The organism is Bradyrhizobium sp. YR681 (assembly GCF_000282615.1).
Taxonomy (GTDB): Bacteria; Pseudomonadota; Alphaproteobacteria; order Rhizobiales; family Xanthobacteraceae; genus Bradyrhizobium.
Genome location: NZ_AKIY01000039.1, coordinates 1 through 51,205 on the forward strand (window position 1 = coordinate 1; position 51,205 = coordinate 51,205).

The following is a 51,205-nucleotide window of genomic DNA, read 5'->3' on the forward strand; positions in this document are numbered from 1 at the left end:
GCGCCTGCCGCTCCAGGCGGTGCTGCTGGTCGCGATCCCCGTCAGCATCGGCGCCACATTTTTCCTGCGGCGGAAAGTAGCAGGATGAACGCCGAGAACCCAATCTGGGCGCTGATCTCCACCTTTGGTCTGATGTCGCTGTTCGCGGTCGGCGGTGCCGCGGCCGCGGTGCCCGAGATGCACCGCATCGCGGTCGAGGTACATCACTGGATGACCGACAAGCAGTTCGCCGATGCCTATGCGATCGCGCAGCTCTCGCCAGGTCCGAACGTGCTTATCGTGACGTTAATCGGCTATGCCGTCGCGGGAATTCCCGGCGCGCTCGCGGCAACGCTGGCGATGTGCCTGCCGACCGCGCTGGTTGCCTATTATGTCAGCCGTCTGTTGAACCGGCCCAGCCAATCGCGCTGGCCCGGTCTGATCCAGGCTGCACTGGTTCCGCTCTCGATCGGATTGATGGCAGCCAGCGCCCTGATCCTGGCCCAGTCGACCGATCGCACGATTGCTGCACTGCTTCTGACCGCAGTGGTTGCGGTGGTCGCGTCTGTCTCGCGCATCAATCCACTATGGCTCCTGCTCGCCGGGGGCTTGTTGGGTTTTGCTGGCATTGTGTAATGAAAATCGCTAGGCAGTGATCCGGGCGGGGGATCCATTTCCAGCCGATTAGAACAACACTGCGCGTGACTTACGGGTCGCGGAGGAGACATGCATGGCCGATACGATGGGCCACTCAGCGACAGCCACCCGAAACACATCGGTGGCGATCGGCTTTTGCCTGCTGGCGATTGCGCCGCAGATATTCGAATTCATCTGGTCGATCGGGACAATTTTCGGCTGGGGCGCGGGACGCGGCCCGGCCACGGTCCTGATCAGCCACGCGACCGCACTGGTCGCGGGCGCTCCCGCTGCGCTGATCGGAGCGGCCAGTGGTGACACCAAGAAGGCGTCATCCGATGTGCTGCTGGCGCTGATCTATTCCTACCCGATCCTTGTGGTGGCGATCGTCACGCTGTTCATGACCATCAGGTCGGCACAGGATTATGTTGGTGGCGTCATCCTGATGGCGCTGGCCCTGTTCGCGCTGTGGGCTTCGAGCGATTTGCAGGGAATGCGCGGCTTCTCCTTCGGCGCGGGCACCGCGCCGCGCATGTTCGGCGGGCTGCTGGTCGCCTTGTCCGCAGGCATCGCCTTGACCGGCCTGCTGACCGATGGGCCGGCGATGGCGCATTATGCCTGGCGCGGGCCGATGTTCGTGATGGCCGCGATCGTGTTTTTCGCGCTGGCGATCCGGCCGCTCGGCGTTGTGGTCTCCGCCTTCGTCAGCTTCATGATCGCGGCGACAGGATCGCATGAGACGCGCTGGCTGGAGGCTGCCATCGTTGGCGCCTGCCTGACGCTCGGCTGCGCGATCCTATTCCCCTACGTGCTCGGGCTGCCGATGCCGATGTTCCCGCGTTTCCTGGTCCAGTGAGGGCGTGATGGATATTTTTGCCAACCTCGCTCACGGCTTTGCCGTCGCGCTCTCTCCGATCAACCTGCTGATGTGCCTGATCGGGGCGCTCGTCGGCACGCTGGTCGGCGTTCTCCCTGGCATCGGCACCATCGCGACGGTCGCGATGCTGCTGCCGATCACCTTCGGTCTGCCGCCGGTCGGCGCGCTGATCATGCTCGCCGGCATCTATTACGGCGCGCAATATGGCGGCTCGACCACGTCGATCCTGGTCAATATTCCAGGTGAGGCGACATCGGTCGTCACCGCCATCGACGGTCACCAGATGGCCAAGCAGGGCCGCGCCGGTCCGGCGCTGGCGATCGCCGCGATCGGCTCGTTCTTCGCCGGCTGCGTTGCGACTGTCCTGATCGCTGTCCTCGGCGCGCCACTCACAAAACTCGCGCTGGCGTTCGGTCCGGCCGAATATTTCTCGCTGATGGTGCTCGGCCTGATCTTCGCGGTCGTGCTGGCCAAGGGCTCGGTGCTGAAGGCGATCGCGATGATCGTGTTCGGTCTGCTGCTGTCGATGGTCGGTTCGGACATCGAGACCGGCGCCTCGCGCATGGCCTTCAACATTCCGGAGCTGGCCGACGGTCTCGGCTTTGCCACGGTTGCGATGGGTGTGTTCGGCTTTGCCGAGATCATCCGCAATCTCGACGCAGGCGCCGAGATGAACCGCGACCTCGTGCAGCAGAAGATCACCGGCCTGATGCCGACCAAGAAGGATCTGAAAGACTCGGCGCCTGCGATTCTGCGCGGCACCGCGCTCGGCTCGATCCTCGGCATTCTGCCGGGCGGCGGCGCGGTGATCGCGTCCTTTGCGGCCTACACGCTCGAGAAGAAGCTCGCCAAGAACCCGTCGCGGTTCGGCCGCGGTGCGATCGAGGGCGTGGCGGCACCGGAAAGCGCCAACAACGCCGCGGCGCAGACCTCCTTCATTCCGCTGCTCACCCTCGGCATCCCGCCGAACGCGGTGATGGCGCTGATGGTGGGTGCGATGACCATTCACGGCATCGTGCCGGGTCCGCAGGTGATGCAGAAGCAGCCGGATCTCGTCTGGGGCATGATCGCCTCGATGTGGATCGGCAATCTGATGCTGATCATCATCAACCTGCCGCTGGTCGGAATCTGGGTCCGCCTGCTGCGCGTGCCTTACCGGCTGATGTTCCCCTCGATCGTGATCTTCTGCGCGATCGGCATCTACTCGGTGAACAACGCGCCGGTCGACGTCATCCTCGCGGGCGTGTTCGGTCTGGTCGGCTACTGGCTGATCAAGCACGATTTCGAGCCGGCGCCGCTGCTGCTCGGCATGGTGCTGGGCCCGCTGATGGAAGAGAACCTGCGCCGTGCGCTCTTGATCTCGCGCGGCGACTGGAGCGTGTTCCTGACGCGTCCGCTGTCGGCGGTGCTGCTTGCGATCGCGGCCTTCCTTCTGACGCTCACGCTGCTGCCCATGCTGCGTGCCAAGCGTGACGAGGTGTTCACCGAATCCGAGAACTGATCGCGCCTGCGTCCGCGCGGCGCCCTGCGTCCGCGCGCCGCATTCGGAAGTCGAATCGACTTGTGTGATGTCTTCGTGAAATGAAAATGCCGGCCCTTGTGGCCGGCATTTTTGTTTGTGTCCCGGGGGAAACGACATGACTTCCATTCGCGCGCTCGCCACGGGCGCATGTGCTGCCGCGCTTGCATCGCTGTGTGCCTTCGTCGCACCCGCGAAGGCGCAGACCTATCCGACGCGTGGCATCACCATGATCGTGCCGTTCGCGGCGGGCGGGCCGACCGACGTGATCTCGCGCATCGTCACCGCGCACATGGCGCAGACGTTTGGCCAAAGCATCATCATCGAGAACGTCGTCGGCGCCGGCGGCACCACCGCGACCACGCGCGCCGCACGTGCGGCCAATGACGGCTATACGCTCATCACCGGGCATATGGGCACGCATGCCGCCTCGGTGCCGCTCTATCCCAAGCTCGCCTACCATCCCGAGAAGGACTTCGAGCCGGTCGCGCTGCTCGCGGGCACGCCGATCCTGATCCTCGCGCGCAAGGATTTTCCGCCGAAGGACCTGAAGGAGTTCGTGGCTTACGTGAAGGCCAACGCCGAGAAGGTGAACGCGGCGCATGCCGGAATCGGCTCGGTCTCGCATGTCTCGTGCGAGCTGCTGCACTCCATCCTCGACATCAAGCCGGTCGGCGTGCCCTTCAACGGCACGGGCCCCGCGATGAACGCGCTGGTCGCCGGACAGGTCGACTACATGTGCGACCAGATCGTCAATGCCGTGCCGCAGATCAACGCCGGCACCATCAAGGCCTATGCGATCGCAACGGTCGAGCGCAATCCGTCGCTGCCGAACGTGCCGACGACGACGGAAGCCGGCCTGCCGGCATTCCAGGCCCAGGCCTGGAATGCGATGTTCGCGCCGAAAGGGACTTCGCCGGCGATCATCGCCAGCCTGAACGCCGCCGCCATCAAGGCGCTCGACGACGAGACCGTGAAGAAGCGTCTGCTCGAGCTCGGCAGTGTCATCCCAGGTCCTGCGGACCGGACGCCGGAGGCGCTGGCGACCCTCGTCAAGAACGAGATCGCAAAGTGGACCCCGGTCCTCAAACCGGCGACTTAACCAGCACTTTCAAGCTGATAGGGCAGGGGCGGGACCTCGGTTCCGCCCCTTGTCTTTGCGCCGGGAGCGCTCAATTTTCCGGGTATAATCGGTGCAGGCAGCGAATCGCCGCTGTCGCAGCGCCGGGGGCGCCGTTAAGTTCGCCGCCTCCCCAAAGGCTCTATCGCACATGCACCAGTATCAGGACCTGCTCGAGCGGATTCTTTCAGACGGCGCCGAGAAGACCGACCGGACCGGCACCGGGACGCTGTCGGTGTTCGGCCATCAGATGCGCTTCAACCTGTCCGCCGGCTTCCCGATGCTGACCACCAAGCGGCTGCCGCTGAAGGCGATCGTGCATGAGCTGCTGTGGTTCCTGAAGGGCGACACCAACATCAAATATCTGCGCGACAACGGCGTCACCATCTGGGACGAATGGGCCGATGCCAATGGCGATCTCGGCCCGGTCTACGGCCATCAGTGGCGCTCCTGGCCAGCGCCTGACGGACGCAGCATCGATCAGGTCGCCAACGTCGTCGACATGATCAAGCGCAATCCGGACTCGCGCCGGCTGATCGTTTCGGCGTGGAATCCGGCCGAGGTCGACAAGATGGCGCTGCCGCCGTGCCACTGCCTGTTCCAGTTCTACGTCGCCAACGGCAAATTGTCGTGCCAGCTCTACCAGCGCTCGGCTGACGTGTTCCTCGGCGTGCCCTTCAACATTGCCTCCTATGCGCTGCTCACCATGATGGTGGCGCAGGTCACGGGCCTGAAGCCCGGCGACTTCGTGCATTCGTTCGGCGACACCCATCTCTATTCCAACCATCTGGAGCAGGCGAAGCTCCAGCTCACGCGTGCGCCGCGTGCGCTGCCGGTAATGCGGATCAACCCCGACGTGAAGGACATCTTCTCGTTCCGCTTCGAGGATTTCGAGCTCGTCGGTTACGATCCGCATCCGCACATCAAGGCGGAAGTCGCGGTCTGACGCAGATGTCACTGAACGTCCGCCGCGTGCGTCCAGGCGAAGCCGGGCTGGTTCTCTCCTTCATTCGAGAACTCGCCGAGTACGAAAAACTCTCGCACGAGGTCGAGGCGACCGAGGCTGACATCGCGGACGCGCTGTTCGGCGACAGGCCGCAACTCTATTGCGCGATCGCCGAATGGAACGGCGAGGCGGTCGGCTTTGCGGTCTGGTTCGCCAACTTCTCCACGTTCAGCGGCCGCCACGGCATCTATCTCGAAGATTTGTACGTGCGGCCGTCGCATCGGGGCAGGGGCCTCGGCAAGGCGCTGCTGGTTCATCTCGCGAACGAATGCGTCGAGAATGGCTGGTCGCGCCTGCAATGGGCGGTGCTCGACTGGAATGCGCCGTCGATCGCGTTCTACAAATCGCTCGGTGCGGTGATGATGGACGACTGGACGCTGTGTCGCGTCTCCGGGCCCGCGCTGACACGACTTGCAGGGAGCGCGAGTTGATGGAGATCGTCTTCGTCGTCGCGATCGCGGAGAACGGCGTCATCGGCGCCGGTGGCGCGATGCCGTGGAGGATGAAATCCGACATGCAGCGCTTCAAGGCGCTGACGATCGGCAAGCCCGTGATCATGGGCCGCAAGACCTTCGAATCCCTGCGCCGGCCGCTGCCGGGCCGCACCAACATCGTGATCACGCGTGACGCGGACTATCGCGCCGCGGGGGCCGTCGTCACGACATCGTCCGCCGATGCCGGGGCGGTCGCGCTTGGCGACGCCCTGCGGCGTTCGGTCACCGAGATCGCGGTGATCGGCGGCGCCGAGATCTATCGGCGATGGCTCGATCGTGCCGATCGCCTCGAGATCACCGAAGTGCATGCGCGGCCCGAAGGCGACACGCATTTCGACATCGACCGGGCAGAATGGGATGAGGTTGCGCGCGTCCGCCATCCTGCCGGCCCCGACGACGGCGCCGACTTCTCCTATGTGACATATCGTCGGCGGCGCGGCCATTAACCGCTTTCGCCAATGTTTACATTGACTTTTTCGTGCCCGAGCATAGCTCGGAAGACGGCGAGGGCTGCGTTGTAAGGGACCTGCCTGTCCCCTATAAAGCCGGACCGGACAAAGCGGGCGGGGGCAATTCCACCCTGCCGAGGAGAGCGTCGAATGCCGTGGAAGAATCAGGGCGGTGGCCCGTGGGGCTCGGGTCCGAAAGGACCATGGGGCTCAGGCCCGCAACCAGTCGGGCCGAGGCCGCCGGATCTGGAAGACCTTCTGCGGCGTGGCCAGGACCGCCTCCAGCAGATCATGCCGGGGGGCTATTTCTCCGGCATCGGCATCACGCTGATCGTCCTGCTCATCGTCGCGTTCTGGCTGCTGTCCGGCTTCTTCCGGGTGCAGTCCGAGGAACAGGGCGTGGTGCTGCGCTTCGGCAAGCACGTGCGTACCGTGGACCCGGGCCTGAACTATCACCTGCCTTATCCGATCGAGACGGTGCTGCTGCCGAAGGCGCTGCGCGTCAACACGATCTCCATCGGCATGACGCTGATCGACGATCCGGCGCGGCGCGGCCGCTCCATCCGTGACGTGCCGGAAGAGAGCCTGATGCTGACCGGCGACGAGAACATCGTCGACGTCGATTTCACCGTGCTGTGGCGCATCAAGCCCAACGGCGTCGGCAACTTCCTGTTCAACATCCAGAATCCCGAAGGCACCGTGAAAGCGGTCGCCGAGAGCGCAATGCGCGAGGTGATCGGCCGCTCGCAGATCCAGCCGATCCTGACCGGTGCGCGCAACGTGACCGAGCAGAATGTGCAGGAATTGATGCAGAGGACGCTCGACGGCTACGGCTCCGGCGTCCTCATCACCCAGGTGCAGATGCAGAAGGTCGACCCGCCCGGCGACGTGATCGCTGCGTTCCGCGACGTCCAGGCGGCGCGTGCCAATCTCGAGCAGCTGCAGAACGAGGCGCAGACCTACGCCAACCAGGTGGTGCCGCAGGCCCGCGGACGTGCCGCGCAGATCATGCAGGCCGCCGAAGGCTACAGGGAGCAGACGGTCGCCGAGGCCAAGGGCCAGAGCTCGCGCTTCCTGAAGGTTTACGAGGAATACAAGAAGGCGCCCGACGTGACGCGTGAGCGGATCTACCTGGAGACGATGGAGCGCGTGCTCGGCGGCGCCGACAAGCTCGTCTATGACGGCGGCCCCTCGGGCCAGGGCATCGTGCCCTATCTGCCGCTCGGCGAATTGACCACCAAGCGGCCGCCTACCACCGGTCAGCCCTCGAGCGGAGGCACGCGATGAGGTCTCCGGTCACAGGTATCGTCACCCTCCTCGGCCTCCTGCTCGTCGTGATCGTCGGCTACATGTCGCTGTTCACGGTGCAGCAGACCGAGCAGACCATCGTGCTGCAGTTCGGCCGGCCCGTCGACGTCGTCACCGATCCCGGCCTGCACTTCAAGGCGCCGTGGAATTCGGTGATCAACATCGACAAGCGGATCCTCGATCTGGAGAACCCGTCGCAGGAAGCGATCGCGTCCGACCAGAAGCGGCTCGTGGTCGACGCCTTCGCGCGCTACCGCATCAAGGACGCGCTGCGCTTCTATCAGAGCATCGGCTCGATCCAGGCCGCCAACATCCAGCTCACCACGCTCCTGAACGCGGCGCTGCGCCGCGTGCTCGGCGAGGTCACCTTCATCAACGTGGTGCGGGACGACCGCGAGAAGCTGATGCAGCGCATCCGCGAGCAACTCGACCGCGAGGCCGACGGCTACGGCATTCAGGTCGTCGACGTCCGCATCCGCCGCGCCGACCTGCCGGAGCAGAACAGCCAGGCGGTCTATCTGCGCATGAAGACCGAGCGCGAGCGGGAAGCCGCCGAGTTCCGCGCGCAGGGCGGCCAGAAGGCCCAGGAGATCCGCTCCAAGGCCGATCGCGAGGCGACCGTGATCGAGGCGGAAGCGAGGTCCCTGGCCGAGCAGACCCGCGGTGTGGGCGACGCCGAGCGCAACCGCCTGTTCGCGGAAGCCTACGGCAAAGACGCCGACTTCTTCGCCTTCTACCGGTCGATGGCGGCCTATGAGAACGGGCTGAAGTCGAGCGACACCCGCTTCCTGCTGCGTCCGGACTCGGATTTCTTCCGGTTCTTTGGTAACCCGTCCGGCAAGACGGCGGCCGAGACGCCGGCGAAGCCGTGAGCTAGACAGAGGGCGGCAGTCCTGCCGCCCTTCATCCAGACAAGAACAGCACAACGGGAGGTTCCATTCCGATGAGGTCCATTGCGTTCAACGACTTCCTCATCGGCCTGGGCATCCTGTTCGTGCTGGAAGGCTTGATGTTCGCGGCCAGTCCGAACTGGATGCGCAAGGCCATGAAGAGCGCCATCGCCACGCCGGACAATATCCTCCGGGTGGTCGGGATCGGTTCGGCCGTGGCCGGCCTGGTCCTGATCTGGGTGATGCGGCGTCCGATTTAGTCGGCACGCCAACGCCAAAGTGAAGGCAACAGGCCGGTTTTCGCCATATTATCGGGGTCTTGAGGCCCGGTAAGGTCCGCGCTTGCGCGGTGCCCCCGTTCGAGCGCAGTCTGGCGCCGAATCCCTTTTCCTGGAGATCACAATGTCCGCTGCCATCATTGCCCCGTCCCGCTTGCGCCCGATCCGCTTGCGACTTGGGCTGGCCGCGCTTGCCGTCAGTGCTTTCAGTGCGTTCGGCAACCCGGCTCAGGCACGTGGACCGGAGGGCATCGCCGATGTCGCCGAGAAGGTGATCGACGCGGTCGTCAACATCTCGACTTCGCAGACCGTCGAGGCCAAGGGCGGCGGTAGCAACAGCATGCCGCAATTGCCGCCCGGCTCGCCCTTCGAGGAGTTCTTCGACGACTTCTTCAAGAACCGCAAGGGTCCGGGCGGTGGCAGCAAAGGCGGCGACAACGGCCCGCCGCGCAAGACCAACTCGCTCGGCTCGGGCTTCATCATTGATACCGCCGGCGTCGTCGTCACCAACAACCACGTCATCGCGGATGCCGACGAGATCAACGTCATCCTCAACGACGGCACCAAGATCAAGGCCGAGCTGGTCGGCGTCGACAAGAAGACCGACCTCGCGGTGCTCAAGTTCAAGCCGACCAAGCCGCTGGTCGCGGTGAAGTTCGGCGATAGCGACAAGCTGCGTCTCGGCGACTGGGTGGTCGCGATCGGCAACCCGTTCAGCCTCGGCGGCACGGTGACCGCCGGCATCGTCTCGGCCAAGAACCGCGACATCTCCTCCGGGCCCTATGACAGCTACATCCAGACCGACGCCGCCATCAACCGCGGCAATTCGGGTGGTCCGCTGTTCAACCTCGATGGCGATGTCATCGGCGTCAACACGCTGATCATCTCGCCGTCCGGCGGCTCGATCGGCATCGGCTTCGCCGTGCCGTCGAAGACGGTCGCCGGTGTCGTCGACCAGCTCCGCCAGTTCGGCGAGCTGCGCCGCGGCTGGCTGGGCGTGCGCATCCAGAGCGTAACCGACGAGATCGCCGAGAGCCTCAACGTCAAGCCGCCGCGCGGCGCGCTGGTCGCCGGCGTCGACGACAAGGGCCCGGCCAAGCCGGCCGGCATCGAGCCGGGCGACGTCGTCGTCAAGTTCGACGGCAAGGACGTCAAGGACCCCAAGGATCTCTCCCGCGTCGTCGCCGACACCGCGGTCGGCAAGGAGGTCGACGTCGTCATCATCCGCAAGGGCCAGGAGGAGACCAAGAAGGTCACGCTCGGCCGCTTGCAGGATCCCGACAAGGTGCAGGCCGCGGTGAAGACCGACGAGCCCGCGCCGGAGAAGCCGGTGACGCAAAAGGCGCTCGGTCTCGATCTCGCCGCGCTGAACAAGGATCTGCGCACGCGCTACAAGATCAAGGACAGCGTCAAGGGCGTGGTCGTCACCAATGTCGACGCCAATTCGGATGCCGCCGAGAAGCGCCTCTCCGCCGGCGACGTCATTGTCGAGGTGGCGCAGGAGGCTGTCTCGAGCGGTGCCGACATCCAGAAGCGGGTCGACCAGCTCAAGAAGGACGGCAAGAAGTCGGTGCTGCTGCTGGTGTCCAACGCCGACGGCGAGCTGCGCTTCGTGGCGCTGAGCGTGCAGTAGTCGCGGGTCAGTCTTGTAGGGTGGGCAAAGCGAAGCGTGCCCACGCATTTTGGCGAATCGAGAGAGATGGTGGGCACGGCGCAAATGCGCCTTTGCCCACCCTACGACCGCGGAGTGTGTAGCAACGATCGCAGAGGCTACGCCTCCACAAACTCCTCGCGCCGATACCCCTGCGCATAAAGCAACGCGGTGAGATCGCCGTGATCGATCCGCGCCGCGGCCGCAGCCGCCACGGCCGGCTTGGCGTGATACGCCACGCCCAGCCCCGCGGCCTGGATCATCGCGAGATCGTTGGCGCCGTCGCCGACCACGATGGAGTCGATGTCGTCGAGATCGAACGATTCCATCAGATCCACCAGCGTCGCGAGTTTTGCTGCGCGCCCCAGGATCGGCTCCTTGACCTCGCCGGTGAACTTGCCGTCACGCACCACGAGCTCGTTGGCGCGGTTCTCCTGGAAGCCGATTTGTGCCGCGACAGCGCTCGTGAACAGGGTGAAGCCGCCGGAGACGAGGCAGGTATAGGCGCCGTGGGCGCGCATGGTCGCGACCAGTGCGCGGCCGCCCGGCGTCAGCGTGATGCGCTTGGCCAGCACCTCGTCGACGACGCTGGCGGGGAGGTCCTTCAGCAGCGCGACGCGCTCGCGCAGCGCCGGCTCGAACTCGATCTCGCCGCGCATGGCGCGCTCGGTGATGCCGGCGACATGGGCCTTCATCCCGACGAGATCGGCGAGCTCGTCGATGCATTCCTGGCCGATCATGGTGGAATCCATGTCGGCCAGAAAAAGCTTCTTGCGCCGGACGCCGGCAGGCTGCACCACGATGTCGATCGGCAGGTCGCCGCGCAGCTCGCGAAGCCGCTGCTCGATGGCGTGACGGTCGGCTTCGAGGTTACTGTCGGCGCCGAAGGGGATGTCGACCGCAACCCCGTCGAACAGCCAGTGCGCAGGCGCCGCCTGAGGCAGCACGGCGCGGGCGCCGTCGACGATGGTACTATCGAGCGCGGGATTGTCAGGGTTGCAGATCAGCGTGGCGACGAGGGACATTTGAGGTTTTCGTGAGCGAGGGGCATTCCAGCAAGGCCGTGCTTATCGCAGGCCCGACCGCCAGCGGCAAGTCGGCGCTGGCGCTCGAGCTTGCTCTGAGTGCCGGCGGCACCGTCATCAATGCCGATTCCATGCAGGTCTACCGCGACCTCCGCATCATCACGGCTCGTCCCGCGCATGGCGATGAGGCGCGTGTTCCGCATCGCCTTTACGGCCATGTCGATGCGGCCGTGAATTTCTCGGCCGGTGCCTGGGTGAGTGACGCGGCCAAGGCGCTCGAGGAGGCCCATGCCGAAGGTCGGCTACCGATCTTCATCGGCGGGACCGGGCTCTATTTCAAGGCGCTGACGGCCGGCCTCTCCGTGGTGCCACCGATCCCCGCCGAGATACGCGACGAGGTGCGCGCCCGGCTGGAGCGGAACGGCGTCGAGGCGCTGCATGCGGAACTCGCGCGCCGCGATCCGCGCGCCGCCGAGCGATTGAACCTGCGCGACCGCACCCGGATCGCGCGCGCGCTCGAAGTGGTCGAGGCAACCGGCCGCTCGCTGCTCGACTGGCATCATGAGGGCCAGCCGCCGCTGTTGCCGAAAGACAGTTTTCGCGCAGTGTTCCTCGCGCCCGAACGCGACGAACTCTACGCCCGCATCGACGCGCGCTTCGACGCCATGCTCGGCTCCGGCGCCTTGAGGGAGGTCGAGCGCCTCGCCGCGAGACACCTCGATCCGCTGCTGCCGGCCATGAAGGCCCATGGCGTGCCGGCCCTGATCCGGCATTTGCGCGGTGAGCTCAGCCTGGAAGAGGCCGCCACGATCGGCCGCGCCGACACCCGCCACTACGCCAAGCGCCAATTCACCTGGTTCAGGCACCAATTGCCGGAGTTCGAGTGGGTGAAGTTGGAGGAGGCGAGGGGGTGGCTCGCGACGGTCGCGAACGCGGTGCGTACTCCCGACTGACGCGCTTTTGTGCTCGGGTTCCCGATTTTACCTCTCGCCGAACCCCGGGAACACCGCTACACTGCCAAAATCGCGCGGGAACGGCCGCATTGCCTTGACATCCAGGCTTTGGCCGTTATGTTTCGCGCAACCTTTGGGATGCCGAGCGTCTGCCATGCGCAACATTATTACCAAACTCCTTATCGCCGTCGTACCCAGGCACACCGCCGGGGGTGGCTAGCTGCCATCCACATGACAGGCGGTGTGCATGGGGCCCTCTTCGGGGCCTTTTTTATTTGCCGAACCCGACACGAACGAAGCCGCTGACAACAGCGCATCCGGAGCAAGCCAATGAGCGACAAGAGCCACGATCCGAACCAGATGACCGGCGCCGCGATGATCGTTCGCGCGCTCATCGATCACGGCGTGACCGACATTTTCGGCTATCCCGGCGGTGCGGTGCTTCCGATCTATGACGAGATTTTCCAGCAGAGCGAGGTCCAGCACATCCTGGTCCGCCACGAGCAGGGCGCCGGTCATGCCGCCGAGGGCTATGCGCGCTCGACCGGCAAGCCGGGTGTCGCGCTGGTGACCTCCGGCCCCGGCGCCACCAACATGGTGACGCCGCTGACCGACGCGCTGATGGACTCGATCCCGCTGGTCTGCATCTCCGGCCAGGTGCCGACGCATCTGATCGGCAACGACGCGTTCCAGGAATGCGACACGGTCGGCATCACGCGTCCCTGCACCAAGCACAATTGGCTGGTGCGCGACGTCAACGATCTCGCAAAAGTCCTGCACGAGGCGTTCTACGTGGCGACCACGGGGCGCCCGGGCCCGGTGCTCGTCGACGTGCCCAAGGACGTGCAGTTCGCAACCGGCACCTATCATCCGCCGCGCAAGTCCGACGTGCACCGCTCCTACGCGCCGCGCGTGAAGGGCGATGCGACGCAGATCCGCAAGGCGGTGTCGTTGCTCGCCAATGCAAAACGTCCCGTGATCTACAGCGGCGGCGGCGTCATCAATTCCGGCCCCGAAGCGACCAAGCTGCTGCGCGAACTGGTCGAGGTCACCGGCTTCCCGATCACCTCGACGCTGATGGGCCTGGGCGCCTATCCGGCGTCGGGCAAGGCCTGGCTCGGCATGCTCGGCATGCACGGCACCTACGAAGCCAACATGACCATGCATGATTGCGATGTCATGCTGTGCGTCGGCGCGCGCTTCGACGACCGCATCACCGGCCGCGTCGATGCGTTCTCGCCGAATTCGAAGAAGATCCACATCGACATCGACCCGTCCTCGATCAACAAGAACATCCGCGTCGACGTGCCGATCATCGGCGATTGCGGCAATATCCTCGGCGACATCCTCCAGGTGTTCAAGGCCGAGGCGAAGAAGCCCGACATCAAGGCGTGGTGGCAGCAGATCGCACAGTGGCGGGCGCGCAACTCGCTCTATTACAAGAAGAGCAACGACGTGATCCTGCCGCAGCACGCGATCCAGAGCCTGTTCGAGGCGACGCGTGGCAAGGATACCTACATCACGACGGAGGTCGGCCAGCACCAGATGTGGGCGGCGCAGTTCTTCGGCTTCGAGGAGCCGCACCGCTGGATGACCTCGGGCGGTCTCGGCACGATGGGCTACGGCCTGCCAGCCGCGGTCGGCGTGCAGGTCGCGCACCCCGACAGCCTCGTCATCGACATCGCGGGCGACGCCTCGGTGCAGATGACGATGCAGGAGATGTCGACGGCGGTTCAGTACGAACTGCCTATCAAGATCTTCATCCTCAACAACCAGTACATGGGCATGGTGCGGCAGTGGCAGCAGCTGCTGCACGGCAACCGCCTGTCGCATTCCTACTCCGAGGCGCTGCCGGATTTCGTCAAGCTTGCGGAAGCCTATGGCGGCGTCGGTCTCCAGGTGCACAAGCCGTCCGATCTCGACGGCGCCATCCAGGAGATGATCTCGGTCAAGCGCCCGGTGCTGTTCGACTGCCGCGTCGCCGCGCTCGAAAACTGCTTCCCGATGATCCCGTCCGGCAAGGCGCATAACGAGATGCTGTTGCCCGAGCAGGCCAACGACGAGGCCACGGCAAAGGCGTTCGCCGGCGGCAAGGCGCTGGTGTGAGACTTCGAGATGTTTGACCTCAAGGAGCTCGAACGCGCCCACGAGATGGTCGGCACCGCCATGACGCCGACGCCGGCGCACGCCTGGCCGCTGCTCGGCCAGCGCTTGGGGACGCACGTCGTCGTCAAGCACGAGAACCACACGCCGACCGGTGCGTTCAAGGTGCGCGGCGGTCTCGTCTATCTTGACCGGCTGAAGCGGGAGCGGCCGAACGTGCCGGGCATCATCTCGGCCACCCGCGGCAATCATGGCCAGAGCCTTGCATTTGCGGCGCGGCGTCACGGCGTGCCCGCGGTGATCTATGTGCCCAAGGGCAATTCGGTCGAGAAGAACCATGCCATGCGTGCGTTCGGTGCCGATCTGGTCGAGCACGGTGACGATTTCCAGCTGGCGCGGGAGGAGGCCGGCCGCCGTGCGCAGTTCGAAGGCCTGCATATGGTGCCGTCGTTTCACCCCGACCTCGTGCTGGGTGTCGCGACCTACGCGCTGGAGCTGTTTCGCGCGGCGCCCGATCTCGACGTGCTCTACGTTCCGATCGGGCAGGGCTCCGGCATCAGCGCCTGCATCCTGGTGCGCGACCTGCTCGGCCTGAAGACCGAAATCGTCGGCGTGCAATCGACCGAGGCGCCGTCCTATGCGCTGTCATTCGCTGCCGGCAAGGTCGTGACGACCGAGACCAGCAACACGCTGGCCGACGGCGTGGCGACGCGCTTTCCGGATGCCGATGCCGTTGCGCTCATTTGCAAGGGTGCTTCGCGCATCGTGCAAGTGGCCGATGACGAGGTTGCCGCCGCGATCCGCGCCTACTGGACCGATACGCATAACCTCGCCGAGGGTGCCGGCGCTGCCGCGCTCGCCGCGGCGCTTCAGGAAAAGACAAAGCTGTCGGGCAAGCGCGTCGGTCTCGTGCTGTCCGGCGGCAATATCGATTTCGATCTGTTCCGCCGTTGGGTCGGGACGGACGCGCCCGCCGCCCGGCCGGCCATGGCGTGACGAAGAGAATAGAGGGGACGACAATGAACCAGCCCGCATCCGCCTATTTCATCGAAGAGCGTCACGACCCCAACGAGACGCACACGCTTGCGGTGCTCGTGCAGAACGAGCCCGGCGTGCTCGCGCGCGTCATCGGCCTGTTCTCGGGCCGCGGCTACAACATCGAGAGCCTCACGGTCTCGGAGACCGAGGCCCAGAAGCATCTGTCGCGCATCACCATCGTCACCACGGGCACGCCGATGGTGATCGCGCAGATCAAGCACCAGCTCGATCGCATGATCCCCGTCTACCAGGTCGTCGACATGACCCAGACCAAGCGCTCGATCGAGCGCGAACTGGCGATGGTGAAGGTGCGCGGGCAGGGCGAGCACCGCGTCGAGGCGCTCAGGCTGGCGGATGCGTTCCGCGCCCGCGTGATCGACGCCACCACCGAGAGCTTCGTGTTCGAGATCACAGGCAATACCGACAAGATCAACCAGTTTATCGACCTGATGCGCCCGCTCGGCCTTGTTGAGGTGTCGCGCACCGGCGTTGCCGCGATCGGCCGCGGGCCCGAAGGGATGTGAGCCATGCTGGCGCGCGACTGGTACTACAACGAGCGGAATCGGATGGGCATCGGCCCCGCCGTTGCCTCGATCTATGATAACCACGACGACGCCGATTTGCGCGCGCGCGCCGCGTTGAAAATGTTGGGCGTCCAGCGAGGCTGGCGGATTGCCGATATCGGCTGCGGCAACGGCGTGCTGGCGACCGAAGCCGCGCTGCTGGGTGCGCAAGTCGACGCCATCGACATCTCGCCTGCGATGCTGGCGCTCGCCGAGATCTATGCACGGGACCGCAAGGCCAAGGTTGCGACGCAGCCGGCCGGCCTGCTCAGCTTTGCTTACCAGCCGGACTCCTACGATCTGATCGTCAGCGAGTTCACGCTGCACCATCTGCCGGATTTCTGGAAGGTGGTGGCGATGTCGCGGATCTTTCGCGCGCTGAAGCCGGGTGCGACTTTCTACCTGCGCGACATCGTCTATGCCTCGATGCCCGACGCGGTCGAGCGCGACGTCGAGCAATGGGCCGACTTCCACATCAAGAACCATGATTTTTCCCGCGAGAGCGTGGTCACGCATATGCGCGACGAATATTCCACCTTCGGCTGGGTGATGGAGCGGATGCTGACCGATGTCGGCTTCGCGCTGATCTCGGTCGACTACCACGCACCGATGCACGGCACTTATCTCCTGCGCAAACCGAAAGCCGGCGAGCAAGGCTAGACACGAATAACAACAGGGCTGCACGACAGGGCAGAACCGGGAATAACAATGAAGCCGGCCGACATCCTCATCGCCATCGTGGTGGCGATCATCTGGGGACTTGCCTTCGTGGCGAGCCGGATCGCGCTCGACGAGTTTTCGCCGGAGCTGATGACGGCGATGCGTTTCACCATCGCCGCGGTGCCGTGCCTGTTCATTCCCAAGCCGAAGGTCGCCTGGTCGCTGCTGATCGCGATCAGTTTTACGCTGTTTCTCGGCCAGTTTCTGAGTCAGGCCTACGGCATCGCCCATGGCGTGCCGGTGGGCCTGACCTCCGTCGTCGTGCAGAGCCAGGCGCTGTTCACGATCGGCTTTGCCGCGATCGCGTTCGGCGAGCGGCCGACGCCGGTGCAGACGCTCGGCGTCGCCATCGCGGCAGCCGGCCTGCTGATGATCTGCGGCACCGTCGGTTACGATTTCAGCGTCGGTGCCTTTGCGGTGCTGATGATCGCGCCGCTCAGCTTCGCCGTCGGCAATCTCCTGCTGCGCGGCGCGCGCGGCGTGCCGATGTTCGACCTGTTCGCCTGGCTCTGCCTTGCGACCGCAGTGCCGCTTTTCGCGCTGGCGCTGGTCGTGAACGGGCCGGTGCCGACGTTCCAGTCGCTGATCCACATGTCGCTGACAGGTCTGATCTGCCTGCTGGCGATTGGCGCCATCTCCACCAGCATCGCCTATTGGCTGTGGGGGCGGCTGCTGCGTGATTATCCCGCGGCCCAGGTGGTGCCGTTCGCGCTGCTGGTGCCGTTCGTCGGCTCGGTCGCGTCCAGCGTCGTGTTCGGCGAACGGTTCGGCCCGCTGCGGCTCGCCGGCATGCTGATCGTGATCGGCGGCATCGCGGTGATGGTGCTGGCGCGGCGCCCGCAGATCCTGCCGAAGACGGCGTGAGGCGACGATGACCCACTCGCTCTTCTATGCCTTCCTCGCCTTCATGGTGGTGATGTACTTCACCCCCGGGCCGAACAACATCATGCTGCTGGCCTCGGGCCTGACCTATGGATTCAGGCGCACCATCCCGCACATCGCCGGCATCGTCATCGGCTTTGCCTTCATGGTCGCTGCGGTGGGTCTCGGGCTCGGGACCGTGTTCCTGGCCTATCCTATCCTCCAGACCATCCTGAAATATGCAGGAGCGGCCTACCTGATCTACCTCGCCGCGGTAATCGCCATGTCCGGCCCGACCACGCCGGGGGGCGACAGCGGCCGCGGCCCGATGACCTTCTGGGGCGCGGCGATGTTCCAGTGGATCAACGCCAAGGGCTGGGTGATCGTGATCGGCACCATCACCGCCTATGCGGCTATCGCGCAGTTTCCGGTCAACATCGCGATCCAGACCCTGATCAGCCTGCTCGTCGGCACGGTCTCGACCGTGGTCTGGGCCCTGTTCGGCACTGCACTACGTCCGGTGCTGACCTCCGAGCGGCTGGTCCGCGCCTTCAACATCCTGATGGCAATCCTGCTGCTCGCCTCCCTCTACCCCGTTTTCATGGATGCATGATGTCGCGGATTTCCATGCAGAAACGGGTTTCCCTAAGGGGCCGAAATGCTCTAGACAGCCCCCGAAATCCGCAAATTTCACCCTTCGGACACTGACTATCGGCCGATTCTGGCCCTGAACGAGGAAACGACTATGCGTGTTTATTACGATCGCGACGCCGACCTGAACCTGATCAAGGGCAAGAAGGTCGCCATCGTCGGCTATGGCAGCCAGGGCCACGCCCATGCGCTGAACCTCAAGGACTCCGGCGTCAAGGACGTCGCCATTGCCCTGCGCAAGGACTCGGGCTCGGTCAAGAAGGCGGAAGCCGCCGGCTTCAAGGTGATGGAAGTCGCCGACGCCGCCAAATGGGCCGACCTCGTCATGATGCTGACCCCGGACGAGCTCCAGGGCGACATCTACCGCGAGCACCTGCACGACAACATGAAGAAGGGCGCCGCCCTCGTGTTCGCGCACGGCCTCAACGTTCACTTCAACCTGCTCGATCCGCGCGCCGACCTCGACGTGCTGATGATCGCGCCGAAGGGCCCCGGCCACACCGTGCGCTCGGAGTATCAGCGCGGCGGCGGCGTGCCCTGCCTGATCGCGATCGCCAAGGACGTCTCGGGCAACGCCCATGACCTCGGCCTGTCCTACGCCTCCGCCGTCGGCGGCGGCCGCGCCGGCATCATCGAGACCACCTTCAAGGAAGAGTGCGAGACCGATCTGTTCGGCGAGCAGGTCGTGCTCTGCGGCGGTCTGGTCGAGCTGATCAAGGGCGGCTACGAGACCCTGGTCGAAGCCGGCTACGCTCCGGAGATGGCCTATTTCGAGTGCCTGCACGAAGTGAAGCTGATCGTCGACCTGATCTATGAAGGCGGCATCGCCAACATGAACTACTCGATCTCGAACACCGCCGAGTACGGCGAGTACGTCACCGGCCCGCGCATCGTCACCGCCGAGACCAAGGCCGAGATGAAACGCGTTCTCGCCGACATCCAGGGCGGCAAGTTCGCCCGCGACTGGATGCTCGAGAACAAGGTCAACCAGACCTCGTTCAAGGCGACCCGCGCCAAGCTCGCCCAGCACCCGATCGAGGAAGTCGGCGCGAAACTCCGCGACATGATGCCCTGGATCAAGAAGGGCGCGCTGGTCGACAAGAGCAAGAACTGAGGCTTGCGTTCGACCTCTCCCCGCCGGACGGCGGGGAGAGGTTCAACCTCTGAAACGATGGCCACGCAGACGTGCACCAGCCCGGCGCTCGCTCGGCGAGATCGCGGGCCGGAATGGTCACTACTTCTTCGTAGCTTCCGGCGGATCGGCGTCCGCGAATACGTCGGTTCGCTCTTTCCAAATGATCCAGCTGTCGCGCGCACGCGGATTTGCGTCGGGCTTGAGGAAGCGCCGCTCGCCCTTGCGCTTCAGCTCGGCATTTCCATCCCAGGCGGATTGACCGCCAAGGCGTACCGCTTCGTAGATCAGGGTGATGGTCTTGGGGGCGATATTGAAGTCTTGCATCGACGCGCGAAAGATTTCATCCGCAACGGCTCTTGGGCGCGTTTGGGTCCAATACAGGTAATCGTGAATAATCGCCGGATAGGTGTATTCGCCATCGGGGCGCAGCGCTGACCAGAATATCTGGGGTATGCTGGCAAAGTCGGTGACGAAGCCGGCCGGCGCCTCGACGGCTTCGAGCCTGGCGGGGGCATCCGCACCGGGTTGCCAGGATATGGGGCGCAGCAGATAGTAGATCGGCTCCTTGAAGCGGCCGACATGGAGGGGATCGTCGGAAGCTCGCTGCCGCGACGAAATCCATTCGTCCATCCAGCTTTCGACGGCTGTGCTCGCTTGCCCGCTCTGGGCCGTTTGGGCAGATCCGGTTTTGGCCACGCTCAGCCCGAGCGCGCTGCCGGCGGCAAGTGCGAGGGTTTCCCGTCGATTGAAGAGCATGCTGCTTTTCCTTCTGCTGGCGGTGGATGGCGCCGGCTTCAACAGCTGCCGCCGCGGACAGCCGCCGTCATCCGGAGTTTTCCGACGGTTTCGGCGTCGGCGACTCCGGTCGATTTGCTGCCGATCGCGCGCTGGAATTGGGCAATCGCGGCCTCGGTCTTTCCGGTGAAGTACCAGCTCGGCCTGCGCGCGAGGTAGCCGAGGTCGACCAGCATCTGCTCCAGCTCCTTGATGCGTGGCTCGAACTCGCCTTTTCTCAGATCCAGTTCCGGGCGCTGATTGGCTTCGATCGCGTCGCCACATAGCTGGTCGGATACGGGAGGCAGGTTGAAAAGGCCCGTCAGCACTGCCGCATCGACATCCCCCGGGCCCGGCAGAGCTGACTTGACCTCGGCGTATAATGGGAACGCCTCGGCGTCCAATACCAGGACTCCGTCCCGGCGGATCGACAAACTGGCGCCGCCGCCCTCGCACTCCGTGCCGCACGACAAAACGCCGTTCTTTCCAGGGGTGCAGTTTGCGGCCATCACGTAGCGGATTCCCGGTGCGCCCCATTGCTCGACCGTGAAGTCCTTCTTGCCATAGTCGACCTGTATCCGCTTGATCGGGCCATGCGCCTCGTCGACATCGAGCCGGAAGCATTGCGCAGCCGGGGGTTTGGCGGTCGGTTTTTTTGGTTGCGCCGTTGCCGGCGACATGGCGAGCGCGAAGAGCAAGAGGCCCAATGAAGGCGAATGGAAGCGGTTCACGGCGTCAGCCTTTCCTGATTCCCTGCATCATGACGAAAGGTGCCCAATAATACGGGTGCGAGTAGTCCGGCGCGCGAGGCTGCGGTGCGTCTCGTACCGCTTTGGCGGGCGTCGGCTTTCCGGCGTCGCCAAATATGGCGGCGTCGTTGCTGATGAAGGCGCGCTGCGTTTCGGCCAGCGCTGCCTCGCGCGGGAGTTTGCGCTCGATTGCGTTCCTGTAGAACAGATGCATGAACAGTGCAGAGGCACGGTCGGCGATCGGCCAAAGTGTTCCAATGACCGTCCTGACGCCTTCACGCTGGACCGCGGTCGCGAAGCTCTCGAGCTCCCGGCCGTCGGAGTCGTCTCCGGCGTAGGCGGTTTGGCAGGCCGACAGAGTCAGCAGGTCGACGTCGCCGAAATCGAACTCGCGGTTCGCGCCCATGTTGTCCTGGATGTCCTTGACGCTGAGGCGACCGCCGTCTCCGAGTAGAAGAAAGGACTGCGCGTTGGTCTTGCCCAGGTTGAAATGCGATGCGATGTGCACCATTCCCAATTCGGCCTGTCTGGCGCGACTGAACAAGATGCCATCGCTGAGCGACGTACGAGTGAACTTCGAATCCAGGAACTCGCGCCCATTGACGATGCCCCGGTTGCCGCCATTCTTGATCAATCCGTCAACCTCGAATTTGGCTGCGGGCAACGCCGAGAAGCCCGGATATCCGAGGGTGGTCCCGAAGGCCGACATGCTTGCACCTGCCGAGGCCCCGAGCGCTGCGGGGACAGTCTCCGTCATCGCAAATGACTGGAAGGTGCGGACGAGATAGGATTTTCCATCGTGCAGCGCTGCAACGGGAATGTAGCGCAGCTTGCGATCCAGAGATACCAGCAGGGTATGCGCACCGCTAGCCGCAATCTCCCTGGCAAACGGCCCGATCATGAGGTCATAGAATTCCTGTGCCAGAGGCACGGCATCTTGTGAGGGCTGTCGAAGCTTGTCCCGAAAGAGGGCGATCTTCTTGTTCAGGAGATTTTCGTCAAACGGCCGGTCGTCCAGCCGATCCCAGGTATGAGTCAATTGGGCACCCGCCGGGAGCGTCAGGATGATGTGCATGCGGTTCGGCAAGACGACATAATGCAGCGCGACGGCATCGGATCGCAGTTCGATGCGCAAGCGCGACTGGATCGAACCCAGGCTGTTCAGTCGTGCTTCCGTGTCGGGCTCATTGGCCGTTTTTGCTGCAACTCTCAGCTGCTCCACCAACCCGGCGCTCTTGGCCGAATAGGCCTTCAACTGGGTTTCGATCGAATCCAGTTCCTGTTGCTCGGCGTCCGACAGGCCAGATTTGCTGCGGCGCTCCTTCAGGTCGCGCTGCCGCGGCCCGAGCAGTGCGACGGGTATCCTGATCTCGGCGATGACGTTCTGCGCCGTCAGCTCTTCATTGGAGAGCGGCAACTGGTCGAGCGCGATGCCCCGGAATCGCCAATCCCGGTCGAGAAACTGGAACGCCTCGAAATCCTTGAGAAATCCAAGCACGCGCTCGGCGATCGCTGGGCGGCCTTGGCGAATGAACAGATCCGCAAGCCAGCGATAGTGATCCGAAACCACGTCGGTGAAGCACAATTGCAGACGCTCGGGCAGTTCGTGCACGCTGCGTCGCACGTCTTGCAGTTCGTTGACGGCGATCTTGGCCAAAACCAGCGCCACGTCAGTGCTGCCGAGATCGAAGATGCGCCGGCTGGCTTTTGAATAGAGGCAGACCCGGGCGAGCGCCGCAGGCAGCGGTCCGGTGAAAATGCCCGCCGTTTTCTCCAAATCAAGCTCGGTGTTGAGCGCTTCGATCTCGAGACGGATGGCATCCGCGGGGTTCTTGCGTTGTCCTTCAGCTTCGGACAGCCGTCGCGCCGCCGCCGCCAGGCCCCGGCTGATTCCGCCGCGCGCGAGCTGTGCGTGATACTCGGCCGTCGCGCTCTCGTAACTGATTGGCTCGTCGAGCTTGCCCGGATCGGGCGTGGGCACCACGCCAAGCATCTGGCGGTACATGCCGGCATCGGAATCGCCCTTGGCGGCCAAGGTGTCGAGCAGGCCCTTCAGTGCGATGATGCGCGGGTTGGCCGCACTCGGCCGGGTGTTGATCAGTCGCCGGATCACGGCATTGCGCGCCCTGTAGGCGTCGTTGCCGACCAGGCTGCCCGTCGCGCGGCTCAACACCGAGCGTGCCTCTTCGAAGTCACCGTAGAATGCCAGGACATCGGCATAAGCGGCCACTTCGGCGGTCACCCGGTCCTTCGGGGGTGTCAGGGCCAGCGTTCGGTCGCTGGCCATCTTCAAACGGTCGAAGCCGAGCTTGACGAGCCGCAGGTCGAGACCGCCGCTCGCGAGCAGATGGGCGAACCGGACGCATTCCTCGTCCGTTTCCGTATCGTCGACCTTGCAAGCGTCCGGACCCAGCCGCGCTGAGATGAGCGCCACGAGGGCATCCGCAGCGGAATCCTGCTCAGCCTGGATGTAGGCCAGAAAGTTTGCCGCAAGCGCGTCGTTCTTGGCCGCCGACGTCAGCCATGTCACGGCCTCATCGCGTCTCTTCAAGGCCAGCAAAAGGCGCGGCAGACGCAACCTGTTCTCGGCCAGGCTCCCATCGTCGGAAGCCGCACCGCCACCCACGCGATACCATTCGGCGGCAGCGTCGAGGTTGATGGCTGCACCACAGTCGACGCAGGAAAATGCGTCACCAAGCGATGTGGCAAGTTCCGGATGCTTTTGCGCGGCCTCCAGCACGATTTGCCGTCCTTCCGGCGAGGACAGGAATTCGGCGCCAGCGAGCATGCGATCCTGAATCGCGTCCGCGATCCCGTTGACCCAGTCGATCTGCTGATCCGGGGCATCGCCGCCAGCGCTGGATGGTGGTTCGGGTCGCGTCGCCGCGAGCAATGCGCGATACCATTTTCCGGCTTCGGCGAGGTCGCGCGGCACGAGCTGCCCGTCTTCGTAGATGCGTGCCAGGGCGAGCGCGCCCGCAGGCTGGCCGAGATTTGCGAGCCGGGTATAAGCGGCGATGGCGCGAACGGGATCGGCGGACACGCCGTAACCCTGTTCGTAGGCCTGTGCGACGCGCAGGAGGGCGAAGGGGGACTCCCCTGTTGCTGCCGCCTCGAAGAGCCGAACGCCGCGCTCCGGCTTCTTGCCGGCGTCGCTAAGACCCTCGGTCAGTGCGATCCCGAGCTGCGATTGGGCGAATGGATTTGCCGCATCCAGGGCGACGGCGAACGCTTCGTCGTTGAGCGCGACCAATTCGGCAAGGCGCGACAGGGTCGGAATTTGACGGATGCTGATATTGAAATCGCTCTTGGTCAGCGTAGCCCGGAACCAGTCGGCGCGGACTCTGTCTTCGACCTGCTCGGGTTTGTCCGCCTTCAGATATCCCAGGGCGGCCAGATGCGCCCGGGTCACAATGCTGGCGTCCAGCTCGCCCCGCTTGGCGCGCCGGTACAGGTCGTACAGCAGCCGTTCACGCACGGGGCAGCGCTCGCTGACGCCGTATTCGGGAAAATCACCGGCGGCCGTGGGCTCGGTGCGAATGATGTCCAGTATGTCCGCAAGGTCTGCCGGCTTGATATCGGAGCCGCATACGGCCTTGGGAGGCGGCACGTATAATCTTGCGAGCGCAAGCAGACCTCCTGCACCACCAACGGGCTGTCCGGTGAAGGATGCGCCGCACAGGTCGCTTCGCAACGGTTCGGCCAGCAAATGCGCGGTCTCTCCGGCCGAAGGACGCTTCATGTCCCTGGGCCGCAATTTCAGGTTTGCAGCCGCCTTTTGCCATGCCGTCGTGCTGTTTTCGGAGAACCATCCCGGTTGGTCACTTTCCGCCGTGCAGCCCTGGATCGACAGGGCGAACTCCGCAAGGCTCAGATAGGGCTGGGGAGGCGGCGTTGTCTCAGCCTGGCCATTCAATACTTGCATGAAATCGCCGCCGGCCTGGATATGGAGCACCGGGCAAAGCGCAGGGCCGTAGGTCCGGCTATCGGCATTCAGCCGCTCGATCGCGGGGCCGGTGGTTTTGAGAAGCTGCCCCAGCACCTGCGCCAACTCGCGCGGTGAAACCTTGGTGAGCGACTCGGCGGCCTTGAATTTCGCAAGTGCAGCCGTTTGCGCCGTATCCGCGAACAGTTTGGGCAGGGATCGTTCATCCCAGGCCGACGCGATCAACACGAGCGCCGGGGCACCCAGCGGCTCACTGAAGCAGCCGGTTTTCTGTATTGCGGATTGCCATTGTGCATCCTGTGCCCGGGAGCTGCTTGCGGCCAAGGCAATGCACGCCAGCGCAAATACGATCCTGCACAGAAAAATCATGGCACGCGACAACATCTCATTTTCCAGACGTGTCAAATCACGGAGTTGAAAATCGATAGTCAGTATATTTGAAATTGTAGTCAAAAATTGGCGCGACGTATAGGGCCTCGGACCTCCGGGTGCTCGTTGCCGGTTCAATCCGTGTTGTGGCCCTCGCGCGCCGCTCCATCTTGAGGGCCGCCACTGGCCGCGCTTCCCCTGGGGTTGCATGGGCATTGCGCGACGGAACCAATCTCCTGCATGATCGCGGGAACTCTTGGGGGGGAAGACCATGCGATCTGTCGTCGTCACCGGTGCATCCACCGGCATCGGCTGGGCCATCGCGAAAGATTTGATCGGGCGCGGCTATCGCGTTTTCGGCAGTGTCCGCAAGCAGACCGATGCCGACCGGCTCCAGGATGAGTTCGGTGCCAATTTCACGCCGCTGTTGTTCGACGTCACCGACGAGGCCGCCGTGCTGGCCGCCGCGCGCCAGGTGCGCGAGGCGCTGTGTGGCGAGACGCTGGCGGGCCTGGTCAACAATGCGGGCGTCGCGGTCGCCGGTCCCGTGCTCGAATTGTCGGCCGATGATTTCCGCCGCCAGATGGAGATCAACGTCATCGGTCCTGTGATCGCGACGCAGGCGTTCGGGCCGCTGCTCGGCGCGGACCCGTCGCTAAAGGGGCCGAAGGGACGGATCGTGATGATCAGCTCGGTCGCGGGCAAGAACGGCAATCCCTTGTCGGCGCCCTATTGCACGTCCAAGCACGCCATCGAGGGCCTCTCGGAAAGCCTGCGCCGCGAGCTGATGCTGTTCGGCATCGACGTCATCATCGTCGCCCCGGGCGCGGTCAACACGCCGATCTGGAGCAAGGCCGAACAGATTGATCTCTCCATCTACAAGAACTCGCCCTATTTGCCTGCGCTGAACAAGGTGATGGCGTACATGATGGCGCTCGGCGCGAATGGCCTGCCCGCCGAGCGCATCGCCGAAATCGTGTTCGAGGCGCTGAGCGCGCCAAGCCCCAAGGTCCGCTACCAGATCACGCCCAACCGGATGCGTCATCTGATGGCAGTCGTGCTGCCGAAACGGATGCTCGATCGCATCATTGCCAAGCAACTCGGGCTGCTGCCGCAGGGCTGAGGCTCCGCTTCAGCCCGCCGCGATGGTCCGTCCGCGGGGATGGGCGGCCATCGCGATCAGCCTCAGGGCCATCACGGCGAGCAGGGGAACGAGGAAGGCGGCATAGAGCGGCATCGCCGGCACGCGCTTGCCGAACGACACCATGAACTGGAACCAGAGGTAATAGCCGGCTGTGAGGTGCAGCGCGCGCCAGGCGGGGGGCCCGATCAGCGCGGCGGTGCGGTCGAACGAGGTCGCGCTCATGGCGATGATGAAGGCATAGCCGATGCCGCCGAAGATGTAGGAGGCCGCCGAGGTCGCCTCCGCAAAGCTGGAAGGATCCATGTTGGCGAATGCGATGATCGCCATCGCGTGGATCGCGTGGGAGGCCGTGAAGCTCAAGCCGAGATAACGGCGGTTGCGGCACTGCCAGCGTGTCCAGGCGTTCGGCCACAGCCGGGCGAGCGCCGCGGCACTGAAGGCAAGGCAGAACAATGTGAGTGAGCTGCGTGCCGTAAATCGGATCACCATCCGCACGCCCTCGGCCTCGAATTGCCGCATCGAGGCGATCCACAGGCTCAGCGCGATCAGGCTCAGGGAGAGGGCGGCCAGCAGCCGCCAGCCTTCGAGCCAGCTTTGACGTTGTGACATGACGGTCTCCTCCATTATGTAATCATCGATTACATTTGCAGGTGCCGTGTCCGTCAACAGTGTAATCGATGCTTACATTCACGTTCGGGTGATGCTAGAAAGCTCCATGCCTTCCCGTCCGCCTTCCAGGCCGCGCGCCCGCCGAACGCCCCAAGCCCGGCCCTACCATCACGGTGACCTGCGCCGCGTCCTCATCGATGCTGCGCTGCAACTGGCTGCGGAGGGGGCAGAGGTCTCGGTGCGCGAGGCCGCGCGCCGGGCCGCGGTGTCGCCGGGTGCACCATTCCGGCACTTCCCCAACCGCGATGCGCTGATGGCGGCGGTGGCCGAGGAGGCGCAGCGGCGCTTTCGTGCCGAGATCGAGGTGGTCCTGGGCCAGATACCGGCCACCGATCCGCTGGCCCGCTTCCGCGCCTTCGGCCTCGCTTATCTGCGCTGGGCGATGCGGAACCCTGCGCATTTCGAGATCATCTCGACGGGCCGTTATTTCGTCCACGGCAGCTCCGCGGAGTTGACGCGCGACAATGCCGAACTGGTCGCGCTGACCGAGCGGATGCTGGCTGACGCGGCCGCACAGGGGCTGCTGCGGTCGACCGACCTCAAGCGCATCCAGATCGCCGGCCGCGCCCTGGTCTACGGTTTTGCCCGGATGAACCTCGACGGTCACTTTCCGCGCTGGGGCGTGGACGAGGATGAAGTCGAGCGGATGGCGGAAGAGGTGATCGACCTGTTCATCGCCGGCATCGCGAAGCCGGCTCCCTGAACCCTCGTGGTGAGGAGGCGCGTGCGGCGCTTCGCCACTCACCACCATTAAGCGAAGGTCGGGTCGCGGCGCGCGTTGCCTGTCCTTGACTGTTCCGTTACAGTTTTATGACACGGTGCAGGCTTCCGGCTGCTCCGGACGCCCCAGCCGTCGTCACGCCGGCCAGACGGCTAGGTATCATTGCGCCGGACCAGAAGTTGCGTGTCGACCATGGCGTCCGCGCCCAATCCAGGTCCTTCTGCCACGACCGCCGTGCTGGCGAGCGTTGCCGCGCTCGGTATCTGGCGGCTGCTCGCGGTTGCCGCGCCGCATCTGGCCGCGATCGCGCTGATGTACGAGACCGAGACCGATTTCGGCTCGCGGCTGTCCTTCGCGCTTGCCTGGGGCATCCTCAACTTCTTCTGGATTACGCTGTTGCGGCGTCCGGCGCTGTCGGGTGCGCTGTCGCTGACCATGGTGGTCGTGCTGGTGCTGCTGTCGCGGCTCAAGCACGACGTCGTGCAGATGACGGTGAACTTCATCGACCTGATGATGATCGACCGCGACACCGTCGCGTTCCTGTTCACGATCTTCCCGAATTTGCGCTGGTCGGTGATCGGAGCCGGCCTTCTCACGCTGCCGCTGATGTATGCGCTGTGGTGGCTCGATCCGTTCCGCATCCGCCGCCTGCCGGCGCTCGCCTGCAAGCTCGCCTGCCTTGCCGCGCTGGTTGGTTATTCGCTCTATCAGCCGGACGAGGCCTGGCGCGGCTATTACGACGACGGCTATCTGTCGAAATTCTTCCGCTCCGGCGTCAGCGCGGTGTCCGACTTCGCGCAATACGGATTCATGGAATCGGCCGCCTCGACCAATGAGCGGCTCAACATGCCGCTGGTCGAGGCCTGTCATCCCGCCGGCCGCCGGCCGAACATCGTCATGGTCCATGATGAATCGAGCTTCGACATCCGCGCCGCCCAAGGCATCAAGGTGCCACAGGGCTATGGCAGCCACTTCAAGTCGTGGGACGGCAAGCAGCGCACGTTCCTGGCCGAGAGCAATGGCGGGCCGAGCTGGTTCACCGAATACAACGTGCTCGCCGGTCTCTCCTCTCGCTCGTTCGGCCGCTTCGCCTATTTCGTGACGCGCATCGCGACAGGCCGTGTCGAGCGCGGCCTGCCGCTGGCGCTGCGCCGCTGCGGCTACGACACCCTGTCGCTCTATCCCGCCTATGGCGGTTTCATGGGTGCACGCAGCTTCCAGATGACGACCGGTGTCGAACGCTTCCTCGATTCGAAGGATCTCGGCGCCAAGGATGTCGAACCGGACAGCTTCTTCTACGACAAGGCGCTCCAGCTGATGGGCCAGCAGCCGCCGAACAAGCCGCTGTTCACCTTCATCTATCTCGGCGCCAATCATTTCCCGTGGGAGACGCGCTTCCGCCCCGATCTGCTGGCGAACTGGCGCGCGCCGGGTAATGTGGCGTCCATCGACGAATATCTGCGCCGGCAGGCCATGAGCGCCGAGCAGTACAAGGCGTTCATCGCAGGCCTGAAGAAGAATTTTCCGGGCGAGCCCTTCCTGATCGTGCGCTACGGCGATCATCAGCCCGAATTTGCGCCTGCTATCCTCGAGCCCGGGCTCGACGAAGGCGCCATCGGCAAGAAGCTCGACGCTTACGATCCGCGTCTCTATGCGACCTATTACGCGATCGACGCGGTCAATTTCGAGCCGGTCAGAAGCGAAGCCGTGATGGACACGATCGACGGTCCCTATCTGCCGCTCGTCATCCAGGAAGCTGCCGGCATCCCGCTCGATCCGTCCTTCGCCGAGCAGAAGGAGATCATGCTCCGCTGCAAGGGCATGTTCTACGGCTGCAAGGACGGCGCCGAGGCGCGGCGGCTCAACCGGCTGCTGATCAATGCCGGGATGATCCGCGGGCTTTAGCCCTATCGCCGTCATCCCCGCGCAACTGCGATGCGGTTGTCGTCCGGCTGCATCGGGGCCATTCATTCGCCACCGTATCCGTCGTACCTTGGCCGTCCGGCGTCATCCGAACGAGGGACGCGATGAAGGACGATGCCGGCTAGTGGGGGCGTTCGACAAACCGCGAACCCAAGGAGAAGTCATTGGCAATTTCCGTGAAACAGATGCTGGAGGCCGCCAACGCCGCCGTGCCGAAGATCACGCCTGCTCAGGCCAAGGAGATGATCGGCAAGGGCGCGCTCGTGCTCGACGTGCGCGATGCGCCTGAGATCGAGAAGAGCGGCAAGATTCCCGGCGCGCTGAATGTCTCGCGCGGCATGCTGGAGTTTCGGGCCGATCCCGACTCGCCCTATCACGACAAGACCCTCGCCAGGGACAAGGTCGTGATCCTCTATTGCGCCTCCGGCGGTCGTTCGGCCCTTGCCGGCAAGCTGCTTCAGGACATGGGGTATGGCCATGTCTACAACGTCGGCGGTTTCAAGGATTGGGCCGACGCCGGGGGCGCTGTCGAGAAGGCGTAGCGAAAGGGGCGGCGCGGAGCCATGCTCAGCGCCGGCCCACCTTCTCCCATAGCCATTTCGCCACCGCATCCGGTGACGAATTGCCGTCATTGCCGGCCGCGCGCAGATTGGCCTCGCGCATGGTGGCGATGTCGATCTTGCCGAGCAGTGGCCTGAGCGCCGCCTGCAACTTCTCGTCACCAGCCCGCTTTGGTGCGAGCAGCAGGATCGCATCATAGGGCGGGATTGCGTGCCTGGGATCGTCGAGCGCCGTGAGATCGTATTTCGCGATCAGGCCGTCGCTGGTGTAGCCGGCAATCACGTCGACCTCGCCGCTGGCGACCGCGGCATACATGAAGTCCGGCTGCATCTGGCGTTGCGCGCGGAACTGAAGGCCGTAGGCCTTTTGCAGCGCCGCCCATTCCGGCCGCGAGAAGAACTCGTAGTCGCCGGCGATCGACATGTTCGATGCACGTGCTGCGAGATCGGCGATGCTGTGGATGCCGAGCGCCTCGGCCCGCTTTTTCGGCATCACCAGCGCATAGGCGTTCTCGAAGCCGAGCTCGCCGAGCAGGGCGATGTTGTCCTTTGCAAGCGCCGTCTTCAAATCCGCGAGCAGTTCGGCCCGCGGCTTGATGTCGGTGCGATGGAGCTGGTTGGCCCAGAGGGTTCCGGAATAATCGACATAGAGATCGACGTCGCCGGCCTTGAGCGCCTCGAAGATCACGCTGGAGCCCAGGCCCGATCGCGCGGTGGCGGAGAGGCCGGCCGTCTGGAGGCGATCCCGGAGCAAGGCAGACAGCACATATTGTTCGGCAAAGGTCTTGGCCCCGACCACATAGCCCTGCGACGAGCGCCCCATTGTCGGCACCAGCGTTGCGGCGACCAGTGCTGCGATTCCGATCGCGCCGAGCCCGGTGCGCAGGCGGCTGCGGCGTTGCAGTCCGCCCTCGATCAGGCCGAGCAGCTGATCGACGGCGAGCGCCAGCAGGGCCGACGCAAAACAGCCGAACAGGACGAATACCCAGTTCTGGGTCTGAAGCCCCGCAAAAATGTAGTTGCCGAGGCTGGTCTGCCCGATCGGCGTCGAGAGAGTCGCGGTGCCGATCACCCAGACCGCGGCGGTGCGAATGCCTGCCATCATGACCGGCAGCGCCAGCGGCAGCTCGACCATCACGAGCGACTGTCGCCCGGTCATGCCGACGCCCTTGGCCGCCTCGATCAGCGCGGGGTCGATACCGTTGAGGCCGGTGATGCCGTTGCGCAGCACCGGCAGCATCGAATAGAGCGCGAGCGCCAGCATCGCCGGCAGGAAACCGAAAGCGGAGAAGGAGACGCCGAACCAGGCGAGCGTGAGCGAGGCAGCGGCGAGCAGCAGCGGATAGAACAGCGCCAGCAAGGCCAGCCCCGGCACCGTCTGCACGATGCTGGCCAGCGCGAGCAGGACGGCGCGCGGTGCGGGGCGGTTGCGCGTCAGGATCGCGAGCGGCAGGCTGACGGCGAGGCCGAGCCCGAGCGCGGCAAGGCTCACCCGGACATGGTTGCCGAGATAGTCGGGCAGATGCGACAGCGCCTCGCCCCAGCGCGGATCGGTGAAGAGGCTCATGCCGCACCGCTCTGCGGCAGCAGCGCGTTCAGCCGCTCGACCTGGCGCCGCGGCGTGCGCAGCAGCTCCAGCACATAGGCATCGCTGCTTGTGGAGAGCTCTGCGGGCGTGCCCTGCGCGAGCAGCTTGCCGCCGCGCATCACCGCGATGCGGTCGGCGAGCAGGATCGCTTCCGTCATATCGTGGGTGATCATGACGGTGGTCAGGCCGAGCTTGCGATGCAGCGATCGATAATCATCGCCGAGTGCATCGCGGGTGAGGGGATCGAGCGCGCCGAACGGCTCGTCCATCAGCACGATCCGAGGTTTGGCCGCGAGCGCCCGTGCCACCCCGACGCGCTGGCGCTGGCCGCCGGAAAGCGCCTCGGGCAGCCGGTCGCGATGCGCGGCCCGGTCGAGCTGCACGAGCTCCAGCAATTCATCGACGCGTGTCGCGATGGTCGCCGCCGGCTCCCCCAGCAGCTTCGGCGTGATCCCGATATTGTCGGCAACGCTCAAATGCGGGAACAGGCCGCCACTCTGGAAGACGTAGCCGATCCGCCGCCGCAGCGCGACTGGATCGACGTTTCGCACCTCCTCGCCCTCGACCGTGATGGTGCCGGCATCGGCCTCGATCAGGCGGTTGGCGAGCCGCAGCAGCGTCGTCTTGCCCGAGCCCGAGCCGCCGACGATGGCCAGAAACTCACCCTCGGCGATATCGAGCGATACGTCGTCCACGGCCTTGAGGCGACCGAAGCTCTTGGTGACCTCTAGGTAGCTGATCGCCGGCTTGGAAGGCATCGCGCGTGGGCTCAAGGAGGGCAAGGGGGCAGCGAGACCCCATGCGTAGCACGCTTGGCGGCTCGATTGAACTTGGTCGCGCGAGCGGCTAAGGCATCGGTCGAAATTCGGAGGAAGCACATGACGACGCCCACGGCAGTGGCGCTGGAAGATGCCAAGGTCGCGTTCCGGCTGGGGGACGACCGGGTCTATACGGCGGTGGAGAAGGCGCATCTTTCGGTCGCGCAGGGCGAGTTCGTCGCCATCGTCGGCCCGACCGGCTGCGGGAAGTCGACGCTGCTCAATGTCGCGGCCGGCCTGCTCAAGCCTGCCGCCGGCAGCGTCAAGATCTTCGACCAGCCGCTTGCGGGGCTGAACCGGGATGCCGGCTATCTGTTCCAGGCCGATGCTCTGTTCCCGTGGAAGACCGCGCTCGACAATGTCGCGATCGGGCTCGAGATCCAGGGCGCGCCGCGCGCCGAGGCGCTGCAGCGCGCGCAGAAATGGTTGACATCCGTCGGCCTCGGCGCTTTCGCGGGTCGCTATCCGCACATGCTCTCCGGCGGCCAGCGCAAGCGCGTGGCGCTGGCTCAGGTGCTGATCCGTGACCCCAAAATCCTGCTGATGGACGAGCCGTTCGGGCCACTCGATGCGCAAACGCGCCAGGTGATGGGCAATCTCTTGCTCGATCTCTGGAACGCCGACCGCAAGGCCGTGCTGTTTGTCACCCACGATCTCGAAGAGGCGATCGCGCTCGCCGACCGGGTCGTGATCATGTCGGCGGGACCGTCGTCGCGCATCATCGGCGACTGGCGCGTCAGCCTGCCGCGCCCGCGCGATATCTTCGAGGTGCGGCTGGACAAGGAGTTCCATGCGCTTCACCGCGAGATCTGGGGCGTGCTCAAGGACGAGGTGATGAAGGGCTACGCGCAATCCACCCAAGCGGCGGAGGCGGTCTGATGTCGCGCGTGACGCTGCTTGCGCTGCAAGTTCTGGTCGCCATTGTCTGCCTGGCGCTGTGGCAGCTGTTGTCGACCGTGCCGGTGTTCGGCAAGATCCTGCTGCCGCCGTTCTTCTTCTCCAATCCGGTCGACGTCTTCGCCCAGATCGTCAAATGGTTCTCGTCCGGCGTGATCTGGAAGCATCTCGGCATCACGCTGACGGAATCGGTGCTGGCCTTCGTGATCGGATCGGCCGGCGGCGTGCTGGTGGGCTTCTGGTTCGCGCGCCAGCCGCTGGTTGCCGCGGTGTTCGATCCCTATGTGAAGATGGTCAACGCGCTCCCGCGCGTGGTGCTGGCGCCGATCTTCGCGCTGTGGCTCGGCCTCGGCATCTGGTCCAAGGTCGCGCTCGGCGTGACGCTGGTTTTCTTCATCGTCTTCTTCAACGTCTATCAGGGCGTCAAGGAGGTCAGCCGCACGGTGCTCGACAACGGCCGCATGCTCGGCATGAGCGAGCGGCAGCTGATGCAGCATGTCTATTGGCCCTCGGCGCTGTCCTGGATGTTCTCCTCGCTGCACACCTCGGTCGGCTTTGCCGTGGTCGGCGCGGTCGTCGGCGAATATCTGGGATCGGCCGCCGGGCTCGGCTATCTCATCCAGCAGGCCGAAGGGATATTCGACGTCGCCGGCGTGTTCGCCGGCATGTTCGTGCTCTCGGCCTTCGTCATCCTGATCGATTTTGGGGTGACGCTGGTGGAGCGGCGGCTACTGGTCTGGCGGCCGACCGTGGACGGACGCGGGTAGCCGCAAAAGGGGCCCGCGCATCGGCGCGAGCCCCGATATTGCGAAATCCCTAGTCCAGCAGCTTGGTATCGTCTGGCGCCTGCGGCGGCGTCTTGATCGCGATCGCCTTGACCTGGCCGCTGATCGGCTTGGTGCCGCCATGCGGCGTGCCCTTGGGGATGATGACGAGGTCGCCGGGCTTCACCGTGACCTCCTTGTCGCCGAGCCAGATCGTTCCGGTCCCGTCCAGGATGTACTGGATCTCGTTGGTGTTGGGATGCATGTGCTTGGGCACATTGCCGACCTGGATCGAGATGGTGGCGCCGTCGGCGCTCGCGAACATTTTCGAGCGGTAGCCGACATTGTTGGCGGCCCCGAGCGCATCGCCCTCCATCTCGCCGGTATGGATGATCTGCGCGGTGATGTTCTCGGCGGCCAGCGCCGGCCGGAGCAGCTGGTTTGCGCCGCATCCGGCGGCAAAGGCGGTGGCGATCGACAGCGTGATTGCAAGGCGATTCATGGATGATCCTCCCCATCAAGAATTGTTCTTGTGGACCCATGCTATTGCGCCGAAAGGCCGATGGCCAGTCGCACTTAGGCAGTGCTTCTCAAGCCAGTCCGGCTGCTTTATGGTGCCGCCAGCCGAACGGAGGAAACCAATGAAGAACACGATTGCCAGGCTCGCTGGCGCGCTGCTGGCGCTGACGCTCACCACCTCGCTTGCCGCGGCGCAGAGCAAGGTCACCATCGCGGTCGGTGGCGGGGCCTGCCTGTGCTACCTGCCGACGGTGCTGGCCAAGCAGCTCGGCGAGTACGAGAAGGCCGGGGTCAATGTCGAGCTGGTGGACCTCAAGGGCGGCTCGGACGCGCTCAAGGCCGTGCTCGGCGGCAGCGCCGACGTCGTCTCGGGCTATTTCGACCATTGCGTCAACCTCGCCGCCAAGAAGCAGGAGCTTCAGGCCTTCGTGGTCTATGACCGCTATCCCGGTCTCGTGCTGGTGGTCGCGCCCTCGCGCACCAACGACATCAAGTCGGTCAAGGATCTCGCCGGCAAGAAGGTCGGCGTCAGCGCCCCCGGCTCCTCCACCGACTTCTTTCTCAAATATCTCCTGAAGAAGAACGGGCTCGATCCCGCCGGCACCGCCGTGATCGGCGTCGGCCTTGGCGCCACTGCCGTCGCCGCGATGGAGCAGGGCCAGCTCGACGCGGCCGTGATGCTCGATCCCGCCGTCACCGTGCTCCAGGGCAGCCACAAGGATCTGCGGATCCTCAGCGACACCCGTACGCAAAAAGACACGCTCGAGACGTTCGGCGGCGAGTATCCCGGTGGCGCGCTGTATTCGACCGTGGCCTGGATCAACAGTCACGAAAAGGAGACACAGGCGCTCACCAATGCCATGCTCGCCACGATCGCCTGGATCCATTCGCATTCGCCGGAGGAGATCATGGCGAAGATGCCGGAGGAGATCGTCGGCAAGAACAAGGAGCTCTATCTTGCGGCGCTGAAGAACACGATCCCGATGTTCTCCGAAACCGGCAAGATGGACCCGAAGGGCGCGGACGCCGTGCTCGCCGTGTTCAGCGTCGGCTCGCCCGAGGTCGCCAACGCCAAGATCGACGTCAGCAAGACCTTTACCAACAAATACGTCGAGCAGGCCAAGAAGACCACGGGGAACGCCAAATAGCTGACGCTTGGACGGTGTAGTCAGTCGTCATGACATCGCTGATCATCCATCGCGTCACGACGTTTGACTTTGCCGTGAGGCCGGTCGCTTGGTCCTTTGCGGAGGAGCGCCGCGTGGAGATCGCGGCGCATTTCGCCGAGCAGCAGCGCGAGCGGCCAAAGATCTGGAACGGCCGCGTCCTGCTCGGGCGCGATGCCGCTTTTGCCGACGGTCATCTCTCCGCCACCTATTTCGAGACGGACTTTGCCAGCTTTCTCGCCTGGCGCGACTGGGGCTTTCCCGACAAGGCGGTGTTTAACGGCTTTGGCATGGGCGCTCTGCGCGCTTCCGACGGCGCCTTCGTCATGGGCGAGATGGCGCAGCACACGGCCAATGCAGGCCGCATCTATTTCCCCTCGGGCACGCCGGACCTCGATGATGTCGTGGAGGGCACGCTCGACATTGCCGGCAGTGTCGTCCGTGAGCTGGGGGAAGAGACCGGGTTGACCACGGCAGACTACTGGGCGGAGCCGGAGTGGCATTGCGTCGTCACCGGCCCCACGATTGCAATGATACAGGTGCTCAACCTGAATGTGCCGGGCGAGGCGGCGCGTGCCCGGATCGAAGCCAATCTGGCGCGTGAGGCCGAGCCTGAACTGTCGGCCATCCATCTCGTGCGCGGGATGAGTGATCTCACGCCGACCATGCCGCCATTTGTCACGGCCTTCGTTGCCCAACAGTTCGCCTCGCGCTGACGCGCGAGGCTTGACATCGTTGCGCGCAGCCCATGTGATGGGCGAAAAATAAAACCAAGAAGAATGCAATGCACAATCGTGCAGGGAGGTTCTGATGCGTCTGCGCATGGCTGCCCGTTTGATACGTGGATTGTTGGTCGCGATATCGGCGACCGGTTTGATGGCTTCGGCCGAAGCTCAAGAGAAGAAGATCAAGATCGGCGTCGTGTTCGACCTGACCGGGCCACTCGCAGGCGGCGGGTCCGAGCTCAACTATGTCGGCGCCAAGATCATCCTCGACCATTTCGCCAAGACCGGCGTCGAGGGCTACAAGATCGAGGCGGTCTACGCCGACGCCCAGAGCAAGCCTGATATCGCCATCAATGAATCCGTCCGCCTGCTCGAGCAGGAGAAGGTCGACATGGTGCTCGGCTTCTTCTCCTCGGCGCAGTGCGTGCCGGTCGCAGCCCGCGTCGAGCAGCTCAAGAAGTTCATGTGGATGACGACCTGCATCTCGTCGGCCGTGTTCAACGAGAAGGGCTACAAATACGTCTTCCGCCCCCAGGCGAGCGGCGACCAGTTCGGCATGATGACGATGGATTTCATCGCGCAGAATGCCAAGGCGAAGTTCGACAAGGAGCCGAAGGACCTGCGCGTTGCCATCATCCACGAGGACGGCGCCTATGGCGTCGACGTCTCCAGGGGTAACGAGGTCGGCGCCAAGAAGGCAGGCTTCAACGTCGTGATGAAGGAGGGCTATTCGGCGACCGCGCCTGACCTCTCCGCGCTGGTGACCAAGCTGAAGCGCGCAAAACCCGACGTGATTTTTCACACCGGCTACAATCCTGACATCACGCTGCTGCTGCGCCAGGCGCGCGAGCAGGGGCTGAAGTTCGGCGCGCTGATGGGGCACGGCGCGGGTTATGGCGTCTATGAGAAGCTGAAGGAGGGCATGGGCGCGGACGCCACCTACATCTTCAACACCGACCCGATCTCGATCTGGCTTGCCAACCAGAAGACCATGGATCCCAAGCTTCCGGCCGTGATCAAGATGGTCGGCGAGGAGTTCGACAAGATCAGGCCCGGCGTTGCGATCCGTTCCGCCCATGTCGGCATAGGTGCCTCGAACACCTATGTGTTCATGAGCGATGTGCTGCCGCGCGCGATCAAGAAGTACGGCGGGGTCGATCCCGACGCGCTGCGCAAGGCGGCGCTCGACACCGACATTCCCGAGGGCGGGACCATGCTGGGCTTCGGCGTCAAGTTCTACGGCGAGGGCACGCCGATGTCTGGCCAGAACGAACGCTCTTTCCCTGTCGTGATTCAGTATCTCGACGACAAATCCTCCGTGGTGTGGCCCAAGAGCCAGGTGCAGCGCGAGGCCGTGCTGCCGCTGCCCAAAGGCACCACCTACAGCAACCAGTAGCGGAGCGGGGCGGTGCTGGAAGTCAGCGGGCTGGTGAAGCGGTTTGGCGGCTTCACCGCCCTTAACAGCGTGTCGTTCAGCGTCGAGCAGGGCGAGATCCTCGGCCTGATTGGCCCCAACGGCTCGGGCAAGAGCACGATCTTCAACATGCTCTCCGGCACGCTGGCGCCGACATCAGGTTCGATCCTGTTTGCCGGACATGAGATCGCCGGCCTCGCGCCGCACCGGATCATCAACCGCGGCATCGGCCGCACCTTCCAGATCCCGCGCCCCTTCCGCCGCTTGACCATCTTCGAAAACGTCGCGCTCGCCGGCTTCTACGGCCAGGGGCGCCACAGCCGCATCAAGGCCGAGGCGGCGGCCGAACGCGCGCTGGCGATGGTCGGCCTGCCGACCGATCGTCACGCCAGCGTCGATGGCCTTGGCGCGGCCGGCCTGAAGAAGCTCGAACTTGCCAAAGCGCTCGCCACCGCGCCAAAGCTCCTGCTCGCCGACGAGAGCCTCGGCGGCCTCGACGAGGCCGAGATGGGGCAGGCCGCCGACATGCTGCGCAACATCCGCGACGAGCTCGGCATCACCATCATCTGGGTGGAGCACATCATGGGTGTGCTGATGCGCGTCGTCGACCGCGTCATGGTGCTCGACCATGGCGAGAAGATCTCGGAAGGCCTGCCCAGCGCGGTCGCCGGCGATCCGCGCGTCATCGAGGTCTATCTCGGCACCGATGCCGAGACCACGCAGGCCGCCGCCGCCGCAGCGCGCCGCCGCGCGGGAGGGCAGTGATGCTGGAGCTCCGCGGCGTCAACGCCGGCTACGGCACCTTCCAGGCGCTGTTCGACGTCAATCTCGACGTGAAGGCGGGGGAGGCCGTCGGTGTCATCGGTCCCAACGGCGCCGGCAAGACCACGCTGATGCGCGTGATCTCCGGCCTGATCCGTCCCTCGCGCGGGTCGATCAAGATGGAAGGTGTCGACGTCGTGGCGACGCCGCCGCACAAGATCGTCAGCCTCGGCATCGCGCATGTGCCGGAAAACCGGCGGCTGTTTCCGCAGCTCAGCGTCGACGACAATCTCAAGATGGGCGCCTTCATGAAGGAGGCACGCGGCCACTATGCCGAGCGGCTGGAGGTCGTGTTCGACCTGTTCCCGCGCCTGAAGGAGCGCCGCCACCAGATGGCCGGCACCATGTCCGGCGGCGAGCAGCAGATGTGCGCGATCGGCCGCGCGATGATGTCCAATCCAAAGCTGCTGCTGCTCGACGAGCCCTCGGCGGGGCTGGCGCCGGTCGTGGTGCAGCAGGTGTTCGAGCTGGTGAAGCGCATTCGCGCCAGCGGGCTGACGGTGCTGATCGTCGAGCAGAACGTGCAGCAGGTGCTGAAGGTGGTCGACCGCGCCTATCTGATCGAGGCCGGCACGATCCGCAGCTCGGGCACCTCGGCGGAGATGCTGGCGAGCGACACGGTCAAGGAAGCATATCTCGGGGTGTGATGTTCATGCAGGGGTTCCTGGACATTTTCGACATCTACCTGCTGGAGGCCGTGATCAACGGCATCCTGCTTGGCGGCGTGCTGGCGCTGCTCGCGCTCGGGCTCAATCTGATCTTCGGCGTCATCGACGTGACCTGGATCTGCTACGCCGAGCTGGTGATGATCGGCATGTATGCGATGTACTTCCTGGTGCAGTATTACGGCATCAGCTATTTCGTCGCCGCGCCGCTCACGATCCTGCTGGTCGCGGTGCTCGGCGCAGCGCTGCACTACCTCGTGATCGCGCCGCTGCTCACCGCGCCGCCGATCAACCAGCTGCTCGCCACCGGCGGCGTGCTGTTCGTGCTGCAGAGCTTTGCCACCGTCGCCTTCGGCATCGACTTCCGCAATCTCGGCATCCGCCTGCCGGTGCTCGCCTTCGGCGACATGAACTTCAGCTACGCGCGGCTGCTGTCGTTCCTGGCCGCGCTGGTCGGCATGGTCGCCGTCTATCTGTTCATGACGCGCACCTTCACCGGCACCGCGATCCGCGCCATCTCGCAGGACCGGCAGATCATGGCGCTGATGGGTGTCGACACCAAGAGGATCTACCTCATCACCTCCGCGCTCGGGGGCGCGCTGGCCGGGCTCGCTGCCTGCCTGCTCGTGCTGCAATATGACGTGCACCCCTTCGTCGGCCTCTCCTTCGGGCCGATCACCTTCCTGATCTGCGTGCTCGGAGGCCTCGGCAATTTCATCGGCGGCTTCATCGCCGCCTTCGTGTTCGCCGAGATCATCTCGCTCGGCGGCCTGTTCTCCGACCTCGAATGGGGCTACGTGCTCGCCTTCGCCTTCTTCATCGTCATGATGTTCATCCGGCCCGCGGGCCTGCTTGCGAGGCGCCGATGATGGGGCAGGGGCGGCTTGCGGCGTGGGCGATCGGTCTGGCGGCGCTGGTCGCGCTGCCCTTCGTCTATCGCGATCCCTATCATCTGCACATCCTGGTGCTGATCCTGATCTGGTCGTTCGCCTATACGTCGTGGTCGATGATGGGGCGGTTCGGCCTCGTCTCGCTCGGCCATGGCGGCTTCATGGGGATCGGCGCCTACGTCACCGCGCTGCTGTGGAATCATCTCGGCCTGTCGCCGTGGATCGGCATCCCCATCAGCATGGTCGCGGCAGGCATCCTGGCGCTGATCGTCGGCTATCCCTGCTTCCGCTTCCGCATCACCGGGCACTATTTCGTGCTGGTGACGCTGGCGCTGTCAGGCATCGTGCTCCAGGTCATCACCGCCACGCGCGACTATACCGGCGGCTCGCTCGGCTACACGCCGAACCGCGCTGCGGGCAACAAGCTGTTGGCGCTGCAATTCGACGACAAGATCACCTGGTATTTGATCGCGCTCGGCGTCTGGCTGTTCGGCATCGTGGTCTGGCACTGGGTCGACCGCAGCATGGCGCGCTATGCGCTGGAGGCGATCTCGGAGGACGAGGACGCCGCGGCCGCGGCCGGCGTCGACGTCACCGCGGAGAAACTGAAGATCACGCTGCTCAGCGCGCTGATGACGGCGCTGGCGGGAGCGATCTACTGCCAGTACCAGATGTTCATCACGCCCGACACCGTCAGCGGCATCGCGGTGTCGCTCCAGATGGTGTTCGCGGCGATCGTCGGCGGCCTGTTCGTCTCGCTCGGTCCGACCGTCGGCGCCATCATCACGATCCTGCTGGCCGAGACCTTGCGCATCGGCTTCGGCACCAAGGCGGTCGGCTGGGACAATTTCGTCTACGGCGTGCTGCTGGTGCTTTTCATCATATTCCTTCCCAAGGGTATCCTTGGTAGCGTGCTCGACCGACTGAAGCCGCAACGCAAGGTGCCCCGCGCCCATGAACACGAAGTCGTCCAAAAGCAAGAAGCCGTCCAAATCGCTCGCCCAGGTACTTGACCGCTACATCACGCCGTTCCGCTACGATGGCGCGGGCAAGTTTCATCTCAAGGCGCACAAGACCAACGAGAAGGGCGATCTCGACAAGGAGAAGGCGCAGGAGATTCTCGACGCCAACAAGAAGCGGCTGATCGAGTTCCAGGAGAAGCTCTATGCCCAGGACCGCTGGTCGCTGCTGATCGTGTTCCAGGCGATGGACGCGGCCGGCAAGGACAGTGCCATCAAGGCGATCTTCGAGGGCATCAATCCGCAGGGCTGTGAGGTCCATGCCTTCAAGGCGCCGAGCAGCAAGGAGCTCGACCACGACTTCCTCTGGCGCCACGCCATCGCGCTGCCCGAGCGTGGCCATATCAGCATCTTCAACCGCTCGCATTACGAGGAATGCCTGGTGACGCGCGTGCACCCGGAGATTCTCGCCAAGGAGAAGCTGCCGCAGAAGCTCGTCACCAAGAACATCTGGAAGGAGCGGTTCGAGGACATCTCTTCCTTCGAGCGCTACCTGTCGCGCAACGGCACCGTGGTGCTGAAATTCTTCCTCAACCTCTCCAGGGAGGAGCAGCGCGAGCGCTTCCTCGATCGGTTGAACGAGCCGTCCAAGCAGTGGAAGTTCTCGATGGACGACATCAAGGAGCGCGCGCTGTGGCCGCGCTACCAGGCGGTCTACCAGGACATCGTCCGGCACACGGCGACGCCGCACGCGCCGTGGTATGTCGTACCGGCCGACCACAAATGGTTCGCCCGCGTCGTGATCGGCTCCGTGATCAATGCCGCGCTCGAAAAGCTCGATCTGCGCTTCCCCCGCGCCGACAAGGCCTCGGTGGCGGAGTTCGACGAGGTGCGCAAGGCGCTGGAGAAGGAGGAGGGGAAGGGCGGCAGGAAACGGGTAAAGTGAAAAGCGCGAAAACAACCCCATGCACAGTAGCCGGCGATAGTGAAATCAACGGCTTGGCAATTCGATTCTGATTTAGCGAAAATCTCTTGACGCGTCGGGCAAAACAGGGGTATGGTGTCATCATCGCAACAGTGCCCGGAAGACCGGTCCCGTAGGGTGGGCAAAGCGTAAGCGTGCCCACGCAATTTTCATTGCGGATAGAGGTGGTGGGCACGGCGCGAAGAGCGCGCCTTTGCCCACCCTACGGGTTCTGGGCCAGCCGTCAGTAGCCGCGGCCCCACCAGTAGCAGAAGCGCTCGACATTGGCGGGGAGGCTCGCCTCGTAGTTCGCCCACTTCTCGTATTTCGGCAGCTTCACTTCCTTCATCGCGGTGTCGAAGCATTTGCCGGCGTCGGCTGCCTTCTTCACCTCGGCTGACAGATCTTCCATGTAGGCGACGTCGTCCTCGATGTCCTTCTTGGTGCCGAAGCGGCCGCCGGCATAGGGATGGCCTGGGATCATCCGCTCCCAGTCGAGCGACGCCAGCTTCTTCAGCGAGGCGATATATTCCAGCGGCGAGGCGTTGTCGGGGATGTTGCGGAACTGGACGGATTCGATCGGGGCGAAGTCGACCACGAAGACGATCTTCTCCTTCGGGAGCCGCATCACCAGCGAATTGTCGGAATGGTTGCGGCCGACATAGTTGAGCTCCAGCGTGGTGCCGCCGAGCGTGATGGCCTTCTTGTCGTCGACCACCTGGTCCGGCATCACGACGTCGGCCAGCAGCGAATTCTGCTTCTTCAGCTCGAGCAGGCGTTCCTTGGTGCGGCGATGCGCGACGAAGGTGGCGCCGAGATCCTTGAAGGGCTGGCCGCCGGCGATGTGGTCGTAATGGTGATGGCTGTAGATGACGTATTTGATCGGCTGGTCGGTGACCGCCTTGATCGCGTCGATATAGGGTTTTGCCGGCCGCAAGTAGGAGATCGGATCGGTCGCGATCACGCCCTTCGGCGTCACCACGAACATCGACTGATGGCCGCCATAGCGGAAGATGTAGACATTGTCGGTGCCGTCGACCTTCCGGGTGGACGTTTGCGGCGGGGTCTGTGCGAACGCCGATCCGGTCACGAGGGACGCGAGAACGGCGATGCAAAATGATGCTTTCATCTCTGGCTTTCTGGAAATGCAAGGGAGGCGGGCGGGGCGGTAATGCAATATCCCTTCGACACAAACGCTGCGTCGAGAGATTTATTCCGCTGTTTCACGCGGCCAATCTGTCGCGGGAACATCGGGGAACAGGTTGCCAAATGTGATTTGAAACCCATTGATCGCGCTTGACAGTTTTATGTCATGGGAGGAGCATGTGTGTGGTCGCGAATACGCGACGCGCAACGTCCACCTCAAGAGCAAGGGGAGGTCTATGACACCACCTCCGCAAATCCAGCCGCGTTAAGTGCGATGGAGCTCGTTCGGACTATCGCATAGCGGCAGAAACCGCGAACGGCACGCCGGGTCAAGGTTTAGTGGGCTGCATCAGCAAGGCAGAGCCCCTACCTGCCCGGCGCTGTGCGTTTTGGATCGTGCTGCGTATGAGATCTGGAAATTTCTGGATGAGTCCGGCCTGCATGGTTCGAGACGCCCGCGTTGCGGGCTCCTCACCATGAGGGTCTAGAATCTCGATGAGGGTTCTAGAATCTCGCCGCACGGCACAACCTTATCCTGAGGGCCCGCCGCAGGCGGGCGTCTCGAAGGATGCGCCGCGAGCGAGCTTCCCGCCAACTGCGAATGGCTACAGCAGAACGTGGTTCCCGATCCTGCGTTGCGGCAAATGCCAAGAGATTGTCGCCTGATCGGCAAACTTCCGACACAGGGCGCGGGCGAATAACGCCAATCCGACATGACGCATGCGCTTCGGTGGTGACGATTCCGATTCCGCCGGGGCGCATCTGTTTTTTCAGGGAATCCTTCGTGTCGCATAAGCTTGCCTCCGCGCTTCTCGCAGCGCTCTTCCTTGCCATCGCGTCGTTCTCCCCTGTTCGTGCCGAGCCGCCCGCGCCGGCTGCGACCAATGCGGCCGCATTGTCGCCCGACGAGGCCAAGCGCGCGCTTGAGACGCTCCAGGACGACAAGAAGCGCGCGCAGATGATCGACACGCTGCGCGCCATCGCGAATGCGTCCGGTCAGCAGCCGCCCGCGCCCGAGCCGAAATCGCCGATCCCGCTGTCCGCCGACGGCCTCGGCGCGCAGCTGCTGCTCACGGTGTCCGAGGAGATCGGCGAGATCTCGGGCGAGATCGCCAGCATGGCGCGAACGCTCACGCATTTCCCGGCGTTCTATTACTGGATCATGCGCACCGCGAACGACCCTGCCGCCTACAATCTCCTGATCGAGATTGCCTGGAAGCTCGCGCTGGTGCTCGGCTGCGCGCTTGCGGCCGAATGGGTGATCTTCCGCCTGATCCGGCGTCCGGTCGCGTTCCTGGAAGGGCGGATGCCGCAAACCGCGCATTTGCCGGTGCAGGCGCTGCCCATGGCAGATCCGCCGTCATCGGTGGCCGACGTCACCCCCGCGCCCGACCTACACAGGCGTCGTCACAATCTGGCGCGGATCTGGCAGGTCATGCTGCGGCTGCCCTTCGTGCTGGGGCGCCTCGTGCTCGAGCTGCTTCCCGTGTTCGTCCTCATGGGCGTTGCCTCCGCGCTGCTCGGAACCGAGATCGGCGAGCCCACCACCGTCCGCCTCGTGATCCTCGCGGTCGTGAATGCCTATGCGTTCTCGCGTGGCCTCATCTGCGTCGTCCGCGCATTGGCGGGACCTTACGGCCTGTTTCCGGTGCGGGCAGAGACGGCGGCCTATATCGAGATCTGGGCCCGCCGCATCGTCGGTGTCGGCGTTTCCGGCATCGCCTTCGCCAATGTGGCGCTGCTGCTCGGCCTGCACCGCGCCGGTTATGCCGCGCTGCTGCGCATGGTGATGCTGGTCGTGCATCTCTTCGTCGTCGTCATCATCCTGCAATGCCGCCGCCAGGTCGCCGAGGCCATTCGCGCGCCGGCGGACCGGCACGGCATCGCGGCGCGTCTGCGCAACCGCATCGCCGGCGGCTGGCACTATCTCGCCATCGCGCTCGATCTTGCGCTGTGGGCGGTGTGGGCGCTCAACATCCGCAACGGCTATTCGCTGCTGCTGCAATATTTCGTCGGCACCGTCGTTGTCGCGTTGCTGACGCGCGTCGCCATCATGCTGACGCTGGGCCTGATCGATCGCGGCTTCCGCATCAAGCCGGAGATCCTCCAGCGCTTTCCGGGGCTGGAGGTCCGGGCCAACCGTTATCTGCCGCTGCTGCGCAGGATCGTCTCCGGCGCGATCGCCTTCATCGGCTTCGTGGCCGTGCTCGAAGTCTGGGGCGTGGATGCCATCGTCTGGTTCTATGGCGGCCAGATCGGCGGTCGGTTGATCTCGGCGGTGGTGACGATCGGCGTCGCCGTGTTCATCGCGGCTGCGATCTGGGAAGCCAGCAACGCGCTGCTGGACCGCCAGATCAACACGCTGTCGCGGGACGGCCACTATGCCCGGGCCGCGCGCCTGCGCACCTTCCAGCCGATGCTGCGCACCGCGTTGCTCTGCCTGATCGCCACCGTCGTCGGCCTCACGGCGCTGAGCGAAATCGGCGTCAATGTCGCGCCGCTGCTCGCAGGCGCCGGCATCGTCGGCATCGCGATCGGCTTCGGGTCGCAAAAGCTGGTGCAGGACCTCATCACCGGCCTGTTCCTGCTGCTGGAGAACACGGTGCAGGTCGGCGACAATGTCAGCGTCTCCGGTCTCTCCGGGGTTGTCGAGAACGTCTCGATCCGCACCATTCGCCTGCGCGCCGGCGATGGCGCGGTGCACATCGTGCCGTTCAGCGCGGTCACCACCATCACCAATGCCAGTCGCGGCGCCGGCAATGCTTCCGTCAGCGTCAACGTCGCCTACAAGGAGGACACCGATCGCGCCGGCCAGATCCTCAAGGATATCGTCGAGGAGATGCGCCGCGAGGCGGACTTCCGCGCGCTGATCCGCGGCGATCTCGAACTCTGGGGCATCGACAAGGTCGACGGCGCCATGGTGTCGATCGTCGGCCAGATCCGCTGCACCGAGGCCGGCCGCTGGCCGGTGCAGCGCGAGTTCAACCGTCGCATGAAGCAGCGCTTCCAGCAGCACGGCATCGAGGTCGCGTCGGCCACCCAGACCGTCCTGATGCACGTTGCGCCGCCGGCGGATCACGCCGCAAACCTCACGCCGCGGCGCGCGGCCGGATAGCGGGCCGGTCAACTTACCGCTTGCCTCCACGCACCCGGCATCGTTCACTCCGGCTCCAGCCCGCTGACAACATGCGGGCGGCAAAAAGGGTGGGAGAGAATGATGCCGGGGCTGTGGGCCGGATTGCGCGGTCATGTGATCGTCATTTGCGCGTTGCTCGGATGTGCGGCGGCGGCCGCGCCAGCAAGCGCCCAATCGTCTCCATCGCGCTCCATCACCCTCGTGGTGCCGTTCGCGGCGGGCGGCCCGACCGACACGCTGGCCCGGATCCTGTCCGAACGGATCGCCGCCGAGCTGCACACCACGGTCGTGGTCGAGAACGTTGCCGGCGCCTCCGGCAGCATTGCCGGAGCCCGCGTGGCGCGTGCGACGCCTGACGGCACCACCATCACCATCGGCCATTGGGGCACCCATGTGCTCAATGGCGCGATCTTCAAGCTGCCCTACGACGTGATCGCCGATTTCGAGCCGGTCGCGACCATCGCGATGGGCACGCAGCTCATCGTCGGCCGCAAGTCGCTCGAAGCCAACAACCTGAAAGAGATGATCGCGTGGCTGAAGGCCAACCCCGGCAAGGCCACCGCCGGGACCGCCGGCGCGGGCACCGGCGCCCATGTCGCCGGCGTCTTCTTCAAGGAGAAGACCGGCACCGACTTCCAGTTCGTGCCCTATCGCGGCGCGGGACCCGCCATGATCGATCTCGTCGCCGGCCAGATCGACATCATGTTCGACCAGGCTTCGAACTCGATACAGCAGTACAAGAACGGGGCGATCAAGGCGTTCGCGGTGACCTCGCCGACGCGGCTTGCTTCCGCGCCCGACATTCCAACCGTCGACGAGGCGGGCCTGCCGGGCCTCTACATCTCCTACTGGCACGGCATCTGGGCACCGAAGAACACGCCGAAGGACGTCGTCACCAAGCTCAACGCGGCGATCGTCGCCGTGCTCGCCGATCCCGCGGTCAAGGCGCGCTTTGGCGAACTGGGGCAGGAGATTCCGCCACCCGAGCAGCAGACGCCTGCGGCGCTCGCCGCTTTCCAGAAGGCCGAGACCGAGAAATGGTGGCCGATCGTGAAGGCTGCGGACATCAAGCCGGAGTAGAGCTGCGCCACAAGCGCTTCTCCTCATCCTGAGGAGGCCGCGTAGCGGCCGTCTCGAAGGACGGCCGCAGGCGGGATAGGGGCCTTCATGGTTCGAGACGGCGCTTGTGCGCCTCCTCACCATGAGGGGAAGGACTGGCTTTGCCGCGTTAACCTTTTCGCACACGCAATTGCTTGTTCTCACGTCATCCTCGCTGCGGTGCGAGATCACAATCCACGCGCGGGTTGCTACGTCCTTGATATCGGGGGAGCGGTGGCCGACAATGCCTGCGGTTCAATAAGAAACTCCTTGGGGGAATTCGTGAATAGACCTGCCCGGGTCGCTGCCCAGCCGACATCATCCGACACCGCACATGGCATGGCGCTGCTGCGCGATCCCCTGCTCAACAAGGGTACCGCCTTCACCGAAGCGGAGCGCGATGCGCTCGGCCTGCGCGGCCTGCTGCCGCCCTGCGTGCTGACGATGGAGACGCAGGTCGAGCGCGTGCTCGTCAATCTGCGCATGCTGCCGACCGATCTCGAAAAATTCGTCGCGCTGAACGCGCTGCATGACCGCAACGAGGCGCTGTTCTTCCGCGTCGTCGTCGACAATATCGACGAGATCCAGCCGATCATCTACACGCCGACGGTCGGGCTCGCCTGCCAGAAGTTTGGCCTGATCTACCAGCGGCCGCGCGGCATGTTCATCTCCTCGCGCGATCGCGGCCAGATCGCGGAGATCCTGAAGAACTGGCCCAACCCCGCAAAACTCATCGTTGTCACCGACGGCGAGCGCATTTTGGGACTTGGCGATCTCGGCGCGAATGGCATGGGTATTCCGGTCGGAAAGCTCTCGCTCTATTCGGCCTGCGCCGGCGTGCATCCCGAGCATTGCCTGCCTGTCGTGCTCGACGTCGGCACCAACAATGAGGAGCTGTTGAACGATCCCTATTATCTTGGCCTGCGCGAGCGGCGGCTCACCGGCGAGGCCTATGACAGCTTCGTCGACGAGTTCATGCAGGCGGCGCGAAAGACGTTCCCGGGCGTGCTGATCCAGTTCGAGGATTTCGCCAATCACTCCGCATTCAAGCTGCTGCACAAATATCGCGACGAGACCTGCGTCTTCAACGACGACATCCAGGGCACCGCGGCGGTGGCGCTCGCTGGCCTGTTTTCGGCGTTGCGCGTCAACGGCGGCAAGCTGAAGGACCAGAAAATCCTGTTCCTCGGGGCAGGGGAGGCCGCGACCGGCATCGCCGATCTCGTGGTCTCCGCGATGATGGCGGAGGGCGCCTCGGAAGCCGAGGCGCTCCGGCGCAACTGGCTGGTGGATTCCCGTGGCCTCGTCGTCAGCGGCCGCGACGGCCTCCATGGCCACAAGCTCCGCTATGCCCATACCGACCAGGCGCCGATCGCGGACTTCCTCACCGCGATCAGGACGCTGAAGCCGACGGCGATCATCGGCGTTGCCGCGGTCGGCGGCGCCTTCACCCCCGAGGTGCTCAAGGCGATGGCCGAGCTCAACGAACAGCCGATCGTGTTCGCGCTGTCGAACCCGACCTCGAAAGCCGAGTGCTCGGCGGAGGATGCCTATCGCTACACCGAGGGCCGCGCGCTGTTCGCCTGCGGCAGCCCCTATGATCCGGTCAAGCTCAACGGCCGCACCTTCGTGCCGCGCCAGGGCAACAACTCCTACATTTTCCCCGGCGTCGGCCTCGGCGTCATCGCCAGCCGCTCGCGCCTCGTCACCGACGAGATGTTCATGGCGGCCGCCCACACGCTGGCCGATTGCGTCGGCAAGGAGGACCTCGCGCAGGGCAGTCTCTATCCGGCGCTGCCCCGCATCCGCGAGGTCTCCGCCCGCATCGCCGTTGCGGTGGCGGATGTCGCCTATCAGCGCGGGCTGGCGGATGGACCGGCGCCGAACGACGTGAAGGGACTGGTGCAGTCGCAGATGTACGAGCCGAAGTACTGAAGCCTGATGACTTTTGATTGACGCGACCTGGCGGCTGGCTCGGTCACCTCTCCCGCTTGCGGGAGAGGTCGGCGCACCCTGGGCGATGCGAAGCATCGTCCCGCGCGCCGGGTGAGGGCTCTATCCTCTTGGGGAGTCTCACTGCGGAGACACCCTCACCCCGACCCTCTCCCGCAAGCGGGAGAGGGAGCGCACCGCCCTCCCGGTTCGCAACTTGCTCCCGTTAGGTCAGCCCATCACCACCATTGCCGCCGGAATCGCCGTTGCCTGGCGCGGCCGCCTATGCGACAATCCGTAACGCTACAAGAAGAATTCCAACCGCAAGGTCAAATACCATGGACGATCGTTTGCCCGAGCTGGGCGATCTCGAGCACGAGGTCATGCAATTGGTTTGGGCCCATGGTCCTGTTACGGCCGAGGTGGTGCGGGAGCGGTTGTCGCGGCGTCTGAAGGAATCCACGGTGCGTACGGTGCTGCGCCGGCTCGAGGAAAAGGGCTATGCTAACCACACCGTGGACGGACGCACTTACGTCTACCATGCGGCCGAGGAGCGCTCCCGGGTGGCGGCCAAGGCGGTGCAGCGCATCGTCGACTGGTTCTGCAACGGCTCGATCGAGGAGGTCCTCGTCGGCATGGTGGACAACAAGATGCTCGACCAGCAGCAATTGCGCACGCTGGCCGACCAGGTGGCCAAGGCGAAGAAGGCGAGAGGAGTGAAGAAAGAATGATCGCAACTCTGGCGGAGGCGGCGCTACGCTCCTTTGTGCTGGGAGGCGTCGTCTGGTTCGGTCTCACCCTGTTTCGCGTGCGCAATCCGCACGTTCACATGACGGCCTGGGTCGTCGTGCTCGTGGCTTCGCTCGCGATGCCATTCGTGATGCACTGGCCGACGCTCACGATCGACCGGCTGCCCCTGTCGGTGCCGGTGCTGGATGAATTGTCTCCGGCCGATATCTCGACGCTGGAGACGCCGCAGCCTGTGCTGCCGATCGCGCCCGGCGCAATCGTTGCGCCACCGGTCAAAAGCGTCGTCTCGATCAATTGGTGGCTGATCGCCACGATCGTCTATGCCGGCGTCGCCGGACTTTTGCTGCTGCGGCTTGCGATCGGGCTTTGCCTGACCTGGCGCCTGGCGCGGGCGGCCAAGCCGATGAAGGGCGCGCAGATGATCGACGCCGACGTGCGCGTCAGCCGCGACGTCGGCGGTCCCGTCACCTTCGGCTCGACCATTCTGGTGCCGCCGCAATTCTCCGGCTGGGACGCCAAGAAGCGCCTCGCGGTGCTCGCGCATGAAGGCGCCCATGTCGCCAACCGCGATTTCTATGTGCTGCTGCTCGCGGCGCTCAACCGCGCGGTGTTCTGGTTCAGCCCGTTCTCGTGGTGGCAGCTCGCGCGCCTCGCCGAGCTTGCCGAGATCATCAGCGACGCGCAGGCGATCGAGGTGATCGACGACCGGCTGTCCTACGCGGAAATCCTGCTCGAATTTGCCAGCAGCGTGAAGCCGCGTTCCGCGGAGCTCGCGATGGCGCGGGCCTCGACCGTGCGCGCCCGCGTCGAGCGCATCATCGCGGCTGGGGCGATTCCCGCC

At 64.6% G+C, this 51,205-nt stretch carries 47 protein-coding genes; 38 read left to right on the forward strand and 9 right to left on the reverse strand.

Annotated elements, in window-relative coordinates; translation table 11 throughout:
- Positions 1-84: 84 nt before the first annotated feature.
- From PMI42_RS05830 to PMI42_RS05880, 11 genes are all read left to right on the forward strand, one after another.
- On the forward strand, positions 85-615 hold the full coding sequence (locus PMI42_RS05830; RefSeq protein ID WP_008131484.1) for a chromate transporter: 531 nt from the start codon (positions 85-87) through the stop codon (positions 613-615).
- Positions 616-709: 94 nt separating this feature from the next.
- Positions 710-1,471, forward strand: a complete 762-nt coding sequence (locus tag PMI42_RS05835; protein WP_008131486.1) for a tripartite tricarboxylate transporter TctB family protein — start codon at positions 710-712, stop codon at positions 1,469-1,471.
- Between the two features lie 7 nt (positions 1,472-1,478).
- On the forward strand, positions 1,479-2,993 hold the full coding sequence (locus PMI42_RS05840; RefSeq protein ID WP_008131488.1) for a tripartite tricarboxylate transporter permease: 1,515 nt from the start codon (positions 1,479-1,481) through the stop codon (positions 2,991-2,993).
- 136 nt (positions 2,994-3,129) lie between these two features.
- Positions 3,130-4,113 carry a tripartite tricarboxylate transporter substrate binding protein BugD gene (locus PMI42_RS05845; protein WP_008131490.1) on the forward strand — a complete coding sequence of 328 codons (984 nt, stop codon included), beginning with the start codon at positions 3,130-3,132 and terminating at the stop codon, positions 4,111-4,113.
- Positions 4,114-4,282: 169 nt separating this feature from the next.
- Entirely contained in the window at positions 4,283-5,077 is a 795-nt protein-coding gene (locus PMI42_RS05850) for a thymidylate synthase (protein WP_008131491.1), read from the forward strand.
- Positions 5,078-5,082: 5 nt separating this feature from the next.
- Positions 5,083-5,568 carry a GNAT family N-acetyltransferase gene (locus PMI42_RS05855; protein ID WP_008131493.1) on the forward strand — a complete coding sequence of 162 codons (486 nt, stop codon included), beginning with the start codon at positions 5,083-5,085 and terminating at the stop codon, positions 5,566-5,568.
- On the forward strand, positions 5,568-6,077 hold the full coding sequence (locus PMI42_RS05860) for a dihydrofolate reductase (protein ID WP_008131495.1): 510 nt from the start codon (positions 5,568-5,570) through the stop codon (positions 6,075-6,077). The genes PMI42_RS05855 and PMI42_RS05860 overlap by 1 nt, the downstream gene beginning before the upstream one ends.
- Before the next feature lie 153 nt (positions 6,078-6,230).
- A complete protein-coding gene (gene hflK / locus PMI42_RS05865) occupies positions 6,231-7,367 on the forward strand; it encodes an FtsH protease activity modulator HflK (protein WP_008131497.1) in 1,137 nt (378 codons plus the stop codon).
- Positions 7,364-8,260 carry a protease modulator HflC gene (gene hflC, locus PMI42_RS05870; protein WP_008131499.1) on the forward strand — a complete coding sequence of 299 codons (897 nt, stop codon included), beginning with the start codon at positions 7,364-7,366 and terminating at the stop codon, positions 8,258-8,260. The genes hflK and hflC overlap by 4 nt, the downstream gene beginning before the upstream one ends.
- A 71-nt stretch (positions 8,261-8,331) precedes the next feature.
- Positions 8,332-8,538: a DUF2065 domain-containing protein gene (locus tag PMI42_RS05875; RefSeq protein ID WP_008131501.1), complete on the forward strand. Its 207-nt coding sequence runs from the start codon at positions 8,332-8,334 to the stop codon at positions 8,536-8,538.
- 142 nt (positions 8,539-8,680) lie between these two features.
- On the forward strand, positions 8,681-10,189 hold the full coding sequence (locus PMI42_RS05880) for a Do family serine endopeptidase (protein ID WP_008131503.1): 1,509 nt from the start codon (positions 8,681-8,683) through the stop codon (positions 10,187-10,189).
- Positions 10,190-10,326: 137 nt separating this feature from the next.
- On the opposite strand, the gene serB is transcribed toward PMI42_RS05880, so the two are convergent.
- Positions 10,327-11,232: a phosphoserine phosphatase SerB gene (gene serB / locus PMI42_RS05885; protein WP_008131504.1), complete on the reverse strand. Its 906-nt coding sequence runs from the start codon at positions 11,230-11,232 to the stop codon at positions 10,327-10,329.
- Between the two features lie 11 nt (positions 11,233-11,243).
- Between serB and miaA the strand changes: the two genes are divergently transcribed.
- From miaA to ilvC, 8 genes are all read left to right on the forward strand, one after another.
- Positions 11,244-12,185, forward strand: coding sequence for a tRNA (adenosine(37)-N6)-dimethylallyltransferase MiaA (miaA, locus tag PMI42_RS05890; RefSeq protein ID WP_008131505.1), 942 nt, complete (start codon positions 11,244-11,246; stop codon positions 12,183-12,185).
- 330 nt (positions 12,186-12,515) lie between these two features.
- Positions 12,516-14,291 (forward strand): acetolactate synthase 3 large subunit, encoded by a 1,776-nt coding sequence (locus tag PMI42_RS05895; protein ID WP_008131508.1) that lies wholly within the window; start codon positions 12,516-12,518, stop codon positions 14,289-14,291.
- Between the two features lie 9 nt (positions 14,292-14,300).
- The gene (locus PMI42_RS05900; RefSeq protein WP_008131510.1) at positions 14,301-15,284 is read left to right on the forward strand and encodes a threonine dehydratase; all 984 of its coding nucleotides are present in this window, start codon (positions 14,301-14,303) and stop codon (positions 15,282-15,284) included.
- A gap of 23 nt (positions 15,285-15,307) precedes the next feature.
- Positions 15,308-15,850 carry an acetolactate synthase small subunit gene (ilvN, locus tag PMI42_RS05905; protein ID WP_008131512.1) on the forward strand — a complete coding sequence of 181 codons (543 nt, stop codon included), beginning with the start codon at positions 15,308-15,310 and terminating at the stop codon, positions 15,848-15,850.
- A 3-nt stretch (positions 15,851-15,853) separates the two neighbouring features.
- Positions 15,854-16,549 (forward strand): class I SAM-dependent methyltransferase, encoded by a 696-nt coding sequence (locus PMI42_RS05910; RefSeq protein WP_008131513.1) that lies wholly within the window; start codon positions 15,854-15,856, stop codon positions 16,547-16,549.
- 48 nt (positions 16,550-16,597) lie between these two features.
- On the forward strand, positions 16,598-17,473 hold the full coding sequence (locus PMI42_RS05915; protein WP_008131516.1) for an EamA family transporter: 876 nt from the start codon (positions 16,598-16,600) through the stop codon (positions 17,471-17,473).
- Positions 17,474-17,480: 7 nt separating this feature from the next.
- Positions 17,481-18,083 (forward strand): LysE family translocator, encoded by a 603-nt coding sequence (locus tag PMI42_RS05920; RefSeq protein ID WP_008131518.1) that lies wholly within the window; start codon positions 17,481-17,483, stop codon positions 18,081-18,083.
- Positions 18,084-18,215: 132 nt separating this feature from the next.
- Positions 18,216-19,235, forward strand: a complete 1,020-nt coding sequence (ilvC, locus tag PMI42_RS05925; protein ID WP_008131520.1) for a ketol-acid reductoisomerase — start codon at positions 18,216-18,218, stop codon at positions 19,233-19,235.
- A gap of 120 nt (positions 19,236-19,355) precedes the next feature.
- Here ilvC and PMI42_RS37415 read toward each other — a convergent pair whose 3' ends face one another.
- The 3 genes from PMI42_RS37415 to PMI42_RS05940 are packed head-to-tail and all read right to left on the reverse strand — an operon-like array spanning position 19,356 to position 25,109.
- Positions 19,356-20,012, reverse strand: coding sequence for a DUF1353 domain-containing protein (locus tag PMI42_RS37415; protein ID WP_008131523.1), 657 nt, complete (start codon positions 20,010-20,012; stop codon positions 19,356-19,358).
- Between the two features lie 38 nt (positions 20,013-20,050).
- On the reverse strand, positions 20,051-20,761 hold the full coding sequence (locus PMI42_RS05935; protein WP_008131526.1) for a peptidoglycan-binding domain-containing protein: 711 nt from the start codon (positions 20,759-20,761) through the stop codon (positions 20,051-20,053).
- Between the two features lie 4 nt (positions 20,762-20,765).
- Positions 20,766-25,109, reverse strand: coding sequence for a CHAT domain-containing protein (locus PMI42_RS05940; protein WP_008131528.1), 4,344 nt, complete (start codon positions 25,107-25,109; stop codon positions 20,766-20,768).
- 256 nt (positions 25,110-25,365) lie between these two features.
- On the opposite strand from PMI42_RS05940, the gene PMI42_RS05945 reads away from it, so the two are divergent.
- Positions 25,366-26,217 carry an SDR family oxidoreductase gene (locus PMI42_RS05945; RefSeq protein WP_008131529.1) on the forward strand — a complete coding sequence of 284 codons (852 nt, stop codon included), beginning with the start codon at positions 25,366-25,368 and terminating at the stop codon, positions 26,215-26,217.
- 9 nt (positions 26,218-26,226) lie between these two features.
- Here PMI42_RS05945 and PMI42_RS05950 read toward each other — a convergent pair whose 3' ends face one another.
- A complete protein-coding gene (locus PMI42_RS05950) occupies positions 26,227-26,847 on the reverse strand; it encodes a hypothetical protein (protein WP_008131531.1) in 621 nt (206 codons plus the stop codon).
- 106 nt (positions 26,848-26,953) lie between these two features.
- Between PMI42_RS05950 and PMI42_RS05955 the strand changes: the two genes are divergently transcribed.
- The 3 genes from PMI42_RS05955 to PMI42_RS05965 all read left to right on the forward strand — a co-directional run bounded on the left by PMI42_RS05955 (position 26,954) and on the right by PMI42_RS05965 (position 30,093).
- Positions 26,954-27,610, forward strand: coding sequence for a TetR/AcrR family transcriptional regulator (locus PMI42_RS05955; protein ID WP_035964646.1), 657 nt, complete (start codon positions 26,954-26,956; stop codon positions 27,608-27,610).
- Positions 27,611-27,820: 210 nt separating this feature from the next.
- Positions 27,821-29,533: a sulfatase-like hydrolase/transferase gene (locus PMI42_RS05960; protein WP_008131536.1), complete on the forward strand. Its 1,713-nt coding sequence runs from the start codon at positions 27,821-27,823 to the stop codon at positions 29,531-29,533.
- A gap of 182 nt (positions 29,534-29,715) precedes the next feature.
- On the forward strand, positions 29,716-30,093 hold the full coding sequence (locus PMI42_RS05965) for a rhodanese-like domain-containing protein (protein WP_008131538.1): 378 nt from the start codon (positions 29,716-29,718) through the stop codon (positions 30,091-30,093).
- Between the two features lie 25 nt (positions 30,094-30,118).
- On the opposite strand, the gene PMI42_RS05970 is transcribed toward PMI42_RS05965, so the two are convergent.
- On the reverse strand, positions 30,119-31,678 hold the full coding sequence (locus tag PMI42_RS05970; protein ID WP_008131539.1) for a glycine betaine ABC transporter substrate-binding protein: 1,560 nt from the start codon (positions 31,676-31,678) through the stop codon (positions 30,119-30,121).
- Positions 31,675-32,457 carry an ATP-binding cassette domain-containing protein gene (locus PMI42_RS05975; RefSeq protein WP_008131542.1) on the reverse strand — a complete coding sequence of 261 codons (783 nt, stop codon included), beginning with the start codon at positions 32,455-32,457 and terminating at the stop codon, positions 31,675-31,677. Before PMI42_RS05975 ends, PMI42_RS05970 begins: the two co-directional genes overlap by 4 nt.
- 120 nt (positions 32,458-32,577) lie before the next feature.
- Here PMI42_RS05975 and PMI42_RS05980 point away from each other — a divergent pair, with 120 nt between their 5' ends.
- Both PMI42_RS05980 and PMI42_RS05985 read left to right on the forward strand, forming a co-directional pair.
- Positions 32,578-33,396: an ABC transporter ATP-binding protein gene (locus tag PMI42_RS05980; RefSeq protein WP_008131544.1), complete on the forward strand. Its 819-nt coding sequence runs from the start codon at positions 32,578-32,580 to the stop codon at positions 33,394-33,396.
- On the forward strand, positions 33,396-34,181 hold the full coding sequence (locus PMI42_RS05985; RefSeq protein ID WP_008131546.1) for an ABC transporter permease: 786 nt from the start codon (positions 33,396-33,398) through the stop codon (positions 34,179-34,181). The genes PMI42_RS05980 and PMI42_RS05985 overlap by 1 nt, the downstream gene beginning before the upstream one ends.
- Before the next feature lie 49 nt (positions 34,182-34,230).
- On the opposite strand, the gene PMI42_RS05990 is transcribed toward PMI42_RS05985, so the two are convergent.
- Positions 34,231-34,680: a cupin domain-containing protein gene (locus PMI42_RS05990; RefSeq protein ID WP_008131548.1), complete on the reverse strand. Its 450-nt coding sequence runs from the start codon at positions 34,678-34,680 to the stop codon at positions 34,231-34,233.
- Between the two features lie 139 nt (positions 34,681-34,819).
- Between PMI42_RS05990 and PMI42_RS05995 the strand changes: the two genes are divergently transcribed.
- The 8 genes from PMI42_RS05995 to PMI42_RS06030 all read left to right on the forward strand — a co-directional run bounded on the left by PMI42_RS05995 (position 34,820) and on the right by PMI42_RS06030 (position 42,284).
- Positions 34,820-35,845: an ABC transporter substrate-binding protein gene (locus tag PMI42_RS05995; protein ID WP_008131550.1), complete on the forward strand. Its 1,026-nt coding sequence runs from the start codon at positions 34,820-34,822 to the stop codon at positions 35,843-35,845.
- A gap of 29 nt (positions 35,846-35,874) precedes the next feature.
- On the forward strand, positions 35,875-36,579 hold the full coding sequence (locus tag PMI42_RS06000; RefSeq protein ID WP_008131551.1) for a hypothetical protein: 705 nt from the start codon (positions 35,875-35,877) through the stop codon (positions 36,577-36,579).
- A 94-nt stretch (positions 36,580-36,673) separates the two neighbouring features.
- Positions 36,674-37,984 carry an ABC transporter substrate-binding protein gene (locus PMI42_RS06005; RefSeq protein ID WP_008131552.1) on the forward strand — a complete coding sequence of 437 codons (1,311 nt, stop codon included), beginning with the start codon at positions 36,674-36,676 and terminating at the stop codon, positions 37,982-37,984.
- A gap of 12 nt (positions 37,985-37,996) precedes the next feature.
- Positions 37,997-38,767 (forward strand): ABC transporter ATP-binding protein, encoded by a 771-nt coding sequence (locus PMI42_RS06010; RefSeq protein WP_008131554.1) that lies wholly within the window; start codon positions 37,997-37,999, stop codon positions 38,765-38,767.
- Positions 38,767-39,471 carry an ABC transporter ATP-binding protein gene (locus tag PMI42_RS06015; protein ID WP_008131555.1) on the forward strand — a complete coding sequence of 235 codons (705 nt, stop codon included), beginning with the start codon at positions 38,767-38,769 and terminating at the stop codon, positions 39,469-39,471. The genes PMI42_RS06010 and PMI42_RS06015 overlap by 1 nt, the downstream gene beginning before the upstream one ends.
- Positions 39,472-39,476: 5 nt before the next feature.
- A complete protein-coding gene (locus tag PMI42_RS06020) occupies positions 39,477-40,358 on the forward strand; it encodes a branched-chain amino acid ABC transporter permease (RefSeq protein ID WP_035964652.1) in 882 nt (293 codons plus the stop codon).
- On the forward strand, positions 40,355-41,392 hold the full coding sequence (locus tag PMI42_RS06025) for a branched-chain amino acid ABC transporter permease (protein ID WP_008131560.1): 1,038 nt from the start codon (positions 40,355-40,357) through the stop codon (positions 41,390-41,392). The genes PMI42_RS06020 and PMI42_RS06025 overlap by 4 nt, the downstream gene beginning before the upstream one ends.
- Entirely contained in the window at positions 41,334-42,284 is a 951-nt protein-coding gene (locus PMI42_RS06030; RefSeq protein WP_008131563.1) for a polyphosphate kinase 2 family protein, read from the forward strand. Before PMI42_RS06025 ends, PMI42_RS06030 begins: the two co-directional genes overlap by 59 nt.
- A 262-nt stretch (positions 42,285-42,546) precedes the next feature.
- Here PMI42_RS06030 and PMI42_RS06035 read toward each other — a convergent pair whose 3' ends face one another.
- Positions 42,547-43,431, reverse strand: a complete 885-nt coding sequence (locus tag PMI42_RS06035) for an MBL fold metallo-hydrolase (protein ID WP_008131564.1) — start codon at positions 43,429-43,431, stop codon at positions 42,547-42,549.
- Between the two features lie 801 nt (positions 43,432-44,232).
- On the opposite strand from PMI42_RS06035, the gene PMI42_RS06040 reads away from it, so the two are divergent.
- The 5 genes from PMI42_RS06040 to PMI42_RS06060 form a co-directional block, all read left to right on the forward strand.
- On the forward strand, positions 44,233-46,563 hold the full coding sequence (locus PMI42_RS06040; protein ID WP_008131566.1) for a mechanosensitive ion channel domain-containing protein: 2,331 nt from the start codon (positions 44,233-44,235) through the stop codon (positions 46,561-46,563).
- Between the two features lie 102 nt (positions 46,564-46,665).
- Entirely contained in the window at positions 46,666-47,664 is a 999-nt protein-coding gene (locus tag PMI42_RS06045) for a tripartite tricarboxylate transporter substrate-binding protein (RefSeq protein WP_008131568.1), read from the forward strand.
- Between the two features lie 300 nt (positions 47,665-47,964).
- The gene (locus tag PMI42_RS06050) at positions 47,965-49,617 is read left to right on the forward strand and encodes an NAD-dependent malic enzyme (RefSeq protein WP_081502877.1); all 1,653 of its coding nucleotides are present in this window, start codon (positions 47,965-47,967) and stop codon (positions 49,615-49,617) included.
- Between the two features lie 335 nt (positions 49,618-49,952).
- The gene (locus PMI42_RS06055; protein WP_008131572.1) at positions 49,953-50,345 is read left to right on the forward strand and encodes a BlaI/MecI/CopY family transcriptional regulator; all 393 of its coding nucleotides are present in this window, start codon (positions 49,953-49,955) and stop codon (positions 50,343-50,345) included.
- Positions 50,342-51,205: M56 family metallopeptidase (locus tag PMI42_RS06060; protein ID WP_008131574.1), on the forward strand; the 864-nt coding region annotated here is incomplete at its 3' end. The genes PMI42_RS06055 and PMI42_RS06060, both read left to right, overlap by 4 nt.

Bases quoted from the DNA above. Each gene is read 5' to 3' on its own strand.
- PMI42_RS05830 (WP_008131484.1), top strand. From the start codon at position 85: ATGAACGCCGAGAACCCAATCTGGGCGCTGATCTCCACCTTTGGTCTG.
- PMI42_RS05835 (WP_008131486.1), top strand. From the start codon at position 710: ATGGCCGATACGATGGGCCACTCAGCGACAGCCACCCGAAACACATCG.
- PMI42_RS05840 (WP_008131488.1), top strand. From the start codon at position 1,479: ATGGATATTTTTGCCAACCTCGCTCACGGCTTTGCCGTCGCGCTCTCT.
- PMI42_RS05845 (WP_008131490.1), top strand. From the start codon at position 3,130: ATGACTTCCATTCGCGCGCTCGCCACGGGCGCATGTGCTGCCGCGCTT.
- PMI42_RS05850 (WP_008131491.1), top strand. From the start codon at position 4,283: ATGCACCAGTATCAGGACCTGCTCGAGCGGATTCTTTCAGACGGCGCC.
- PMI42_RS05855 (WP_008131493.1), top strand. From the start codon at position 5,083: ATGTCACTGAACGTCCGCCGCGTGCGTCCAGGCGAAGCCGGGCTGGTT.
- PMI42_RS05860 (WP_008131495.1), top strand. From the start codon at position 5,568: ATGGAGATCGTCTTCGTCGTCGCGATCGCGGAGAACGGCGTCATCGGC.
- hflK (WP_008131497.1), top strand. From the start codon at position 6,231: ATGCCGTGGAAGAATCAGGGCGGTGGCCCGTGGGGCTCGGGTCCGAAA.
- hflC (WP_008131499.1), top strand. From the start codon at position 7,364: ATGAGGTCTCCGGTCACAGGTATCGTCACCCTCCTCGGCCTCCTGCTC.
- PMI42_RS05875 (WP_008131501.1), top strand. From the start codon at position 8,332: ATGAGGTCCATTGCGTTCAACGACTTCCTCATCGGCCTGGGCATCCTG.
- PMI42_RS05880 (WP_008131503.1), top strand. From the start codon at position 8,681: ATGTCCGCTGCCATCATTGCCCCGTCCCGCTTGCGCCCGATCCGCTTG.
- serB (WP_008131504.1), bottom strand. From the start codon at position 11,232: ATGTCCCTCGTCGCCACGCTGATCTGCAACCCTGACAATCCCGCGCTC.
- PMI42_RS05895 (WP_008131508.1), top strand. From the start codon at position 12,516: ATGAGCGACAAGAGCCACGATCCGAACCAGATGACCGGCGCCGCGATG.
- PMI42_RS05900 (WP_008131510.1), top strand. From the start codon at position 14,301: ATGTTTGACCTCAAGGAGCTCGAACGCGCCCACGAGATGGTCGGCACC.
- ilvN (WP_008131512.1), top strand. From the start codon at position 15,308: ATGAACCAGCCCGCATCCGCCTATTTCATCGAAGAGCGTCACGACCCC.
- PMI42_RS05910 (WP_008131513.1), top strand. From the start codon at position 15,854: ATGCTGGCGCGCGACTGGTACTACAACGAGCGGAATCGGATGGGCATC.
- PMI42_RS05915 (WP_008131516.1), top strand. From the start codon at position 16,598: ATGAAGCCGGCCGACATCCTCATCGCCATCGTGGTGGCGATCATCTGG.
- PMI42_RS05920 (WP_008131518.1), top strand. From the start codon at position 17,481: ATGACCCACTCGCTCTTCTATGCCTTCCTCGCCTTCATGGTGGTGATG.
- ilvC (WP_008131520.1), top strand. From the start codon at position 18,216: ATGCGTGTTTATTACGATCGCGACGCCGACCTGAACCTGATCAAGGGC.
- PMI42_RS37415 (WP_008131523.1), bottom strand. From the start codon at position 20,012: ATGCTCTTCAATCGACGGGAAACCCTCGCACTTGCCGCCGGCAGCGCG.
- PMI42_RS05940 (WP_008131528.1), bottom strand. From the start codon at position 25,109: ATGTTGTCGCGTGCCATGATTTTTCTGTGCAGGATCGTATTTGCGCTG.
- PMI42_RS05945 (WP_008131529.1), top strand. From the start codon at position 25,366: ATGCGATCTGTCGTCGTCACCGGTGCATCCACCGGCATCGGCTGGGCC.
- PMI42_RS05950 (WP_008131531.1), bottom strand. From the start codon at position 26,847: ATGTCACAACGTCAAAGCTGGCTCGAAGGCTGGCGGCTGCTGGCCGCC.
- PMI42_RS05955 (WP_035964646.1), top strand. From the start codon at position 26,954: ATGCCTTCCCGTCCGCCTTCCAGGCCGCGCGCCCGCCGAACGCCCCAA.
- PMI42_RS05960 (WP_008131536.1), top strand. From the start codon at position 27,821: ATGGCGTCCGCGCCCAATCCAGGTCCTTCTGCCACGACCGCCGTGCTG.
- PMI42_RS05970 (WP_008131539.1), bottom strand. From the start codon at position 31,678: ATGAGCCTCTTCACCGATCCGCGCTGGGGCGAGGCGCTGTCGCATCTG.
- PMI42_RS05975 (WP_008131542.1), bottom strand. From the start codon at position 32,457: ATGCCTTCCAAGCCGGCGATCAGCTACCTAGAGGTCACCAAGAGCTTC.
- PMI42_RS05980 (WP_008131544.1), top strand. From the start codon at position 32,578: ATGACGACGCCCACGGCAGTGGCGCTGGAAGATGCCAAGGTCGCGTTC.
- PMI42_RS05985 (WP_008131546.1), top strand. From the start codon at position 33,396: ATGTCGCGCGTGACGCTGCTTGCGCTGCAAGTTCTGGTCGCCATTGTC.
- PMI42_RS05990 (WP_008131548.1), bottom strand. From the start codon at position 34,680: ATGAATCGCCTTGCAATCACGCTGTCGATCGCCACCGCCTTTGCCGCC.
- PMI42_RS05995 (WP_008131550.1), top strand. From the start codon at position 34,820: ATGAAGAACACGATTGCCAGGCTCGCTGGCGCGCTGCTGGCGCTGACG.
- PMI42_RS06000 (WP_008131551.1), top strand. From the start codon at position 35,875: ATGACATCGCTGATCATCCATCGCGTCACGACGTTTGACTTTGCCGTG.
- PMI42_RS06005 (WP_008131552.1), top strand. From the start codon at position 36,674: ATGCGTCTGCGCATGGCTGCCCGTTTGATACGTGGATTGTTGGTCGCG.
- PMI42_RS06015 (WP_008131555.1), top strand. From the start codon at position 38,767: ATGCTGGAGCTCCGCGGCGTCAACGCCGGCTACGGCACCTTCCAGGCG.
- PMI42_RS06020 (WP_035964652.1), top strand. From the start codon at position 39,477: ATGCAGGGGTTCCTGGACATTTTCGACATCTACCTGCTGGAGGCCGTG.
- PMI42_RS06025 (WP_008131560.1), top strand. From the start codon at position 40,355: ATGATGGGGCAGGGGCGGCTTGCGGCGTGGGCGATCGGTCTGGCGGCG.
- PMI42_RS06030 (WP_008131563.1), top strand. From the start codon at position 41,334: ATGAACACGAAGTCGTCCAAAAGCAAGAAGCCGTCCAAATCGCTCGCC.
- PMI42_RS06035 (WP_008131564.1), bottom strand. From the start codon at position 43,431: ATGAAAGCATCATTTTGCATCGCCGTTCTCGCGTCCCTCGTGACCGGA.
- PMI42_RS06045 (WP_008131568.1), top strand. From the start codon at position 46,666: ATGCCGGGGCTGTGGGCCGGATTGCGCGGTCATGTGATCGTCATTTGC.
- PMI42_RS06055 (WP_008131572.1), top strand. From the start codon at position 49,953: ATGGACGATCGTTTGCCCGAGCTGGGCGATCTCGAGCACGAGGTCATG.